Source organism: Viridibacillus arvi, assembly GCF_001274945.1.
Classification (GTDB): domain Bacteria; phylum Bacillota; class Bacilli; order Bacillales_A; family Planococcaceae; genus Viridibacillus; species Viridibacillus arvi.
Genome location: NZ_LILB01000005.1, coordinates 1213654 through 1271324, shown reverse-complemented (window position 1 = coordinate 1271324; position 57671 = coordinate 1213654). Strand labels below are relative to the sequence as shown.

Here is a 57671-nt window from a genome sequence, read left to right as displayed (position 1 = left end):
TGGTGCATATAAAATTACCTTTTTCCCCTCTAGTTGAGGATACAACTCGAGAATTTCGCTTCGAGCATTATTCTCTTCCTCTTGTTTAAAGTAAAAGTCAGTCCGTGGAACACCAAAACGCAAAAATTGATCTTGGCGCATGCCAAACGCTGACCTGAAAATCGGTACCATCTTATCCGAACCAATAATTACTTTCGTCATCCGACCATAAACCTTCTCAAATCGCTTTACAGCAGAAGGCGAACGGAACATGATACTCGGATCTTGTAACGCAAATTTTTTAATTGCGCCAGCCGCATGCCATAACTGAATACACTCAACACCCTCACGAAACGGCGTTGCACTTAAAATGGCAAAATAATTGTCGATTAATACCTTACTACCCGTTGCCAAATGATATAAACCTTTCAAATAGCCACCAATATTGGATGTGTGGAAATCCACTACATGCCCAGCAGCTAAGCCTAAATCTGAAAAGTCATCCTTGCATTTGCTAGTTTTCAGAACATAAATCTCTTCAAAACCACGTGATTGCAACTCTCGTATAACAAACCGCGCATTATCACCAAAGTCACATAAAAAAACAACTTTATTCTTTTGCGGCAAAAACTTAAAAAGCCCAAAGACAATCCTATTTAACAACAAATAAATATATATTATAAATTCCTTTAACATTCATTCACCTATTTTTCTACATTTCATTGGATAATCATTAAAAAATAGAAATATTCAAAAACATGCATTTTTATGTTTGATTACCATACTGTTAGAGGTATTGTAACTTAAGAATTATCTACAATTACTGCTATTAGTATAACTGAAATAATAGATATAAAACAAAGAATTTTTAAGAATAAATATACTGTTTAATATTGTCATATGGTATTATCGATGAAGTGTACATATCAAAAAAATAATAAGTATGATGGAATATTATTTGATCAGTTAATAAGAGGGATATAGATATATATAACGATTATTGATAGAAAACTAGTAAGTGAAGATTTTAAAGAGGTGTAAGAATGGAAAAATTAGTATCAATTATCGTAACCGTGTATAATACGGCGGAATTTTTAGAAGAATGTTTAACATCTGTAACGAACCAAGTATACAAAAACATAGAAATAATTATTGTTAACGATGGCTCTACAGATAATTCAGCAGAAATTATTGAGCAATATACAAATGCAGATTCTCGTTGCCGTAGCATCAATTTAACTGAAAACAAAGGTGTAGGTTTTGCAAGAAATCTTGGAATCGAACAAGCAACTGGAGATTTTGTATACTTTGTAGATAGTGACGATTTTATCAACGAGCATGCGGTTAAAAAATTAGTAGAAGGTCTTGGTAACAAAACTTATATTATAGGTCGCACTAAAAAACTAACGAATAAAGAAGATAGCAATATCGAAATTGATGAACTTGCAGTGACAGTAAGAAAACGTAAAAAGGTATTTAAAGTGCTACAAAATTTAAATGTACTTAATAGCTTATTTTCTATAGAAATCATCCGTAAATACAATCTCCGTTTTTCAGAGGATACAGATTGTTATACTGAAATAGCGTTCCTAGTACCTCTATTTAAAAATCGCACAGTAATTTATCAAGTGAAAGAAAGTGTATATTTCCGTCGCCTTCGAAATGATCCTATTACTAATCCATCGCTTATGCAGCAAGATAGAGAAAAGGTCTTAAAAGATTTCTTAACAGTTTATAATTACCTTAAAGAAGAACAAAAAGGGAAAAACAAAGAACAAAAACTCCTAGATAAATTACTTATTCATTTTTATCGCTCTAAATTTATCCTAATAATGAGAGATGCAACTCAAATCGAACGTAACTTCGAACAACTTGCAAATGCAATGGAAAAGGTTTCTCCAGCGCAATTTAAAAATCAAAACTTATTAGTTCGTGGTGAACTGAAAGCACTACGTAATCACAAATTGAAAAATTACAAAAGAGCAGTTAGCATTCACCATTTCGGAAGAGATTCAAAACAAACATTTACGAGCAAAACAAAATTGACTCGACAAATTTATAAAGATATATTCCAAAAACGACCTCTTAATGAGAAGAAAATAGTTTTCGAAAGTTTCCTTGGAAAAAACTACGCGGATAGTCCGAAGTATATTTATGAATATATGGTCAAACACTACCCAGAGTACGAATTCATTTGGTCATTTAATGAAATAAACCATGATATTCCAGGAAATGCGAAGCAAGTGAAGCGCCTAAGTCTTGCTTATTACTATCACATGGCAACTGCAAAATATTGGGTAAACAATATGCGTCAGCCACTTCACCTTCAAAAACGTGAAGGAAATGTATTTTTACAAACTTGGCATGGTACACCGTTGAAAAAACTAGTATTCGATATGAATGAAGTTTATTCAGCCAATCCTAAGTACAAACAACAATTTTATGAGCAATCACGATTATGGGATTATTTAATTGCAGCAAATTCGTACTCATCGGACATTTTCAAAAGCGCATTTAAATTTGATAAAGTCATGCTGGAGGATGGCTACCCACGTAATGACACTTTGTACATTAACAACAATTCAGATTACATTACGAAGATGAAAACTAAATTAAACATCCCGTTAGATAAAAAAGTCATTCTTTATGCTCCTACATGGCGTGATGATGAATTTTATGAACCTGGAAAATACAAGTTTAATCTAAAATTCGATTTGCAAAAACTTCAAGAAAAATTAGGTAACGAATATGTCATCTTACTAAGAATGCACTACTTCATAGCAGATGACCTCAACATTGATGGTTACGAAGGTTTTGTCTATAATATGTCCAAATATGACGATATCGCGGAACTATATTTGATCTCAGACATTCTTATTACAGATTATTCATCTGTATTCTTTGATTATTCAAACTTACGAAGACCGATTCTGTTCTACACTTATGATCTTGAAAAGTATCGTGATCAACTGAGAGGCTTCTATATCGATATCGAAAACGAAGTACCTGGGCCACTAGTCAAAACTACTGATGAAATCATTGATGCCGTGCTTAATATCGATAAAGTAACAATCGAATATAAAGAAAAATACGACATTTTTTATGACAAAATTTGTGGCTGGGAATCCGGAAAAGCAACAGAGAAAATCGTAGAAAAAGTATTTAAGAACAATTAAATTGATGAAAAGCGTTCCAACCCGTTGTATAATCAGCGGGACGAACGCTTTTTTTGAATAGCAAAAAATAAAAATTTTAATGTTTTTTTCTTGTAATGCTTAATGATAAAATATAGCTTAGGTCAAATATACTTAAAAAACAAACGAATATAAATATGAATAGAAAGAGTGGATTCAGTTGTTAAAGAAGATAAAGAAAAGTAAATTCACTAAAAAGCTCATTACAAAAGCATTTAGGGTTCTATCTAGAACGCCTCGAAAGAAAAATTTAGTCGTATTTGAAAGTTTCCACGGAAAACGTTATAGCGATAATCCGCGTGCCATTTATGAATACATGAAAGAAAACAACCCAGAATACACACTGATTTGGAGTGTAACAAAAGACAGTATACCTCTATTTGAAGAAATGGGCGTTCCATACATGAGACGCTTTTCATTAAAATGGTTACTGAATTTCCCGCGTGCAGAATACTGGGTCAACAACGTACGCTTACCAAAATGGATGCCAAGACCGAAACAAACAACGTATCTTCAAACATGGCATGGTACACCGCTGAAAAAATTAGGTACTGACATTGAAGAAGTATATATGCCAGGTACAAAAACAAATAAATATCGTAAAAACATTATTGCTGAATCAAAAAACTGGAACTACTTAATAGCGCCAAATGCGTATTCAGGAGAAATTCTAGCTCGTGCATTCCACTTTAAAGGCAAAGTGATTGAGTCAGGATATCCACGAAATGATGCATTGCAAAACACAGATCCAAGCAAAATCGAAAAAATCCGTAAGTCATTGAACATCCCTGAGGGCAAGAAAATCGTTCTTTACGCACCCACATGGCGTGATGATCAATTCTTCAAAAAAGGGAAATACAAATTCGAATTCCAATTCGACATTCAAAAACTTAAAGAACAATACGGAGACGATTTCGTCTTACTTGCTCGCATGCACTACTTAGTATCAGAAAGCTTTGATTTCGCACAATACGGCGACTTCATCAAAGACGTTTCCAACTACTATGACATTGCAGACCTTTACTTAGTCAGCGACCTTTTAATCACTGACTACTCATCTGTATTCTTTGACTATGCAATCCTAGATCGCCCAATTATCTTCTATATGTATGACCTTGAAGATTACCGCGACCGCCTACGTGGCTTCTACATCGACATCGAAACAGACGCACCAGGACTAATCGTCAAAGAACAGGACGAGCTATTTACTGAAATCGGTCGTGCCCTAACTGAAGGCCACCACTCAAAAGAACAATTCGACCGCTTCGCAGAACGCTTCTGCGAATGGGAAGACGGCAAAGCCTCAGAACGCGTAGTCAACGAAGTATTCAAAAAATAACACCAAACAAATAAAAAGCGAGGAGAAAATACAATATTTTCTCCTCGCATTTTTTATTTGGCAAAGATAATCTTGAGCAGAGCTAAATTACTAGTGAGCAGCGCCAAAGCTGCCACGAGTAACGCCAAACCCGTCGCAAGTAGCGCCAAAGCCTGCGCGAGTAACACTAAAGTCTGAGTAAGTAGCGCTAAAGCCTGAGTGAGCAGCGCCAAAGCCCGAGCGAGTAGCGCTAAAGCCTGCGCGAGTAGCGCTAAAACCTCAGTGAGTAACGCCAAAGCCTGCGCGAGTAGCGCTAAACCTCGCGAGTAGCGCCAAACCCCGAGTGAGTAGCGCTAAAGCCGCCGCGAGTAGCGCCAAACCCCGAGTGAGTAGCGCGAAAGCCCGAGCGAGTAGCGCCAAAGCCTTCGAGTAGCGCCAAACCCCGAGTGAGTAGCGCCAAAGCCCGAGTGAGTAGCGCCAAACCCCGCGAGTAGCGCTAAAGCCTGAGTGAGTAGCGCCAAAGCCCGCGAGTAGCGCCAAACCATGCGCGAGTAGCGCTAAAGCCTGAGTGAGTAGCGCCAAAGCCCGCGAGTAGCGCCAAAGCCTGCGCGAGTAGCGCTAAAACCTGCGCGAGTAGCGCTAAACCCGTCGCAAGTAGCGCCAAACCCTGCGCGAGTAGCGCGAAAGCCCGAGTGAGCAGCGCCAAAGCCCGCGAGTAGCGCCAAACCCCGAATGAGTAGCGCCAAACCCCGAGCGAGTAACGCCAAAGCCGTCGCGAGTAACGCCAAAGCCGTCGCGAGTAACGCCAAAGCCGTCGCGAGTAGCGCCAAACCCCGCGAGTAGCGCCAAACCCCGCGAGTAGCGCCAAAGCCCGAGTGAGTAGCGCTAAAGCCTGAGCGAGTAGCGCCAAACCCCACGCGAGCAGCGCCAAACCCCGACCCAAGCACCCCAAATTAGCCTCAACCCACACCCCATCAACAAAACTGTTAAATCCTCTCAAATCTTTACGTTTTGAAAACAGAATTAAAGGATATTATATGATATACTATGTTGTATGTTTTTATGGTAATATATATAATATTTGGCGTGATAAAATGCCGTCATCATACACTTTCAAGACTTTTAACAGAGCTACAAAATGATGGAAGATAGTATCGCCAAAAATGCGAAAATGCATCTTTTCGAAAACAATAGCGTCATGATAATCAATCATTCTACAATTAAGCTATCATTTATACGAAATAATGCGACAAAATCATCCCTTAATGAAATTCGAGGAATTGAGGAAAAAACAATATGAAAGCATTTATTAATATCATTAAAGAACAAATTTCGTCTTTTTATATGGTACAAAGACTAGCAAAGTTCCAACTAAAAATTGATAATCAGAACAACTATCTAGGCTTCATCTGGGAAGTACTTAACCCAGCGATTCAAATGGCTATGTACTGGGTTGTCTTCGGCGTTGGTTTGCGTGGTAAATCAGAATTGGACGGAGTACCCTATGTCTACTGGATGCTTGCAGGGATTTCAATGTGGTTCTTTATCAACAAAGCAATATTAAATGGTTCTAAAGCGATTTATCAAAAGTATTCCATGGTCGCCAAGATGAACTTCCCGTTATCCGTGTTACCAAGCTACATCATTACTGGGAAGTTTTACGGACACTTAGCATTAGTGGGCGGTATTATGGTCGTCTTTTGGATAAAGGGTTACGCCCCGAGCATATATTATATCCAGCTTATTTACTTCCTAGCGATGAGCTATATTTTTGCGTTTAGTATTACACTATTAACCTCAACATTAACAGTCGTAGTTCGTGACGTACAAATGCTAATCCAATCCGTATTACAAGGGATGTTCTTCTTATCACCAATCTTATGGGATCGTAGTGGAAACTTCCCTGAATGGCTACAAAGTTTATTGGCACTAAATCCATTCTATTATTTAGCAAATGGATATCGCGCATCACTACTTTATAACAATTGGTATGCCATTGAAAATTGGCAATTAACGTTATATAACTGGGGACTTATTCTCGTCATATTGATAATTGGTTCATCAGCACACTATAAATTCAGAAACCGTTTCTCTGACTTTATCTAAAAGTAACATGGAGGACATAAAACATGGCAGAATCAGTCATTATAAAAAATGTATCTAAAAAATATCGTATGTATAGATCAAAAAAAGAACAAATCGGTGACCTACTTTTCCCTGGTAAAATGGGCTCTGACTTCAACGCTATCGATGGCATATCATTCGCCGTTGAAGAAGGAGATGTAGTTGGGTTAGTAGGGATAAATGGCTCTGGTAAATCTACCCTTAGCAACATGATTGGCGGAATTATTCCTCCTTCTTCAGGTGAAATCATTGCTAAAGGTGAGGTCAATGTTATCGCCATTAATGCAGGTTTAAACAACCAACTAACGGGAATCGAAAATATCGAATTTAAATGTCTATTAATGGGCTATAGCAAAGAAAAGATTGATGAAGTGACACCGCAAATTGTCGAATTCTCAGAACTAGGTGACTTCATCTATCAACCTGTAAAGAAATACTCTAGTGGTATGAAGTCCAAACTAGGCTTCGCCATCAGCGTTACAGCAGACCCTGATATTATTGTTATCGATGAAGCGTTATCTGTAGGTGATCAGACCTTCGCAGACAAATCACTTGCCAAGATGAATGAATACAAAAAACGCGGTAAAACGATCTTCTTCGTCAGCCATAACTTAAGACAAGTAACAAGCTTTTGTAACAAAATTGCTTGGATTGAAGGCGGTCAACTTAGAGAGTTTGGCCCGACAAATGTCGTTATGAAAAACTATAATGATTTCATCAAACAATACAACAAACTTTCATATGAAGATCAAAAAGCTTTCCAAAAGAAACTTGCAGATCGTCGTAAATATGGATCTAAAAAGAAGAAATAAATAACTGCACTAGAAAGGATGTGAACCCCTAATGAAAAGAAAAATCTTCATGACAGCATGGGATATGGACATCGAAAAAGGCGGCATCAACAAAGTCATGCTCAAGCGCGCCAGCCTTTTTGCTAATGATGAATATGATATTGAACTCCTAACAATGGATTTCAAATTTAACTATGACATCATTGAAAAAGAACTGAAGCTATCAGGGCAACTTCCGAAAAGCGCAAAAATAACAAACGTTTATGATTACTATAGAAGAAAATTCACAAAGAATACGATATCATCTGTAGCTCAAGCTAAATTCGAACAGCAACTAAAGAAATTCGAAGAAGGCTACTGGGTTGAAGATGGTGGTGACTTCGCTCGCTACTTCCAAAATGGTACTTATATAAAGTATAAAAAGTGGAATGAAGATGGCACGATTAACTTTATCGATTACTTCGATGACAACCGAGTACGTACACGTCGTGAAGAATTCCATAACACTGGATTCCTTCAACGCGAAGTACTTTATCATCCAAGTAACAACAAAAAGAACCAAGAGCGTTTCTATACGGAAGATGGTTTTTGCTTCTTATCACTTTGGTATAACAACAAGAGTGGGAAGCTTCAAAAAGTATACTTATTCAGTCCAGATTATGATAAGGTCGAATACTTCCCATCTAGCAAAGAATTCCATGATTTCTGGCTAAACGAAATGTGTCGTGTAGAAGTCGTTAAGCCTGTCATCATTTGTGATGGCTCTGCACCAACTACACGAGTGACATCAATTGATGATGAACTTGTCTACAAAATTTATATGTTACACTCAAATCATTTCGCGGCTCCATACGAATTGGGTAGTCCATATAGAACCGTGTATCAAGCGAAACTCGATATCATTCCAAAGGGGTATCCGGTCGTAGTGCTAACAGAACAACAACGACTTGATCTACACAAAGAAATTGGTAACCGTGGCAATATCCATGTCATCCCAAACTGTGTAGAAGTGAATGATTTTAACGTCGAAAAGAATCCGAAGCTTGTGTCGATGATTGCCCGTTATAGTCCAGAAAAACGATTAGACGAAGCAATCAAAGCCTTCTCACTAGTTGTAGAACAAGTACCGGAAGCGAAGTTGCACATTTACGGTAATGGCAATGAAGAAGAGGCGCTAAATAAGCTGATTCAAGAGCTTAAGCTAGAAAATAGTGTTGAGCTTAAAGGCTACACAAACAAAGTGCATGAAGTACTTGCTGCATCATCTGTCTCGCTCGTTACGTCAGCGTACGAAGGTTTCAGCCTAGCGATGCTCGAGTCACTAGCAAATAAGACACCAGTAATTAGCTACGATATCAACTATGGTCCATCTCAAGTAATCGAAGACGGTATAAATGGCTATCTTGTCCCAAATGGTGACCGTGAACAACTAGCGGAGAAAATCATTCATCTATTAAATAACCATGATTTAGTAGTGAAGATGGGGAACGAAGCACGTAACACTGTGCTAAAAGATTACACACCGGATCGATATTATGAAAAGTGGTCAAAATTACTTCAAGACGTCGTAAACGAAAATCACAATCTATATACGCAAGAAATCTAAGAGTTGCCCGAGGCAGCTCTTTTTTTATGCCTCAAAACGCCATTAACCTCAAAAATAATAAAAAACAACGAACTACAAATGCTACTCCACAATTTTGTAACATAATCGTAACGACAAACTCTACTATTAATAAGCTATACTTAACGAGAATGGTGATAGGTCGATATACACATCAGATTGAATAGCGCATTTTATTACAAATTCTCTGCTTTTTTAAAATATATCGACAACTACATAAGTCATAAGATGTGATGATAAAGAACTAATTTAAGTATTACAACACAAAATTAATATAATTTACTATATAATGGAATGTGTGTAATCTAGTAATCTCGTTTTTATAAGGCAAAAGTCTATAGTTCTGTATCAATTTAACCACCCTACGCGTTATCCGCTTTATTATTGCCAATATCTAATGACCACCTATTTTGTCGCCGCAACTTAAAAAAGCTCAAACGATCGCCAGCTGTATCCAACGTATCTGACGCGTATATGAACCTATTAAAGTGAAAAAGAAAGGAAGTAGAAAATGATAAAAAAACAAGCATGGACAATCATCTGCACATTACTACTAGCAATTTTTGTCATTGGAGCTAACGGCACCCAAGCCGCGGAAAGCTACAAAACAACAGCAATCAGCAAAATCACAGTCATCAAATCTACAAAAGCGAAAATCTATCAACAACCAGATGCAAAGTCTACTAGTAAAGTCGCAACAGCAGCTCAAACAAAACAAGTAATGATGAGCGATAAAAAAGCCACAACAGCCGGTGTGACATACTATGCCATCTACAAATTTGGAGATACGAAAAAAACACAAGTAGGCTGGGTAAAGTCCACAGACCTTAAAATTCGAAACTATAGCGTAACTTCGACAAAAGCCCAAACGTTCTATCTAAAGGGCTCGGGTAGAGGATATGTTAGTCCGTGGGGAAGTACCGATGCTATCTACACGTCATTAAAAACATATAAAAACGTTAAATTCTCAGCTACAACAACTATTACATCAACAAGTAAATGGTACCAAGGCAAGCTAAATGGCAAAACAGTTTGGATTCACGAAAGCCATCTATCAACAAAGCCAACTGTTGATACTTCAGCAGTCCCAACAGAAAAACCAGTAGAAACAAGCGTTAGTTTCGTAGCTAAAGTTAATAGCAGTTCAGCTAAAATCTTCAAAGATATCACTAAATCAACATATACAAAAGCAGGAACTAGCAACATCAACACCGTTTTATATGTTAAAAAGAAAGCTACATATAAAGGGAGTAAATACTACCTACTAAGCACAAAAGAAAGTGCAACAACAGGAGTCATCGGCTGGGTCAAATCAACAGATGCAAAAGCCTATAATCATAAAGCGATCAGCACAAAATCTAAAACCCTTTCGTTAACAGGAACAGGATCAGCCTATACGAAAATTTGGGGCGGTACAAATGATGTTGCCATCAAATCTCTAACAAAATATAAAAACGCAAAATTTGTCGTAACAAAAACAGAAAGAATTGGTAACACAGATTGGTACCAAGGTAAAATCGGTACAAAAACAATTTGGATTTCATCAAAATATACAAAGGCCTATGTGGAAGTAGCAGCAGAACCAGAAGAAACTGACGCGAACTACCTTGGTCGCCTTTCTAGTAAAACAGTGAAAATCTACAAAGATATCACAAAACTAGAAGACTACATCTTAGCTAGTAGCACATACACAAACGAAACCTTCTATATTAAAAAAGAAGCTTCATACGAAGATGAAGAATACTACCAAATTAGCCGCACAAATGGCACATCAACAACTGTAGTCGGATGGGTAGAAGCAAGTGATGTAACTACTTACAATAACTCACTTGTAGATACAACTAAATTTACAACTTACATTGCAGGAACAAGCAGTGCTTATAACATCCCTTATGGTACAACAAACAACGTTGTCTTCGACTTAAGTAAATACCGTGCAAAAACCTTCAAAGTTACTCGCACAGAAAAAGTCGGCTCAAGTATTTGGTATCAAGGTACATTATCAAGCAAAACAGTATGGATCAATTCAGCTTACGTAGAAACAAATCCATATATTGCACTTAACTTAAGAAAATCAACAGACCTAACAGCGGCACAAATGCGATCGTTCCTTATTAGTAAAGGAAAAACGACAGACAATGTACTATATAAGTTAGTACCATCATTTTTAGAAGTTCAAAACGAAGCAGGCATTAACGCACAGTTCATGCTAGCTCATGCAATTTTAGAAACAGGTTGGGGTGGCTCAGCTATTTCGCAATATAAAAACAACTACTTTGGCTTCCAAGCATATGACTCATGTGCTTTCACATGCGCGAAGTACTTCCCAACAGGAAAAGATGGATTGAATGCCTACGCATTTAAAATCTACCGTGATTACCTAACGACTACAGGTGCTTATTACAACGGTCCGACATTATTAGGTATGAATGTAAAATATGCGACAGACAAAGAATGGAGTCGTAAAATTGCCAACCTAATGGCACAGATGAAAGCCTATAGTTCATCTGACTACAGTAGTAAAACAGCGAGCACAAAAGTAATGACAGCTCCAAAAGAATATGATCATATTCTGCCAGAGTCTAAAGCACAACCAGCTCAATTCGTAAAATTACCAACAGACGTAACAGCAACAGTCTCAGCGAGTAGCTTGAGCATTTACTTTATGCCATACGCATATTCGAAAAAGATTGGAACATATGGCAAAGAAAAAGTAATCACATTAAAGGCTTACCATACAGATGTACGTGACTTTAAAAACACGAGTGGCAAAAACACACGCTGGTTACGTATTGCTTACAATGGCACACAAGGCTGGGTACGCACGGACGAGATTACACTAGATAACCTATCATTCACAAAAGATGAATCGAACCTACGTTCAAGTGCAGGAGCAACAGCAAGTAATACAATCCAAGAAGTAGTGCCAAACAACGCACCACTTAAACACGTTTACACTATTTTCGGTAACAAGAAAAAAGAAAAAGTAGGAAAAGATACATGGTACCAAGTATACGCCCCTAAATCAGGCAAAAAACTATGGATCAGTGGCAGCCTATTAACAACATTCTAATAAAAGTGCCCCTTGCAAACGCAGGGGGTCTTTTTTTGTCTAAAGAGAAACATCCTATCACCCACCAAAACTCCACAAATTACACCGAATAACGCGCATTTTCTCGGATCACACAAAAATACATAAAACGCCTCTAAAAGAGATTCCCCCAATACATATGGCTCACACAACTAAAAAATCTTTATCTATTAGGACGTGAATATTCTGCTAAATAACAAACAATCAAGTTAGCGCAACAAACAACGGACTTAGCGCAATAAACATCCAAGTTAGCGCAACAATCCCCCGACTTAGTGCAACAAACACCCCAGATAACGCAACAATCCATCCCCATCACGAAAAAATTAATATGGATAATATTGGTTTAAAGCCAAATTACTAGTATACTAAAAAGGAACAAAATAGATTGGAGATGAAAGAAATGAAAATGATGAAGTACATAGTAATGATGGCGGTGATGGCCATGATATCCGTATGTCTAAACAGCACCATAAGCCATGCTGAGGAAGTTTATGAAACGATTCCACTAAACAAAACGCTATCCAAAACATTGTTCATGGATGAAAACGAAGAATCAGGGAATATGTACCAAGTGAAAATACCAAAAGACGGGGTTGCAAAACTTCAAATCGAGTCCCCAAAAAACAAAGAATTCACGCTGTTCCTTATGAGTAGTTTAGAAAACGTAGGCATACTTGATCCGAAAGTGAATTCACCAATCATTAGTTATGCTATCAGTTCAAAGGAAGCCAATTACAACAAATCAATCATGACCGATTCGGTCGGTGTCAAAAAGGGAACTTACTATGTATTCGCCTACACAGAAGGCAATGTTGAGAAGGTAAAGTTCAAAGTATCGTTCAAAGCAGCATCCAACTATGAAAAAGAGAACAACAACACGATAAAAACGGCTACACCGATCAAGCTTGGCAGCACATATAAAGCAGACATTAAGATGTATGATAGGAAAGATTATTACAAAGTCACAGTGCCTAAAAAGACGAAGCTTCAAATTACAGTAAAGAAACAACTAAAAGCGCCATTTAAAATTGCACTACAAAATAGTAAGAAGCAAACTATCAAACAGCTGAAGATGAAAACATTAAACAATACATTAACACACACAGGTACGGTAACAGTAGATAAAGGAACGTACTATGTCAATGTATCAAGTGGAGTATATTTCGGAACCTCATCTGATTATGACAAAGCACCTTATACGATTAAAGTGAATACTACTAAGTAGATAACAGCGTCAATAGTGGCGTAAAAGAAATATTACAGCCTGTAACATTTAACACGTAGGCTGTAATATTTGTAATGGAAGAGTAGGCATGCTATTAAAAGTAGAATCATATAAATCACTAACAACAAAATGATAGCGCTTTCAATAATGTGAATGAATAGTGAAAATATTGCTATATAATAGGAAGAAACTCTATGTAAATATGAGCAGTGAGGTCGTTAAAGTAGAAGAGTAGGGCAAACATCTACTATTTGAGTATGTGTCTTATGTTACAAAAAAGTAACTATCAGTATAGGTTATGATATAATTTTAAGTATTTTATTAAAAATATACCTCAATTGGTATTATATTACTAACTTTACAGTCAATATCGTAATAATCTCATAGGTTTTGTAATAAATTGCTAATATCTCTCAGTTTTACTAAAAATTTTGATAAACATAGCATTATAGTATTAAAGTAATGAATAACTACAAATCTATGGAAGAAAAAAGGGTGGAAATTCTCCTGTTTATAAACGATAATTAGGCTTAAGCATGATTAGCTGATGAAAAACAAAAACAGCGAAATGCTAATCATATCCAATAAGGGAGGATTTTTTAAAAATGGGTAAATTCAATCTAAAATTTGTAAAACCTGTCGCATCACTAGCAATCGGTGCAGCAGTATTAACAGGATCATTCGCAGTATCTGGTGCTGCTGATACAGCTTTCGCAAAAGCAGCAACTGTAAAAGTTTCTAAAGGTAAATTGGTATCTGCAAAATCAGGTAAAGCGGTGAAAGGTTACAAATCTTACAAAGGTGTTCTTTACAAGAACGGTAAGAAATTCACTGGTCTTTACAAAAATACTTATTACAAATCAGGTAAAAAAGGCACTGGCCTTTACAAAAACGTATACTACAAAGCTGGTAAAAAAGGTAGCGGCTGGGTAGGAAGCGGTTCTTCTAAAAAATGGTACCAAGATGGTAAATTACTAACAGGTCTTGGCAAAAACTCTGGTAAACTATTTATCAAAGGTAAATACGCTAACGGGATCCAAACATACAAAGGCGTAGAAAAACTATACAAAGACGGTGTTGTAGTTAAAACTGTAGTTGATGCAGCTAAAGCTATTAACAACACAACTGTTGAAGTAACATTCGCAGAAGCTCAAAAAGCTAGCGATATCTCAGCTGGACGTTTCAAAATCGAAGGCTTAGATATTACTAACGCTGCAGTTAAACAAACTGACGATAAAGTTATCGTTTTAACAACTGCTGCTCAAACTGGTGGTAAAACTTACACTGTAGCTCTTGATGGCGTGAAATCACGTACATTCAAAGGTGTATCTAATGTACAAGCAACTGCTATTTCTCACGTAGCTCCTTCATTACAAGGTGTTATCGGTAAAGAAGTAACTGTTAAAACTCAAGTTGAAGTTCCAGCTGGATCTTCTAAAGAGGGTATTGCTGTAACGTTCAATATCACTAACTCTGCTGATACTTCTAACAGTAACTTCGGTAAGAAAATTACTGCTGAAGTATTCACTGATGCAAACGGTGTAGCTTCTTATTCTTACACTCAATATGTAGCTGGTACAGATGATGTTGTTGAAGCATATCCAACTGGTAATGCTTCAGTAAAAACTACTCAAGCTAAAGTTTACTGGGGTAATACTGCACGTTTAACTCTTTCAGAAGTAACTGAAGGAAACTCATTAGCTAACGGTGCTAAAAAAGTTTACAAAATCGTTTCTGCTGAAAATGCAAATGGATATATCAACATTGCATACAAAGAAAACGTTAATGTAGCTCCAGATAAATTAGTTCGTACAGTAGATGTTACTGACGCTAATATCCGTAACAATGGTGCTAAGTATCCATCTCAAGTAACAACTGGTGGCGTACAATTCGTAAAAGTAAAACTTGATTCTAAAGGTGAAGCAACATTTACTTTAACAGGTACAAGTGGTACTGTTACTCCTATCGCATTTGCAGATGGCAAATTTAAAGATAATGTTACTACTAATGAAGCTGACTGGTCAGGCGATAACAAATTAGGTGCTACAGAATTACAAGCAGCTGCAGCTCCTGTAACATTCGCTCTTAATCATACTCAAGCACTTGATGTAGTAGGTGTTGAATCAGCTAATGCTGCTGGAATCAATGCAAACGGTACAGGTCAAGGTGGACGCAATTATACTGTAACTGTTACTGGTAAAGACGGTAAATTAGCTCCAGCAGGTACTACAGCTTACGTAACATTCTCTAAAGGAAGCTTCAGCTCAGATAAAAATGTTTATATTTCAACTGTAAAAGGTGAAAATACAACAAAAGTAACAGAAGGCTATTCATTCCCAATTAAAGTAACTGGTGATAAAGGTCAAGCTACATTCAAACTTACAGGTGATCGTGATGGATATGCAACACCAACTGTATATGTTGATAATGGCGAGAAAGCTGGAGTATTAGATCCATCTGATCTACAAAAAGTTGGCGAAACTACTTACTTCGTAGATGCAACTGTATCAAAAGCTACACTTAAAGTTGATGATACTGATAAAAAAGTAGCTGCAAACAAAGCTGCAGAATTTACTTTCCAATCAGTTGATCAAAATGGTTTCCCATTTGCAGTTAAATATAACAATTTAATTGGTCAATTCGACGTAACATTTGAAGTTTCAGCAAGATATGCTGATGTAGTAGTTGCTTATAATGGAACTACAAAAACTGTATTACAAGGTAATACTGAATCAGTTACAGTGAAAGCAAATGCAACTGGAGCAGCTAAAATTAGTGTAACATCTAAAAATCAATTATCAGCAGACGTAACAGTTAATGCATCTGCTTCACAAGTAAGTATCTTTAACGCTTCAGAATCTATCCAATTCATCAAAGGCTTAGATGATGGTGCTTATGTAAGTGCAGAAGTATTAGCTAAAATCAATGCTGCAACTGATAAAGATGGAATCGAAGCAGCACTTGAGGAAGTAGATAACTACAGAACTTTATCAGATAGTGAACAAGCATATGTTGTAAACACTATCTTTGATAAACGTAAAGGTAATGCTACTGTAAGTTCTATCTTTGTATCCGATACAATTAATACAGCTAAAACAGAAACAGCGAAAATAATTGCAGCTTCACTTGCTGATATAAAAGCTGGTGCTACATTAGCTCATCTACAAGCAGTACCATCTTTAAAAACAAAGGGTATTGAAGCATTAGAAAAAACACCAGTAGATTACCAAGGTAATGCTATAACTGCAGTTATCGCAGCTGGTCCTTACACAACAGTATCAGGTCTACAAACTGCTTTAGATAAAGCTGTTAAAGATCAAGAAGATGCTAAAGCGGGAGCAGGAGTAGCAGCAGAAAAAGCAAAAGCGCTTAATGCAATCAATGCTGCATTAACAGGAACAGCACCAACAGCAACACAAAAAACTGCGGCAGTTACTGCATTAACTGAAAATGCAAAAGTATTAAATATTAGCTTAACTGCATTTAACGGTTTAACTCAAGCTGAGAAAGAAACTGCTGTAACAGGTTTATTCAAAGCAGCACCAACTTACTCACCAGCTCAATTAGAAGCAGCATTAGATGCAGAAATCAAATTGATTAATGTGGGTAAAGTAGCACCGACTATTACTGCTACAGAATGGGATGCTTCAGCTAAAACTTTGAAATTAACATTTAGCGAAGTTGTAGATGCTGATACAACAGCAGCTGTAATTGCATTCACAACTCCAGGTGGAACAGTTGGTTCAACAACTGCTACTGCATTAGGTTCAGCAGCAGCTGCAGTTAATACTATCACTTTAACATTACCGACTGCTACAGCTGATGCTTTCGTTGCAGGTTCTAAAATCACAGGTATTACAGGTATTGCTATCAAAGATAAAGATGCAACTCCAAAAACTTTAACAGTTGATAACGTACTTGTAGTAGAAAAAAAATAATAATCAATCGGTACCATTCAAATCGTGAAATTCACGTTAGTTTGAACAATTGATACAGAATAAGTCCTAGTGACTACCCCTAATCTCTTCGGAGGTTAGGGGTTTTTGTTTGCCGTAATAAGTGAGATTTTAAATATATATCATAATCATGATTGAATCAGAAGTCTTAATACCATTGGTATTAGGGCTATTTTTATTGGAGGAGGAATGAAATATGATTGAAGGTAAAAGAGCTACTAAAACAAATTGTGTTTGAAAGGAAAGGTGAACAAGATGACGACTCTAAGATAAAAAAGGTGATGAGTATTTAATGGTCGATATTACATTGTATGAAAATTCAGAATAATTAAGTACTGTTAGTATGAAAAATGGAGAAGTAATTGAAGAACCTACTCAATGATTTAGGTAAGGACAACAATTTTAATTTACAAATTCTTTGAGAGAAAAAAGACATATGTAAAAGTAATATACAACGGTAGAAAACGACTAATGGATGAATGTTTTAGGTTTCGTAGCTTAGTTCCCAGTGGACGTTTTTTAGGGGTATTTCACGTTTTTGGCCATAAAAGGAGGATATAATGAACGATTAATGTAGATTAGTTTGCCTATAAAATGAAAAGTATTTCGTATCGATGTAGAGAAAAAGGATGTAAGTTTCGAAGCTTATGAGTTTGAGCACGAGGATATAGATGACTTAATCGTCCCATCGGAACTTCTAGTAAAACTACCTAACCCAATGTTATTAGGACGTTCATAGTAATAACAAAATTTTTGACTTTAAGAATATAGTATAGATTAAAATGACTAATTATTAGATAATTAAGAATGGTTAAACTATTTTGTTTATTGGTAAATAGTTAATCCTATAAAATATAGGAAAGGAGTGGGATAATGCAAAAATACAATTTAAAGCAGGTTAAAGCGCTAGCATCAGTAGCGTTAGGGGCAGTTTTATTAACAAGTACGATTGCATTGCCGGTAAATAGTGTGGAAGCAGCAAGTTCTTCAAACTACAAAGTTTCAAAAGGAAGGTTAATCTCAAAACTAACCGGTAAAGTAGTAAAGGGTACAAAAACATTCAAAGGTAAAGTTTATAAAGATGGTAAAACTCTAACAGGCCTAAAAGTCGGTGTTTTCTACAAAAGCGGTAAAAAAGCGACAGGTACATACAAAGGAAAATACTATGCAAATGGTATAGTGTATACTGGCGTGAAAAATAACATCTACTTCAAAGCAGGAGCAAAAGCAACGGGTATTTACAAAGGAATGTACTATTCAAAAGGTAAAGTATTTACAGGTCTAAAAGCCGGTGTTTACTATAAGCGTGGTAAAAAGGGGACTGGCACATATGGAGGGAAATATTATGAAGCGGGTAAAGTGTTTACAGGCATCCAGTCAACTTCAAATAATCTTTACATCGATGGATTATTAAACACAGACCTAATTGTATTTAAAGGCCAACTTTATAATGGAAGCAAGTTAAATGAAGGCGTTGTCCAAGTAGAAGGTAAATGGTACAAAGATGCTAGCATTGCAAACGGTACTATTACATTACCAAATGGAAAAACAATCACAGTTACTAATGGTATTGATACTACACCAGGTTCTGGTTCTACAGGTGGTGGATCATCTTCAGGTGGTACTGGAGAAATAACATTTACATCTACGATAAATAGTGACATTGCTAATAATGTAGATAAATTAGGATTGGTAGGAACTTCAGTTTCTTCAAGTAATGAAAAAGTAGCAACAGTAAAAATTACAGATGGTAAAATTGCCATGACATCTATTTCAGTTGGGACTTCAATCATCACAATTGCAACTGACGATAAGAAAGCAACTATTGAAATTACAGTAAATGCAAATGGTTCAATTACTATTGGTACAATTATAAAATATACGACTCCTCAAAAAAATTAAACGAAACGTTACTTTATAAGCTATTAAACTAGTGAAAAAAGTGGAAATGATTGATGATTTCTAACTGTTACTTTCCAATTGATAGGTGGAATCCCTATCCTTGCGAAACAGTCTTTTATGCAAGTGCCTAATCCTCCTGGATCCAGTGATGCGCTGATAAGCAAAAGGGGTTAAGTCAGGTGAAGTCGTACTAGAAGAATTGAGGCGGGGCTCTTTAAAAGACAGCTATGGTTAGGCGGACGAATCCATGTAGGCAGGGTGAGGTAGTGAATAGCGCGAAATGCTAGGAGTTCGATATTCATCCTTATATAAGAAATGATGTATTGGTGGTTAGCATAATTGACTGTTAAACTAACCATTCTCACACCTGAATAGTGGAAACCTAAGGCTGTCAAAATCAGGGATGGAAATAACGGAACGTTTGAAGTTCTCTTTGAAGAGGTGAATCAGCACCGACGAAGCAAAGAGAATGGCTGCGGGTTCATAGTAGTGTCGATCACATGCCGCTAGTACTTGTATGGCAACATATGAGGAGGATAAAACATGTAGGAGCGAAGGAACCCAGTCTATGGTAGTTTTCAATCACATCTATATTTTTCATGAATGAAAATGACCATTGATAGATCGCCATGTGCGGTGAAAGCCGCCTGCATGGTGAAGGCTCGATTCGAAAACCATAAATGTGGTATAAGACGGGAATAGTACAAATACAACTGCTCTGAATGAAAAAATAAGTAGGGCAACTGCAGTTTTAAAAGGAACGACTGTAGGAATAGAAGTAGGTCAGGTAGCCCAAGTAGATAAAGATACTTTAGTTACAGCTATAACGATAGCTCAAAGTGTCTATGATGACAGAGCTAATAAAACTCAAGTGCAATTAGATGTAGCGGCCGCAGAATTAGATAGTGCCTTAACAAATTTTGAGGGCAAAATCATTAAAGCAGGAGATACAATTGCACTAACTACAGCCATTACAGAAGCAACAAATCTTTACAAGAATACGGAAGAAGGAGTAGAAATCGGTCAAAATGTAAAAGGCTCAAAAGCGACATTAAAAGAAGCCATTGATGTTGCACAATTAGTTGTAACAAATTCTGCAAACAAAACAACCCAACAATTAGCTGATGCAAAAGCTGCATTAGATATAGCGGTAGTTGCCTTTGAAAATAGTAAAGTGACAGCATTAACAGGATTGCTAAATGTAACAGTAACTAGCGCTGGGGTTGATAGAAGTAATCATATCAACCTTGAAAATGATGAAACGCTCGTCCTCACATCTAGTGATTCAACGAAAGTTGCAGCTACTGTATCTAATGACTCTAGTGGAACCGCTATAGTAACAGGTGTTGCGTTGGGGGGGCCAATTACAATTACTGTTCAAGTGAAAAAAGATGGACAAGTAATTAAAGCAGGTACATTCACCGTAACTGTAGTTCCAATGGCTATCACAAGTAAAATGATCACGAATTTTGACTATTCAACTGTAAAAGGAACTCAAGCAAAACTCGTTAGTAAACCTGTTACATTAAGTGATTTTACTGGTAATAGAAAAGACTTTTCTATTGTCATTGGATCAGATCGTATACCAATTTATGTTTCATGGGCACTTTCGACAGATTTTTCTAAAGGAGTATCCATGGGCAGTGTTGTAGAGAGTCACATTCAAGATTTCTATTATAAAAAAGACGGAGCAAATGGTATATTGAATCGTCCAATTGCTGCCTTTGGATTTGAAGATACTTTCCAAATTAGCGCATTCCAACCGGGTTCTGCTTCATCATTTACATTAGTAGGTGCAGATTGGTCGTACTTCTTTGAGCAATCCTCTGGGCTAGGAACAGATACGGATATCTCAAAAAATCGAACATTTACAATTAGTGACGGCACAACTATGGAAAATATTCAACTAACATCCAATTTTGTGACAATCGATGATCTGGTGAATCATATAAATAATCGTTTAATGAACACTGGAGTAAAAGCTCAAGCTGAAAAAGTAAGTGCAGCACAATTTAAAATCACCTCAACATCAAGTACAGGGAATATTATTATTGATGGTGTAAATAAAGCCGATTTCTTTGAATAGATAGTTATACTTGAACAATTGGTAAAAATTATCCCTAATCTCTTCGGAGGTTAGGGGTTTTTGTTTGCCGTAATAAGTGAGATTTCAAATATAATTATAATCACTCCTCACGACATATCGATCAGTCACAAGAGGATATAGAAGTACCAAAAATATTAACTTTAGCAAACTAACCTTCAAATAATTAATCTTATAGCAATAAATCAAGAGCCTTTATTCCTTCCAACAGGAGTAAAGGCTTTTTCTATTTGAGAAAGCAAATATGAAAAAAAAGCGTAATGTATCTCACAAAACATATAGATTATGGCCACTTGTTATAACTATAGGTGACATGCGGTGATAGTAGTTATTTATGTAACAGAAATCAAAAAGAGGAAGCGTTTAAGTCGATCAAATAGTTATTAAGAAACAATAGCCATGTCGAATAATACAGGAGCATTTATTATGTTGAAAAACAGCGATGATGGGAGAAAACCCTCTAATAATTGTGAATTCTCTGTGGCAATTTTCTGATATTTTCTTTATAAAGTATTTAATCTAGAGCATTACTTAACGATATGAATTTATACAGAAAATAAGTAAAAAAGAGATATTTTAATGCATTAAAATATATTTTAGAATATTCAAAATACTACAGACTTCGCTATTTACTAGCTAAATTTCGAATGATACATTTTGAATACCTAGTAAAATAGTTTAAATTACTAGGTTTTATTTTAAGTAGGGAGGAGCGGGGGTTTATTATTTCACTAATTGAAAAAGGGGAGAAACGAGTGAAGAAAATTCAAAAACTGAGAAAGAGTGCGATTATTGGTTTAGTTTCTTTATTAACTGTTTCAAATGCTGCGTTTAGCACATCTTTTGCAAAAGCTGAAACAAGTGATCTCGACAAACTTGTGAAGATTGAAAAATCGAACAAAAAAATTAAAGAAGCCACGAATGAGTATAAGGATAGTGACACTGTTAGGGTAATAGTTGAGTTGGAAGGAGCCCCAGCAATCTCTTACTCTACTAAAAGAGGTATAAGATATAAAGATTTAGCAAAAGAAAAGAAAACAGAATTACAAAACATTGTGAAAGAAGAACAATCAGAATTCATGACAGATGTGGAAACAAAAAAGATTGATTTTGATGTGGAAAATACCTTCACTACTGTTGTCAATGGAGTCAGTGGAGAAATAGAATTTGGTCAAATAGAGAATCTTGAAAAATTGCCGAATGTTGAATCGGTGAGCATTGTTAATGAGTATGAAAGACCAACTGTAAAACCTACAATGCTATCAAGTAAAGACATGGTCGAAGCAATTCAAACATGGAATGCTGGCTATGATGGGAAGGGCATGGTTGTAGGAATCATTGATACAGGAATTGATAATACCCATGATGATATGGTTTTAAAAGAAGATGCCAAACATAAATTGACATCAGGAAAAGTAGCTGATTTTGTAAAAAATAATAATCTTCCTGGTGAATATTACTCTTTGAAGGTTCCTTATGGTTACAACTACGCTGATAAAAACAAAGAAATTCGTGATCTTGGCCCTGACGCTACAATGCATGGGATGCACGTAGCAGGCACAGTAGGTGCAAATGGTGACGAAACAGGTAACGGAATAAAAGGTGTAGCTCCACAGGCTCAATTACTAGCACTCAAAGTGTTTGGTAATGACCAAGCAATGCCATCGACTTTTGGAGATATTTATATTAAAGCAATTGATGACGGAATTATTCTTGGTGCAGATGTATTGAACATGAGTTTAGGCTCAACGGCAGGCTTTGTTGATTCAAATAGTTTAGAGCAAAAAGCCGTAGAAAGAGCTGTTGAAAATGGAGTATTAATGTCTATTTCGGCTGGTAACTCTAGTCAGTTTAGCTATAATTACGGGGAAAATCCGTTAGCTTCAAATCCTGATATTGGTTTAGTCGGTGCTCCTGGGCTTACCGCCAATTCAATATCTGTCGCTTCCATTGAGAATGATAAAATCACATTAGATCAAATGACATTGAAAATAGGAAAAGAAACGTTGCCAATAGCTTATAAAACGCAGGCTTCTCCAATACCTCTAGAAGTATTTGGGAAATCGTCTGAAAAAGATGTAGTCTATGTTGGCGATGGAAGTGAAGCACAATATAAAGGTAAAGAAGTAAAAGGGAAAGTAGTATTCGCAGTCAGAACAGCAGCGAATCCAAACTATGGAGAAATTCAAGCTCAAGCTGAAAAAGCAGGAGCAATAGGAGTCATAATTAGAGGAACTGCAGCACATGGCGATTACGTAAACATGGCACTAAATAGCCCAACAATTCCCCTTGTTTCTTTAAGTGTAGCAGATGGTACCACTTTAGAAACAAAAATCAAAGCAGCAGGCGGCACAGGTAAAGTAGACTTTAATGGGAAAATGACTACAGTTGTTAATGGTTCTAAGGGGCAAATGGCAGCTACTAGTTCTTGGGGTGTCACTCCGAGCCTTGAAATGAAACCAGAGATTACTGCTCCAGGCGGACAAATCTATTCGACTTTTAATGATGATAAGTATGGTGTCATGAGTGGGACATCAATGGCAGCCCCTCATGTATCAGGTGGTGCAGCACTTGTCTTGGAAAAAGTTCAAGAATTATTCCCAGGTTTAAAAGGTGTAGAAAAAGTGAAACGCGCGAAAACATTGCTTATGAATACAGCGAAAATTGTAACGGATGCATCAAATGACAATATCGCATACTCACCACGTTTACAAGGTGCAGGATTAATGCAATTGAATGCTGCAGTCACAACGCCAGTATTTGTAGAAGCAAAGGGTACAAGTGAAGGTAAAGTTGAGTTGAAGGAAATCGGTACTGACAAGTTCAAAATGACTGTTACAGCTACCAACTTCAGTAAAGAAGATGCAACTTATAATGTAGGCGCATCTGTTTTAACTGATGCAACGAAAGGTTCAGGAACTTCAGCAACTAATGCTCTGAAGGAACAAGTTATTAAAGGCGCGGTAGTAAAAGTAGGTACGCCAAAGATTACCTTGTTTGCAGGAGAATCTAAAGATATTACTGTTGAAATAGACCTTTCAAAAGTAAAAACGGAATTAGAAAGCATTCAAAAGAATGGCTACTTTGTTGAAGGGTTTATCACGCTTACAAATGAATCTCAAGATGTCGTCTTTCCAGATTTATCAATTCCATACCTAGGTTTTAAAGGGGATTGGAATAAGCCACCAGTTTTAGATCAAATGATTTATGATGCAAGCTCTTACTATGGTGTTTCAGGAACGGTAGATGATCAAGGGAGTTATCTTGGATACAATCCATTTACTAAAAAATACAGTAAAAATTTGATTGCTATTTCTCCAAATGGAGATGGTGAAAATGAAGCAGTAGCACCTGTACTTTCATTCTTGCGAAACAGTAAAACAGTGGAATATACGATTACCGATACAAGTGGCAAAGTATTACGTAAGCTACGTACGGATAAAGAACAACGCAAAAATTATCATAATGGAAAAAGCAACAATTCTATTTATTCATATAAACCTTCTTATACACAATGGGATGGGAAACTGAATAATAAAATAGCAGCAGACGGAACATATTATTATCAAGTAAAAACACAAGTTGATTTTGCAGGTAAAGAACAACAAGTAACTAAAATCCCTGTTATTGTTGATAACACAGCACCGGTTGTATCAAACATTGCCTTCAGTAAAAATACGGGCATCCTTTCATTCAATGCTACTGATAATAAAGGAAGTGGATTACAATATCTTGAGATTTATTTAGATAATAAACTTTTAGGTTCAGTAAATCCTGGTACAAGCAATGCATTTAAATTAGACTTACAGAAATATAATGTTGAAGATAACATTAAGGTTGTTGCATATGATTATGCATTTAATAATAGTGGACAAGAGACTTCAAGCCCTGGAGATAATACAATTCCGTATATCGTATCTGATACACCGGAAGCACTGGGCGTTTATGATACACGCGAAGTACCTTTTACTGGTTATGTAACAGATGCATCACAAGTAGAGTATTTGAAAATCAAGGGCGATAAATTAAACCCTACAGAACAAGATGTAGTTTTAAAATACAATGAAGTCACAAAAAAATATGAATTTGCAACACATATTACATTCACAGAAGATGGTGTGCATGACATTTTCATTGCAGGTGCCGATAAAGTTGGTAATAAAATTGAATTTAGAAGACAAGTAATTATCGATACGCAGGCTCCAACACTTTCTGTAAGTAATCTACCAGCTAATAATTTCGTACCAACTGGTGGTAAAGATTCTACTGAAGAGTCAGAAAATAAAGAATCTAATGACAACAAAGTGCCGAATGAAGGAACTGAAAGTAAAGATCCTATTACCGCTTCAGAAGGTGAAATTACTAATGAAGGAACTGAAAATAAAGATCCGAATGATACTACTGAAAGTGAAAAACCTACTGAAACAACAAAAGATGGAGACCCTATTGTTACAGTAAAAGTTGCAGATAACTTTGATGAGTTACGCTTATTAGTAAATGGCAGTGAAGAATTTGCACATGATTTCGATGAGCCATATGAAATGCGATCTTTAACTCAAGAGCAACAAGTTCAGTTAGTATTAGACGAAGGTAGAAATGATATTGACTTCGAAGTGACAGATCTAGCTGGTCATGTGACTAAGAAAACGATAGCTATTTATAAAGGGGCAGCTCTAAATACTCCATTTGTTAAATCATTAGAGATTTCAAATGGCGGTGGCGATGTAACAGTTGAAAATCCTGCGAATATCGTGGCTGAGGCGACTGAATCGATTAACTGGGAAGCTAAAGTAATTGATCCAGAAGGAAACGTGATTGACCTTGAACCAGGTCAAGGAGAAACGTATACAGGCACATTTACGCCAGATCTTTTAGCGAAAAGCGGTAATTACAAATTATTAATAGGTGCAGCTGGAAGTGATGAAAGCGAGAAACTTGCAACTGAGTTCACCGTTTCCAATTATTTTGTAAGTGTTGAATCCGTTTCAACACGTGATTCAAAAGGTGAAAAGGCTACATCCTTCACAACAGATAGCAGTGTAAGTATCAAAACAAACATTAAAAACCAAGGGAAAAACAAATTGAATCCTACAGTAGCCTTCCAAGTCAAAGATGAAGATGGTGCAGTTGTTTACTTTAAAGAAGTTAAATCGAAAGAGATTAATAGCAAATCAAGAAATAGTTTTGGAGTAGATATCCCGTTAGAATCATTTGATAAAGGTAAATACACAGTCGAAGTGTTTGTATGGGATAACGATGACAATCCTATTCCACTAGCCGATTCAAGCAATCTTGAATCATTTACAGTCAACTAGTAAAAAGAATGAGAGGGAGGCAGAAATTGCTTCCCATCTTCTTATCTACCAATATGGGAGTGAATGTTTTGAAAAAAAGTCTAATCACAAGCTTAATTGCTACTTTCTTATTTTTAAATGCAGTTTTTCCCGCCTTAGCAGCTAGTAGTGTATCGATTACTGTAAATACTGATGCTTCACAATATACTTCGGGAGATAAGATAAATATATCGGGAGTGGTATTAAAGGACGGAAAAGCAGGAACGGGAACAGCTCCCCTTATGCAAGTAAAGAAAGGGAACACAGTTGTTGAAACCTACCAATGGAAAGATTCTGAAATGGATGGAAACGGCAACATATATAAAACTATATCTCCTAAGAAATACGAGAGTGGATCTTATACGATTCAAATTACTGCAAAGAATGCAACGCCTGCTTATTCTACCTTTGAATTAACAAATACAAATCCAGTTTCAAAAAAGAGCATAAGTGTGCAAAGTGATAAACTTAAATATGAAATTGGCGATAAAGTTCAACTAACTGGAAAAGTAACGCTTGATAATAAACCTGTCAGTAATGAGATTGTTGATATTATTATTGAAAGAGAAGGCGTAAAAGTAAATACGGAAAGTGCGGTCAAAACAACTAAAGATGGGACATATAGCTTTAGTTTTGACTCTTCAAAATCTAAAGTAGGCATGTACACAGCATCAGTTAGCCTGGCAGATAAAAGTATTACTGCAAAAACGAATGCTTTTGAACTGGTTGCTTCAAAAACTACACCAGATCCAAAACCAGATCCAGATCCAACAACACCTGTAGTACCAACACCAAAACCAGATCCAGTTCCAACAATTCCATTGGATCCAACACCAGTCCCTGACCCAACAGTGACTCCACACGCCCCAGAAGTCAATGTAGTAACATCTGAAAGTATGGAAATTAGGGGTACAGCGGATGCAGGTACGAAGGTAACCGTAACGGATAAAAATAATTTCTTTGCGCAAGCCGTTACTAAAGCCGATGGTACTTTTTCTATTCCATTGAATGTGAAGATTAAAGCAGGAACAATTCTTTATGTAACAGCAAGCGCTTCTGATAAATTGAGTTCGGAAACAATGATTATAGTCGAGGATAAAACACCCCCAACGAAACCAATTGTCAAAACAGTCACAGACAAAGACCGTAAAGTAAAAGGAACAACAGAAGCTGAAGTAAAAGTATCTATTAAAGCTGGAGGGAAATATATCGGTACAGGCTATTCAGATAAAAATGGTGTATTTTCTATCAATATCAATGCCCAAAAAGCAGGTACTATCCTAACATTGACTGCAACAGATGATGTAGGAAATACAAGTGCTTCTCAGAAAATGACAGTAATAGACAAGACTGCACCAAAAACACCTTCAGTAAATTCAGTGAGAACAACATCTACTAAGGTAACTGGGAAAGCTGAAGCTGGTTCAAAAGTCTATGTGAAAGCGGGAAGTAAGATTATTGGATTAGCTACAGCATCTAAGAAAGGCACTTTCTCAGTCACTATAAAAAAACAGAAAGTGAATACGAAGTTATCAATTTATTCAAAAGACAAGTCAGGTAATGTAGGCAAAGCAAAAGTGATTACTGTTAAGAAATAAAAAGAAAGAAAATTAGCGTTTGATAAGAAATTTGCAGTGAATCTATGAGGAGCTACGGGGTGTGAACGGCACCCCATCTTTTTGTTTCCTATACATAAATCCAAATATGAGAGATCTTTTAAGTCGAAAAAGGCAGCACAAGAGTTGCTGATTCTTTTTCGGCTCTTTTTTTGAGAAGAAAGTAATACTTAATGATTTTGAAAATATGGAATATAAAGTTTTTTAGGTTTTTTAACCTATTTTTAATATTCGAATCATAACATGTGTATGTAATTGTATTTATATTTATTCAGGAATTGTTAGACCTTTTTATTTAGACATATTGGAAGGGACATTGATAAAGGAGAGATTCATATTCAGTTTATTGTATTTAATTAGCTATGTTTGTTATTAACAAGAAATCAAAGGCCTTTATATGTATTTTTATAATAATTAATTTAATAAATGTTAAAATTGGATATTTTTATATTATTCATGGGAATAAATGAGTTGCAATTAAAAATGGAGGTTGAATGAATGGGTAAATATAGTCTTAAATTTATTAAACCATTAGTTACATTAACATTAGGTGCAGCAATTATTACTGGAGCAGTAGTTGGTGTATCTGAGGATGCTTCAGCAGAAGCAAAATATAAAATTTCTAATGGATTATTAGTTTCCAAAGCTACCGGCAAGGTAGTAGATGGAACAGTAACCTACAAAGGAAAGGTATATAAAAAAGGTAAGTTGCTAACGGGCACGAAAGGAAACGTGTATTACAAAAGTGGAAAACGTGCAACGGGCTCGTATAAAGGGAAATATTACTTGAAAGGCAAACTCTTCACTGGTATAGCTAATGGTTCTTACTATAAAAATGGTAGTAAAGCGACTGGTGTATATAAAGGAATTTACTACAATAAAGGAAAAGCTTATACAGGTTTAGCAAATGATATCTATTATAAAAATGGTAAGAAGGCAACGGGTACTTTTGAAGGGAAATACTATTTAAAAGGTATAGTATTTACGGGCCTACATCCAAAAACAGGAGATTTATACATTGATGGTGTTTTAAATTTAGGTTATAGAATCTATAACGGTGATTTATACAATGGGGCTAGGTTAAATGTAGGCATCATCCAATATAATGGTCTTTGGTACGATGGAAAAACAGTAGCAAATGGAACAATTAAAACACCAGGTGGCCAAATAATTACCGTCATTAACGGTATACAAACCAGTGGAGGTTCAACAAATCAAGGTGGATCAGGATCATCTGGTGGATATTATCAATCAGAGCTTTCAAAAGCAATCGCAGTAGCAAAAGAGAAGTTGGCTGCTCTACAATTCTTTAAAGTTAATGATATTGATAATGCGATAAAGTTAACTTCAGCTAAATTGCAATACAATGAGGCGAAAATAGCCGTAGATGCAGCAGTAGCAAAAGGTGCAGTAGCAACAGATTTCGGAAATGATTATCCAAAATTAGCATCGCAAAAAACGGAAGTTGATCGCTATGAATCAGCATTCAAAGCTAAATTAGACGCAATAGCTGCAGCAGAGAATAAATTAAAAGAATTAAACTACACAGAACTTGGATCAATAAAAACGAAGAGCAATTGGACAGAAGCAAATAAACAAATTGTAGAAGTTCAAAAACTAATAGATGATGCAAAGAAAAAAGGCGCAGTAGCTACAGACATAAAAGGAATAGATGCATTATTAAAGCAACAACAAGAAATTCAGCGATATGAAAAAGCAGAAAAAGCAAAAGCAGACGCAATAGCTGCAGCAGAGTCTAAATTAGCAGTATTAAAATATACAGGTACTGGTTCAATTAAAACCAAGGGCAATTGGAAAGAAGCAACAACCCAAATTACTGAAGTTCAAAAACTAATAGATGAAGCAAAGAAAAAAGGAGCAGTATCTACAGATATAAAAGGAATAGATGGATTTGAAGCACAACAACAAGAAATTAATCGTTATGAAACAGCAGAAAAAGCAAAAGCAGATGCTATAGATGCAGCGAAGTCTAAATTAGCAGCCTTAGATTTCTTCAAGTTGAATTCAATAAAAAATCAAAAAAACTTGGATGATGCTCAATCACAATACAAAGGTGCAAAAGAGGCAGTAGAAGCAGCAAAGGCTAAAGGAGCTTTAGTACTAGACTTAGGTTTAAATTATTTAAGATTAGACGCTCAAGGCTTAGAAATAAAACGTTATGAAACTGTAAAATCAATAGCAATCCAAAGCGCAAAAACGGCATTAAAACAACTTGGGTTTGCAGGGGAAAATTCAATCAAGAACGATAACCATTTGAAAATTGCCAAAGCTCAATATTATGTAGCACAAAAAGCAGTGGAAGCAGCAGAAGCAAAAGGTGCAGTGGCATTAGACTTCGGAACGAATTATTCAAATTTAGAAGCACAACAAAATGAAATTAGTCGCTATGAAGCAGCGGTCAAAGCTAAATTAGATGCGATCAATGCAGCAGAGAAAAAATTGTCAGATTTAGATTTCTATAAAGAAAATTCGATCGACAATAAAACAAAATTAGGGACAGCAAAAAATCAATATGATGAAGCAAAAGCAGCAGTAGACGAAGCGAAGAAAAAAGGTGCAGTAGAGACAGAAATAAAAGGAATTGAAAAATTGGTAGGTCAACAAAATGAAATAACTCGATTTGAAATGGCGCTGACAGAAGCAATTGATGCGGCCAAAGCTAAAATTGCTGCCTTGATCTATAGTGAATCTCAATCAATTAATAATAATGATCAATTAATGGAGGCTCAAGGACAATACAATGCAGCAAAAGTAGCAGTAGACTTTGCATTTACTAAAGGTGCTGTTGCTACAGATTTCGAAGAGATAGGAAAATTAGAGAAACAACAAAATGAAATTGCCCGCTATGAAACAGCAATAAAAGAGAAGGCTACAGCAATCAGTGAAGCAAATAAAAGATTAAAAGAACTTAATTTCTTTACAAAAGGTTCAATCAAATTTGATGCTAATTTAAATAAAGCAAAAGAACAATTTGATGCAGCAAAAACAGCAGTAGATGCAGCGGTGGCTAAAGGAGCAGTGGCAACAGACTTCGGAACGAATTATTCAAATTTGGAAGGACAACAAAATGAAATAAACCGTTACGAAGCAGAGGTGGCAAAAAATGCTGCAATTACTGAAGCAAAAGATAAATTACTTGCCCTGCAATTTGTTATGTTATTTTCAATCAATAGTGATGCAAAGTTAAAGCAAGCGCAAGAACAATATGATGCAGCAAAGACAGCAGTAGATGCAGCGTTGGCTAAGGGCGCAAAAGACCAAGACTTTATACTAAATTATTGGAGAATGGAATCCCAACAAAAAGAAATCAAACGCTATGAAGCAAAAGTGGCAAAAGATGCAGCCATCACTAATGCAAAAGATAAATTGGCAGACCTTAAATTTACAACTATTAGATCAATTAAAAATAGTGAACAATTAAATCAAGCAAGAGAACAATACAATGCCGCAAAAGAAGCAGTAGATGATGCAATTTTAAAAGGAGCAAATTTATTTGATTTCAATTATGCATCTTTAGTGGCGCAAAAAGCCGAGATTGATCGTTATTCAAAAAGTGGTAGATCATCGGAGATGAATAATCTAAATGAAGATGGATCAGACATTGAAAGCGACGTAGAAAAAGATATTAAGGATTCTGAAGAAGAGAATAAAGAAATAACAGAAGAAGGCAAAGGAACGACGGAAGAGGATAAAGAGGTAACAGAAGATCAAGACAAAGAAACAACAGATGAAGATAAAGAAGTAGCAGAAGGTCAAGACAAAGGAACAACAGAAAACCAAGATAAAGAAACGACTGAAGACAAAAACAAAGAATTAACAGGAGTACAATCGTAATAATTTTACTTGATAAGGGTAACACCTCAATTAAGTTTGTAATGTATTTTTAGTTTTTGGGATATTTGCCAAATGAAGATTTGCAAAATTAAATCCTTCATTTTCAATAATCAAAAATAATTGAGTTTTTGTTTAGTATTCAGTATCTTTTATATAAGTAGCTATAAAGACAAATGGTGTAGTTATCCAGTCTTTTATAGCTGCTTTTTTTTATTAAAACCTCTGCTCTTTATTGAAGTTTTGCACGGCTATTTTAATTGATATAGAAGCATCACCATATAAAAGTTTAATTAATAAATAATTAGGAGATATTTTATTCAGGTCACTATGTGTGAGGATTTTACTAATTCGGTTGATATGGAGTTAGTCGGAATCGGTGTGACGATTGAAGAAAATGCTAATGGATTGAAAAATATCTCTACTATTACGAAAATGTTAATCCGTAAAGTCATCAACATACCTAATGTTGAAAGAGAAAACTAGCGGGTAACATTGGTTACATATATCTTAATAGTTTAAAGTTAATTTGGTTAACTAATGCAGTGATCAATCTCGCATATTTTGTAGAGGTTGCAAAAAAACTTACGTTATATAGTAAATCTAAAGAGCCAGTGATCTATGTGCAAATCGCTGGCTCTTTAAGTATTCTTTCACTTTTTTTAAAACTCACTTAATATTCAACTGTTTTTATTTGATACTAGTAGCCATTAAAAAATGCAGCTAAATCCATCATATCGCGTGTACCAATCGCGATATCCGTTATATAACCTTTACCCCTTTTATAGCTACGGAAGCCAATATAGTAAACATCTGATTTATAAAGCTTGTTTTTGGTACCATATGTACGATTTCCAACAGGATGACCAAAATATTTTTTCATTTGTTTGTGTGTTAATTTACCAGAATAAGTGTTAGAAATGTACTCGACATCATCAGTACTTTTAATTTTATACGAGATTGAACCAGTATGTGGATTATATTGTTCAAATCCATACATAGTACCGCCTCTTTTAGCATAATAGACATTTACAGCTTCGGCAATAAGAGCCTTACCAGGTACCGATTTCTTCAATTCTTTATAAGTCATACCGACATAGCCTTTATTACCAAGAAGTTGGCCTTTTTTTGCAGCACTTTTAAACGATTTGTTTACTTTAATGCTCTGCGCATGTGAAGTAATTGGAACTACAACTGCAATTATTGAAAAGAGCAGTACAAAAGCACATAGAAAACGCGTAAGAAATTTCATAATCATCGCCCCCTTTATTGTAAAATATATGCATTTATTTATTTTATAATATTGGACAAATAACGTCAAAAAGGTATTTATAGGTTTTCCTAGTAGCAAACTATTAATCTCTTGATTTCTTCTCTAATTCTTATCCAATTTTGATTCCATTTTTTAAAATTTTGGCATTCGGCATCACCTCATTACTCAAGCAAAATCACATTAGAATAGTGTATTGTGAAAAGTCGTAGAATATAAATATTACATAACTATCATCAATTTCAATATAATGGTAAAATGAATAATGAACAATAAACTTACTAGTATAAGAGGGATACCATGAAAAAACTACGGATTTATGTATTGAGCCTTATTGCCTTATGTGTTTTCTTTACGACATCGGTTGCTTATGCAGCAGAGCCACTGGATGAAGTGAAGCAGTTAGTGAAAAAATACTATTATCCAAATGTATCGGAATCAGTATTAAATAGTACTTCAATCAGGGATTTAACAAAACAGCTTGATCCGTATTCCGTTTATATGACCAAAGAGGAATATAAAGATTTTACGAATTCGATTGATATGAAGTTAGTCGGAATCGGTGTGACGATTGAAGAACATGCTAATGGATTGAAAATTATCTCTACTATTAAAGGTGGGCCAGCAGCTAACGGAGGCATACTTGCAGGAGATATTATTAAGGAAGTCGATGGTAAGAATTTGGTGGGAGAAGCAGTTCAAACAACGATTGGGCTCATTACGGGAAAAGAAAACACTAAAGTAACTTTGACCATATATCGCTCAAAAACAAACAGTACATTTACGAAAACGTTATTCCGTAAAGTCATTAACATACCTAATGTTGAGACCGAAAAACTAGCGGGTAACATTGGGTACATACGCCTTAATAGTTATGCGGATAATAGTAGCAAAGAGATCCAAAAGGCTATTAAATCAATGCCTGGTATGAAAGGGTGGATTTTTGACTTAAGAAGTAATGGCGGTGGTTACATTACTGCAGCTGAAGAAGTAATTGGCTTGTTTCCAAAAGCGCAAGTAGCTTATTTGTTTAAATATAAGGATAGTGAAACCTACTACACAGAGCCAATAAAGCAAAAGATTAGATGGAATGCACCCGTTTCTATCACTATGGATGGCAATTCAGCGAGCGCTTCTGAAATGACTGTAGCATCATTAAAGGATCAAAAAGCAGCCAAATTATATGGGCAAACAACATATGGTAAAGGTGTTATGCAGCAAGTATTTTCTTTAAAAGATGGTAGCCAGTTGAAACTGACTACCGGTGAATTTATGGGACCAAAAAACACTAAAATACAGAAAAAAGGTATCACACCAAATGTTAAAACACCTGTCGGTAAAGAAATCGAATATAGCCATCGAGATTTCTTAAAGCAACAACTAAAAGGGTATAACAAACTCTCGAACATTAATCAAAAAACAGCACAAAAAACGATCACTATTAAAAACAGTACGAAGATGAACTGGAGCACTATGAAAAACGCTAAAGTATCCCTACTACAAATTGGTGGTAAACAACAATCAATTAAAGTTCAAAAAACATCAAAACTACAATTGAAACTAACACCAAACAAACAGCTAAAACCTGGAACTAAATATTATGTTGTACTAACGAGCAAAACGAAAAAGTCCAAAAGTGCATATGCAGAGCTTAATATCACTAAATAACCAAATTATTTCAATGAAATGAAAATATCAATACCGATACTATTAACAAGAATCCCTCAATGCTGAATTGGGGGATTTTAATATTTAGAAGGAATAATCTTGGTCTGTAGTTTGTGCATTGAACTATTTTACTTGGCTAATAAAAAAATCAATTAAAGCTAATAGCAAATTTGGATGCAATAAAGCCATTCTACACATCATAAAGAATATCGAAACCCATTAACAAAAGAATAAACTTGAGGTGATTTTTAATCATGAAAGAATTCAAAATAACATACTTCTTTGATGAAGAGCATTATATTAGAAGGTTTATCCATATCGAGTCTCAAGAAAAAGCGGAAGAGCTCATTCAAAGTGAAAGGGAGCAATATATAACGTTTACGGATAGTAGAGGGATCTATCATGAACTCCATACAAGTAATGTTCGCGTAATTCAAATATCTGAATACCACAGAGTCGACAAGAGTAAAAAAACGGTCAATTGATTTAAGTGTGCCATACATTTCACTTATAAAAACCTGAGCTTGAGGGAACATAATGGCATACCGAAATGGAGGTGTCTTTATGAACAATAATGGCGAGGGCAATTTTACGTCTTCTGGAACAGATATTGATGAGGTAAAAAGAAAAAATGCTGAGTCTGGCATGTCTTATAATGAAATAAAAGCAATGATTGCTAAAACGGATGGAAAAGGTACGGCAATGTATAGTGATACGAATAGTGAGGAAGTAAAAAATAACATTCAAAACAAATACCCAAATTAATAATGAAACCATGTTAGTTTAAACAATAGGCACAAATTAATTCCTAATCTCTTAGAGGTTAGGTTTTTTTGTATAGAGAAATGAGTAACATGAAAAACATTCCATTAGCAGAAGTACTTGGCGAGTAGACGGTATCGGACGCAGATTTGATGAAGATGAATAATTTCAGGCTATTATTACTTCAATATACTAATAAGAATAAGGTTTTTGCATAATTTCTTTTTATTCAACTTTTAATATAGGAAGGAAATCATAGTTGAACTATTATTCCAAAATTATTTAAATACTACTAATGGGAGGATGCACTTTTTTAATATTGATTGCCTCTTTAGTAAAAAAGCACAATAAAATACGTAGCCACACCTATATGTGACTACGCATTCTATACACTATTTAGCTACTCGCAAGTACCCAATGACCAGGCTTCACTTCTTGCAAAGTATTTTGGCTGAAATCATAATTTTGTACTTCTACCGCTTCTTTTTTTAATTTCTTCGATTCAATAGAAGGGTCAGGAACGGGTACAGCAGCTAATAATGATTTTGTATACGGATGAATTGGGTTGCTATAGAGTTCTTCACTGTCTGCGAGTTCAATAATTTTCCCTGCATTCATCACTGCGACACGGTCACTAATATGCTTCACCATCGACAAATCATGTGCGATAAACAAATACGTTAAGCCGAGTTTCGCTTGCAAATCCTTAAGCAAATCGACAACCTGAGCTTGAATGGAAACATCGAGTGCAGATAGTGGCTCATCACAAACGATAAATTTTGGATTAACAGCAAGAGCTCTCGCAATGCCAATTCTTTGACGTTGACCACCAGAGAATTCATGTGGATAGCGCATCGCATGTTCTTTTTGTAAGCCAACTAGTTCTAACAATTCTTCTACACGTGCAAGTCGTTCGGCTTTCGTTTTACATAATCGATGAATATCCAAAGACTGACCTATAATATCCAACACCTTCATGCGTGGGTTCAAAGAGGCATAAGGGTCTTGGAAAATAATTTGAATCTCTTTGCGCAGCTGTTTCATTTCCTTCTTGTTCAATCGATTAATAGCCATACCTTTGTATAAAATTTCCCCGTGCGTAGCCTTCTGTAGTTGTAATAGCAATCGCCCAGTAGTTGATTTTCCTGAACCGGATTCACCAACAAGACCTAATGTTTCGCCAGGTTGGATTGAAAAGCTAATAGAATCGACAGCTTTTAAAGTACGGCCACTTCCAAGTGGAAACACCTGATTTAAATCTTGTACTTCTATGAGTGGTTTATCAGGGTTAATATCTGCAGGTAAATGTAGTTTCCCTTTAGGTTTTTTCTTTTCATCCATACGGGGTAGAGCGTTCAATAATTTCTTTGTATATGGATGTTGAGGAGAAGCGAAAAGCTCCTCAGTCGTATTTGTCTCAACAATTTGACCTTCTTTCATAACGACAACACGGTCACACATACCGGCAACGACACCTAAATCATGCGTGATTAAAATAATCGAAGTACCAAATTGCTGTTGCATTTTTTTCATTAAGCGCAATATTTGAGCTTGTATAGTTACATCTAGCGCAGTAGTTGGCTCATCAGCAATGAGTAGTTTAGGTTGGCAAGCGAGAGCCATAGCGATCATGGCACGTTGACGCATCCCCCCAGAAAATTCATGTGGATATTGATTGTAACGTTCTTCGGCATTTTTAATCCCTACAAGTTGCAGCATTTCAATAGATCTATTTTTTGCTTCTTTAGAAGTAAGACGCTGATGTTTTGTAAGGATTTCATCGATTTGCTTGCCAACTTTAATCGTTGGATTCAGAGATGTCATTGGATCTTGGAAGATCATACTAATCTCTTTTCCGCGAACTGCTTCCATTTCGTGATCAGTAAAATTAGAAATCGTTTCTCCTGAGAATTCAATAGAGCCATCAGTCATTAAAGCGGGTGGAGATGGAAGTAAACGCATAATGGAACGTGCAGTAACACTTTTTCCGGAACCAGATTCACCAACAATTCCTAAAGTTTCTCCTTTATGTAATTCAAAAGAAACTCCTTTAACCGCTTCAAAAACTTCGTGATTTGAAACAAATGAAATATGTAAGTTATCAACCTTTAAAATACTATCCATATAATAATTCCTCACTTACTGAAAATTTAAAATAATTATGTTGACTTCTAATACGATAAAATTTATACTTTGTTTCTAATAGTATACTAAATTACTAGGAATAATCAAGATTAAAGGAGTGATTTTTCTGAAAATAAAAAATGGACGGATAAAAGGCAGTTTAGAGAATGTTTATAGCAATCTAAGCTCTCTCCTTTTTTATAAGTACATAATATTCTTGTTAGGTTTACCAGTTCATATCGTCATGTGGTGCATTTATAAAACAAAATATAAGAGCACGCAATATCAGCAAATGCTACATGAACATATGGAAAAGATAAAGAAATCTTCTACATATAGTGAACTGATTCATCGGTATGAGGAACAATATCGGAGTAAAAAGCTATATTTCAATGAATCCATTAGTGAACAAGAAATGCAGGGGGAAGCGACTAAGCTTGCAAATGAAAGAGTATTGAAAATGGCGCAAGCTGAATTGGAAACAACTGATCAAAGCAACACCAACTATCAGCACTTCTTTGCGAAATGCTTACAAAATAGAAACTTTGTTATTGTCAGTTTTATACCAGGTATTCTTATGTATTTGTTCTTAATGATTTATGCTAGACCACTCGTTCGCTATATTTTTGAACGATTAGTGATGACGGTTTTTGTAATAATTTCGGTTACTATCTTTGTATTCTCTATATTGCATTTTTCTCCTGCTGATCCAGCAGCAAATATTTTAGGAGAATCAGCAACAGCTGAACAGCGTGCGGAGTTTGATCATCGGTATGGCTTAGATCAATCGTACTGGGTACAGTTATGGGATGCGACAAAAGGGATTCTGACATTAGATTTAGGTTATTCCTATACAGGTAATGAAGATGTAATGGCAAGCATTGCAAACAAATTCCCTGTCACACTAACAATTGCGTTCTGGTCATTATTAATGGCTATTGTAATAGCGATTCCAGTTGGGATGATATCAGCAGCGAAGACCAATTCATTTTGGGATTATAGCTTTATGTTTATCGCCTTAATAGGTTTATCAATCCCTAACTTTTGGCAAGGACTTGTGTTCATTTTGAACTTCTCTATTAAGTGGCACATACTACCAGCTACGTATTCTCCAGGTGATTGGTTATCAATCATAATGCCTGTAATTGTATTAGGGACAGGGTTAACAGCGTCTATTGCGCGAATGACTAGATCCTCCATTTTAGAAGTAGTGAACGAAGAGTATATTGTGACTGCGAAGGCGAAGGGTTTAAAGCCAAGTCGAGTATTTATCAACCATGCTTTACGTAATGCAATCATTCCTATTATTACAATTATCGGATTGCAGTTTGGTGGCATGCTAGGCGGGGCAGCAGTAACAGAGAAAGTATTTAATATTAGCGGTTTAGGAAGTTATATCGTAGATAAACAATTCGTACCAGATATTCCTTCTATATTAGGGGGAGTTGTCTACATTGCTATCACGATTTCGATCGTAAACTTAGCAGTTGATATTCTATATGCTTTCTTAAATCCAAGAATTCGATCGCAAATGAAAAATACTTAACGAGGTGTATGAAATGACAGCACAACAGGATTTTGCTTTAAAACGATCGCAAGAGTATAAACATGCACTCTTTGTTTTAGTTATTTCAATTGCACTAGTACTTGTTTTTCTAGTGAATGCCTTTGACGTTACAGAGGGAACATGGAACAAAGTTTGGGGCTCTTTGACAATTGCTTATTTAGTAATAGCATGCTGGCAAGCTATTATTTTGTTTTGTATGAAAAGAGATTTACTAAATACGGGGGATATTCAAAAAAGAACAAGGTTAATGAGTGCAGTAAACTTACTAACTATATTAGTGGGGAACGTTTTTACGACAACCTTCGCCTTCCGAATGTTGCGTCGCAAAGCTTCTATTGAATATACGATTTCTTACTATATGTTGCTGACTCAATTGTTAATTGTTTCAGTATCATTGTTAAATCTATTTAAACCCTATGTATCAGACATGTTTTTACTAACAATGGCTGTATTCATTTTATTAATCATCTTTGATGTCGTAGCTGTAGTTATCTTCGGCAAGGTGGATACGGATCGTCAAATTAAACCTGCATTTAAATGGTTAGGTATTGCTTTAATCATTACAGGGTTTTCCGGAAATATATTTGGTTGTATTTTAGGGTATAGCGTGTTATTAAAAAGTACAAATAGAGATATGTCCACAATTGAAAAGTGGAATAAGATTTGGTCTAAAATCACAAAGAATTTCACAGCGATGCTAGGCTTACTATTTGTAATTTTTACATTCGCTATTTCAATCGCTAGTTATGGCACATTTGTTTATGAGTTTGCTGTAGAAAACAATTATGAATCCATGTTGTTAGAGCCAAGTTTAGCTAATCCATTTGGCACGGATAACTTCGGAAGAGATGTATTTTCACGCATTATATATGGCGCACGTATTTCATTAATTGTTGGTGTAGTATCAACACTTATTCCATTAGTTATTGGTGGATTCCTAGGTGCTATTGCTGGGTATTACAACAAGTCAATTGATAACGTCATCATGCGTATTTTAGACGTTCTTTATGCGGTTCCTGGTATCTTACTTGCGATTGCAATTATTGCCGCATTTGGTGCAAATACAGTCAATTTAATCATCGCATTAAGTGTAGGTTCCATTCCTACTTATGCAAGAACAATGCGTGCAAATGTCATGATGGTATCCAATTTAGAGTTTGTAGAGGCTGCAAAGGCATTAGGGGAAGCAGATTGGAAAATCATCTTCAAGCAAGTAGTACCCAATTCATTTGCTCCGATGATTGTCAAAGCAACCCTAACTATTGGGGGAGCAGTTATTGCGACAAGCAGTCTAAGTTTTTTAGGATTAGGCGTGGAACCACATATTCCAGAGTGGGGCAATATTTTAAAAGTAGGAAGCATGTATCTTGAAACCAACCCTTATTTAGCGATTTTCCCGGGGATAGCCATTATTTTATTAGTACTTTCCTTTAACTTCTTAGGGGACGGGTTAAGAGATGCTTTAGATCCAAAATTGGATTGATAAATATTATGTATGGAGGAATTCAAATGAAAAAGAGATTAGTACTTTTTTTAGCAGCAGTAGTACTCGTTTTAGCTGGATGCGTTAATACAAAATCCGATGTTAAAAAAGATGAATCAAAACCATCTTCCGAAACAAAAAACACGTCTATTGAAATTTTAGGCATGAGCACTGGTGAAGATGATTTAAATATTCTACGTGACCAACTTACGAAAAATGGATTCAATGTAAAGTTAAACATCCAACCTGATTACGGTAGTTTCACTGCGCAAAAAGATGCAGGTAACTATGATTTAGCTTTAACTGGTTGGACAACAGTAACAGGTAACCCTGATTACGCTGTTCGTTCGTTATTTACATCTGACGGTGACAATACTTTATTTGCCGATGAAGAAGCAGATAAATTAGTGGAAAAAGCAAGTACACAATTAAAAGAAGAATATACTCAAACGTATAAAGATTTAGAGCAGTTAGTAGTGTTCGATAAAGCGTATATTGTTCCACTATATACTTCTTATAAAGCGCAAGGCGTAAACAACCAAGTAATCGATGAAAAAACTTTACGCTTACCAAAATCAAGAGCAGCAGTTTGGGAAGCAATCTCATTCAAAGATAAGGCTAAAAACGCAACACAACCTTTACTTGCTCAACAAGGAATCAGTGCTTTAACTTCTTTAGATCCGATTAAAGGAAATGACGGTTCTATCAATACATTAAATACAAATATGTATGTGCGTTTAGTGAATTTAACGGATGATGATGAAGTTGTATCAGACGGCTCATTGTCGTTAAATCACGCGATTGCAGATGGTAGTAAAGATTATTACTTCTTATTACGTGATGACATTCATTTTGCATCAGTTAAAGACAAAAAAGCAGCTGACTCAGGTGAGCGTGTAGGAGCAGAGGATGTAAAATTCTCACTTGATCGTGCAAAAGACAAAAATTCTGTACCTGATCACCGTACGTATAGTCTTCATGAAAGCATGAAAGACATTTCAATCGTTAGTGACTTAAAAGAATTAGATGTAAAAACAACAGATGGTCAATCGACTGTTCGTGAACAGCTAGAAAAAGGTTTAGATAAAAAGATTTCTACATTAGTAACAGATAAAACAAAAGCAAATAATGGCTCTGGTGCATATCAGATTGTTAAAGTAACGACTGAAAAGCCATTCCCACAAGTTCTAAATTATTTAGCACACCAATCTGCTGGTATCGTTTCTAAAAAACAAGTTGAAAGCATTAACACATATGATGTAGCTAAATACGACGTCAACAAAGATATCGCGTATGGTGATCAAAAAACAATCACTGAAGGCAAAGATTACAATAATGCACTTTATGCAAGTGGACCTTACATCCTAGTTTCTAAAAATGATTACGAAGCGAAGTTTGTGAAAAATCCTGCTTACATGAAAGGCACAGAATATGAACCGAAAATTTCAGCAATAACAGTGAAATTTATTCAAGATCCTGAAAGTGCATTATCTGCATTACGTAACGGTGAAATTCATATTTTAAATGGCGTTCCAGAAAGTAAATACGATATCGTGAAGAAAGACGACAAGCTTACATTGCAACAAAATAAGAGTAATGGTGTTGCATATCTTGCCTTTAATATGAAAGACCGTGATGTGTCTAAGAGTGTAGCATTACGCCAATCAATCTTGTATTCAATCAATCAGGAAGAAATTAAAAACTTCTACCAAGGTAACAAAATGAACGCTGTTTCAACGTTAAGCCCTCTTGTAGAAACTGGTTTAAAACTAGAAGCAGATAACAACAAAGCAAAAGAATTATTAAAAGAATACCAAAGTGAAAAGTAACGATTTCACATAACAAATTTAAAATCCCCTAATCTTTTTGGTTAGGGGATTTTTAATTTGTCTTTAATAGTATATTGAGGTGCATAACAGTAAGGTGCTTAGAAGGTGAAATCTACATCATATTTATATTACTTTTATGCAATCCAACATCAATTCTAATTGTAAGACCCATGAATTTTAAAAAATACCTTTATTATACTATTATTGGGTATTTTGATATACTATTCTTAATGGAAAGTAGAGTGTGATATCTATTAAGGAGGATTTTGAAATGGGGAAATTTAGATTAAAATTTGTTAAGCCTGTAACTTCTTTTGCAATCGGAGCCGCGATCTTAACAGGATCATTTGCAGTAACGGAAGCTACAAATACTGCGTTCGCTAAATCTGAAACTGTCACAATTACAAAAGGTAAATTAGTTTCAGTAAACACAGGTAAAGCTGTTAAAGGCTATAAATCTTTCAAAAGTGTATTATACAAAGACGGTAAAAAATTTACAGGACTTTATAAAAAAACGTATTACAAAGCTGGTATAAAAGGAACAGGTCTCTATAAAAAAGTCTATTACAATGCAGGGAAAATAGGGAATGGATTATTCGGAAAGAAATTGTATCAAAACGGTAAAGAATTTACAGGTATTGAAAGCGCTTCTGGAAAACTGTATGTAAAAGGTACTGTGGCAAATGGTGTAGTGCTTTATCAGGGAACTAAAAAACTATATAAAAACGGATTTGTTGTTTCAACTACAGTTAATGAAGTGAAAGTAATCAATAACACAACAATTGAAGTCACATTTGAGAATGCACAAAAGGTTAACGAAATTAATGCTGGACGTTTTATCATCGACGGTTTAACAGTGACGAATGCTTCGATTAAAGCAACGGATGACAAAGTGGTGGTATTAAAAACTTCTCCACAACAAGGTGGCAGAAAGTATACAGTAGCACTTGATGGCGTTAAACAACCAGAATTTTTAGGAGTCTCTGCTGTGATGCCAACAAAGGTCTCATTAAAAAATGCTTCCCTTCAAGGAATTTTAGGTTCTCAAGTAACGGTTGAGGCGCAAGTAGAAGTAGAGAATGGTCAGCCAAAATCTTATATTCCAGTAACATTTACAATAGGTAATGCTACGGATACAAGTAAGAAAACAACTGTCGAAGTTCTAACAGACGAAAATGGTATTGCCAAATATAGTTACATACAGCATGCTTTCACTCAAGATTCTGTCTATGCATATTCATCGGTAAATTCTGGCGTGAAATCATCTGAAACAAAAGTCTATTGGGGTGACTCAGAACGCCTAAGAATTACGGATGTGACAAAGGAATCTACAGTAGCCAACAATTCTAAAAAAGTATATAAAGTAAACGTTAATCCAATAGATGCATCAAGTGATACAAAAGGTAAATACGTCAATGTTACATTTGCTGAAAACTTGAATGTCACATCAGATAAGATTAATCGCAAAGCACAGATTGTAGAGAGTAATAAAACAACACCGTATCAAACTGCAACGACTCAAGCAGGAGCAAAAGTGTATGTTAATGCTAAAGGTGAAGGAACTTTTACAATTACGGGTGCTAGTACATCTATAACACCGATAGTATTTGCGAATAGTAATGATTCGTTAGAAAGATTAGATACGACAGAACTACAAGCGAAGGGATCAACAGTTAAGTTTGATATTAAGCATTCGATGATCTTAAATGTTGAAGCGCTAGGAACAGAGAATGCTTCAAACGTTTCGACTGCAAAAAATGTCGTAGTAGGTAATACATATGCAGCGAACTTCGGTGGTCGTCAATATGTAGCAACGGTAACAGACTTAGCGGGCAATAAAGCACCCGCTAAAATTCTTGTTAAAGTAGCGTTAAAAGGTGACACAGAAACAGCGTATATCTTCCAAGATAATAAATTAATAACGCCAGATAGATACGGTAATTACACATTAGTAACGGATAAAAAAGGTACTGTAGCATTTACAGTTATTAATCGAAAAGTAGATTCTTATATCATTCCAACAGTATTTATCGATAATGCTGCTAATGCGGGAACTGGTCAACTAGATGAAGGCGATTTGCAACAAACAGCACCACTTACTTACTTTAACGAAGCAATCGTAAGCATAGCTAGTATGAAATTCGTCAATTCAAATGGTGAGGATGTAACTTCAATTTCAGCAGAAATGCCAGTGACACTAAACTATCAAACTGTAGATCAGAACGGCCTACCATATGCACCAAAAGTCGGCAGTACAGTTACGTTTGAATTTAGTACAACATTCGCTACGGTGATGTTATCAAACGGTATAAATAAAGTAATTACGCCTGGAAGTATAGATAACAGTCAAGTAGTAACAATGGGGAACAACGGAAGTATTACATTTACGCTTAGATCAAATCTTGCAGATAGAGTGAATATCGAAGCAACTTCTTCAGATAGTCTCATCGTACCTGCGACAGCTACTTTAAATGTTCTAGATCTAGCTACTCCTTTTGAGAGAGCTAATAGTGTAACAGATATTGAAGGGATGCTTTCGGCACTTTATGAAATGGATACTTTAAAAGATAAATTAAGTAGAATAGATGTTGTGAAAAGTAGAGAAATTGCAAAATACGTTCTAGAAAAACGTCCTGCAGGAGCAGGTTACGCTAAACAATCAGATTTAGAAAAAGAATTCAATGTAAAGTTCAATGGATTATAAATAATCGATTACTCACAAAGCCCTTCAAACACTTAGGTTTGGGGGGCTTTGTTTTCAAGAAGTTTAAAAATAGCATCATTATGCCTACTGAAAAAGGTGAATTTAAAAATATTACACATAATTAATGGTTAATTTTTCCTATTTATGATAAATTAAGAGAGGGGATAAAATTTCTAAAAGGAGATGGGAGAAGTGAAGTACTATTATCAAGGGGAAGAAATAATCGATTTTAGTGAAATAACAGTGCATATAATTGAGGCAGATCGAAATGAGCAGAGAATGATATATTTAGTTCGCAAATTATTTCAATTCCCGGTAATATTTATTGTTGATGACACTATGAAGACCAATTCTACTTTTGATATGAAAACAACTGAAACGAGACTTCAACGAAAAGACTTACATATGCATATGAAAGAATGGAAAGGATTTAAAACCCACCATCATTTTATTACAAGACGAAGAAAAAACGAAAAGTAGCACAACCATGCAATCTAAGTAGGTGGAAAATAATAAGTTTCCATTATTAAAATTGTGCGATTACTAATACATAAAATGACTGGAAGAATCCTAATACTATGTAATTAGTGAAAAAGAATGTAAAAACAATAAAATTATTAAAAAGTAAACCCCCGCATGCTCTATTAGGGGGTTTTTTGCTTTTAAAATGAATGTTTATCGAAGATGGAAAGTGGTATATAAAAGTTGATTATACAGTATTTGAGAGCTATATAGTCATTGGTAAATGTGTCTGTTTTTCATTCGTAATAAATTATGATGACAAAAAAGTATCATGAAAAAGCAGATTCTAAAGTTATTGCTAACTTCTCAGGCAATAATACTTTCGGTGAAGATGTAGCGGTTTATTCAGAAAAAGGTACTAAATATGCAGGAACTTATGAAGTGAAAGGTTTAGAAAACTTTGTACAGACAGAGATTGCTTCACAAGATAAATGGATCTATGAAACAAAAGCGCTTGTATCAAATGCAGATGAACTTTCAAAAGCATTAGCAAATGAAAAAGTAAAAACAAATAAACTTACAGCAAACATTACGTCAACAACACCAGTAGCACCAAAAGTTGGCGTGACAATTGACGGAGCAGGAAAAACTCTAGCTGTTCATACAGTATCACCAGAAGGAAACAACACAGCTGATGGCGTATTCATCCAAGAAAAAGATGTCACGTTAATAAACATCACAATTACAGGAACTCATGATGACAACCTAGTTGAAATTTACGGTGACAATGCAACACTTGATAACGTAACAGTAACAGGTAGTAAAAAAGCTGGTATTTATGTGAATCATAATGGAGTAGGCGACATCACTGTCAACTTCAAAGACGTACACACAGATGCTAATGTTTGGGCAGGTATTGGCTTAATAGCACAAAAAGAGGAAGCGACAATCATCGCTAATTTCTCTGGAGAAAACAAACTGGATGAAGAAGTAGCACTTTACACTGATGATAAAATGCTTTACCTTGGCGATTATAAGGTAAACGGATTAAAAGGTTATGAAGTGAAGCGTGTTGGACAACAATATCATTGGAAAAAAACAAAATAAAGCACTAATTTGAACAGATCCCCTTAACTTTGGTTGAGGGGACTTTTTTGTTGTGAATGATTTCCCTTTGATTGATTTTCTTTCTTATTAAATCTAATGCAATTTGGAGTGCCTTAATCGGACAGTAACAATAGTTAGGTCATACTCATAAAATATGACTAAAGAAATAGTTGAATCATACAGCTATTTCACCTTTAGTGAGTATAATTTAGGAGTGTGCGTATGACAGCAATAACCGGCAAACAATATATTGACCGAATTAACAAGTTGAAAACGAATGTTTGGGTTGATGGTAAGCAAGTGACAGGTAATATTTCCGAGCACCCTGCTTTCAATGGAATCATGAAAAGTCAGGCGGCATTATATGAGATGCAGCATGATAATTCATTAAAAAGTATCCTCACATATCCATCACCATCTACTGGAAATCCAGTAGGTCTGTCTTATCTACAACCTAAAACGAAAGCGGATTTAGCTAAAAGAAGAGAAATGATTCAGCAATGGGCGAAATCAAATAATGGAATGATGGGCAGAAGTCCAGATTATATGAATACATCGTTAATGGCGTTTGCATCGTCTGCTCAATTTTTAGAAGGGAAAGAAAACTGCTTTCCTGAAAATTTACGAGCGTTCTATGAGTATGCACGAGAGAATGATATATCGATGACACACACATTTGTGGATCCCCAGGTTAATAGAGGGCAATATTATGTGGAGACTACAAAAGAGCCTATTGCTGCAAGAGTAATAGACAGTAACGATGAAGGTATTATTGTAAAAGGTGCACGGTTACTCGCAACTCAGGGTGGCATAACTGACGAATTATTAGTGATGTCAGCTGCAGGAATGTTGGAGGAGGAAAAGGGATTTGCCTTTTCGATACCAAGTAACACTGAAGGGTTGAAATTCCTATGTAGAGAGTCTTTTGTTGGGGGAGATTCAACATTTAATTACCCATTAAGCTCTCGTTATGATGAAATGGATACGATTGTAGTATTTGATAATGTATTAGTTCCTTGGGAGCGCGTTTTTTATTATAACAATTTAGGTGTAGCTAATAATTTTATGATGGCAAGTTCTTTTCAACCTTTTGCGTTGCATCAAGTAGCTTGTAGACAAATTGTAAAAACTGAATTTGTTTTGGGCGTAGTACAGTCAATTATCAATACGATTAATATCGGTGAATACTTACATGTTCAAGAAAAGGCTACTGAAATTATTGTTGCGTTAGAAACAATGAAAGCACTGGTCATGAAATCAGAAGCAGAAGCCAAGTTGGATGAATCAGGCGTTATGAGACCAGATCGTACAACGTTACAAATATCTATAAATGTATTTCCTAAGGTCTATCCGAGATTTGCTGAAATCATTCAAATCTTGGGAGCAAGTGGGTTAATGTCAATCCCAACTGAAAATTCATTCCAATCAAGTATAAGAAAAGACCTAGATCAATATTTGCAATCGAAAGCCGACACAGCAGAAGATCGAGTGAAAATATTCCGTCTAGCTTGGGATATGACTATGAGCTCTTTCGGCACACGTCAAACATTGTATGAGAGACTGTTCTTTGGTGATCCCGTAAGGCTCTCTAGTCAGCTTTATTTTACGTATGATAAAGAGCCATACGTGCAAAGAGTGAAGGATGTACTGAATTTTAATACCAATTCGCTAAAAAAACTTTAATGTACTAATAGTCCCAATAGCAATAGCGAAAATCTCCTCATCATTAGATAAGGGGATTTTTTTACGTCATAATTCAACTCATTTAGAGGATACTACACGTACATTAATTCGCAGAAAAAAGGGGAGTGGTTGTATGAATCAGCATTTGTCCAAAGGCAAAAGATTGATGTTCCAGTACATAGTTATGCTCATCATTCTGACTTTAATAAGTTGCTCCTCTTACCAAACAAAAACTGCTGCAAGTAGTGAGACAACATTATTAGATATGACGATTTTTCAAATTGGCAAAGCTGACAGCATGCTTTTAATGTCCGGTGGCAAAACGATATTGATTGATACTGGAGAGGACAAGCATGGCAAAAAAATTGTCAATTATTTAGAAGAGCATAATATAGAAAAGATTGACTACCTGATCTTGACTCATTTTGATAAAGATCATGTTGGTGGAGCAGATACAATCATCAATAGTGTAGACGTCCAAGAAATTATTACGCCTAATTATAAGCGTAGCAGTATACAGTATCTAGAGTACAAAAATGCCATTGCAGCAAATCACATCGCGCCCATGGCTTTAACGGCTACGTACTCCTTTACTGCAGGTACCGCAGAATTCACAGTATACCCACCTCAAAAAAGTAAATACAAAATAGAAAATGATTATTCACTTATAGTAAGCGTTCAACATGGAAGCAACAGCTTTTTACTAACAGCAGATGCAGAAGAAGAGCGCATGGATGAAATAATGAAGCATAGCGTAGTTGAACATACATTTTTAAAAGTACCACATCATGGGAAGTTTGAAGATAATACATTGGAATTTTATAGCATGGTGAAACCAAAATTCGCTGTCATAACGAGTGCAAGGAAAAGAGCAAAAACAGTCAGTGCCTTGGAGAAATTAGGAACAAAAGTTTTTGTCACAAGAGACGGAACTGTATATGTTAAAAGTGATGGTACTTCGATTAGTATGCAACAATAACTACAGTTTAAAACTTGGTCTGTATGTTAGATGTATTGAAACCCTAACCTTTTTGGAGTTTAGGGTTTATTTTTTAATCGTTTGAATATATTCATCAAAGGGAATAATAAACATTGTGAAGTCATTGAAAGGAGTTATGAAATGAATAACAGACCTTGGATCATAACGCAGGAATGGCACGATATATTATTTCTACATTGGCCGGTTTCTGCTGAAGATATACGTCAATACATCCCATCAGAACTCGAACTCGAGCTCTTTGACAATAAAGCATGGATCAGTTTAGTGTTTTTTCAAGTAAAAGAAAATCGCCCAAGATTTATACCAGCAATGCCTGGCATCAGTTCATTTTTAGAATTAAATGTCCGCACATACGTTACTTATAAAGAAAAGGCAGGCGTATATTTCTTAAGCATAGATGCCAATAATCAACTAATCACAAAACTAGTGAATTATAAAAACTTTATGCCTTTCAGACATGCCAATATTACTTTGAAAAAGTACGAAAATGCTATTACTTTTTATAGTAGAAGCAAACAAATAGAAACAAATTACGAAACACTAATAGCTTCATATGAACCAATCTCTGGACCCATTGAACGTAGTCAACTCGAGTGCTGGCTAAGCGAACGTTATCATTGCTGGACAAAAATAGACGACCATTTACTTAGAGTAGACAACTCACACACACCATGGAAGCTGCAAAATACCGCATATACCATCCATGAAAATTCAATCGCTTCTTATTTAAACTATAATGACAAAGAAAACTACCCAATCGCTCACTACTCCAAAATGAAAAAAGTCCACCTTTACCCTCCAGTTAAAGAAACGTAAAATCATTGATGTCTTTAGGGGAGAAGGAAGCCTCTAAGGACGTGAGTTAGAGCAACAAACGATTGAGATAAAGCAACAAATCCCTAATTTCGAGAGGCAATCAAAATCTGCTGTCATCTAATCCTGAAATAATAGCTAATATTGGTGGATAGCCAAAATATGATCAAAATAGAGATTCTCTCAACCTCGAGGTACCTAAAAACGGAGAAAAGGGAGCCAAATAGGACGTGAATATTCTGCTAAATAACTAAGATAGCGCAACAAACAGATGAGTTAGTGCAACAAACGGCCGAGTTAGCGCAACAAACAACGCACTTAGCACAACAAACAGTCGTATTAGCGCAACAATCCTCAAATTTGAAAGACAATCAAAATCTGCTGCTATCTAATCCTGAAATAATAGCTAATATCGGTGAATAGCCAAAATATGATCAAAATAGAGATTCTCTCAACCTCGAGGTACCTAAAAACGGAAAAAGGAACAAAATAGGACGTGAATATTCTGCTAAATAACAATGAAGTGAGATAGCGCAACAAACAGATGAGTTAGTGCAACAAACGGCCGAGTTAGCACAACAAACAACACACTTAACACAACAAACAACCGAAATAGCGCAACAATCCACAACTCAACCTAATCCTCTATTGAAATATTTTCCATATTATGATAGATTCTATCTAACTATAGTTGAGAGGGAGTGAATCTTCATCATTATTACAAGACCCGTTCCGCTACAAATTCAAGCACTCAATCGGCTCCTTTATCGAGTCCCGAACACGCATCATCAAACCATCAACAGTATACGGCAAGACACCGAGCGGATTTTAGCAGGCTATAAAGGTGAATTGCGCGTCGACCATTTCGTCCAAGAAACTCATTTCAAACTGCCATATTTCTATATTCCTAATGTTGAATTACAAGTTTCAAAATTTCGCTTTGTTCAAATAGACTCTCTCATTATCACTCCTAGCTACATTTGCTTGTTTGAAGTGAAAAATATGCGAGGAGTATTACGATTCCACGAAAATCCTTATCAACTAGTCCAAATAGTAAATGGTGAAAAGCGAATATACGAGTGTCCCCAAACTCAAATTATCCGTGCAGTAAGTAGCCTGAAATATTGGCTCCAAAATAACAAATATGAAATCCCGATATACTATAAAATTGTCATGCCAAACACCAACACATTTATAAAAAAACGCCCCAAGAAAGTGCAATTACTGTTCAATAAAGAAATCTCCATCTTTCTAGAACAGCTTAATTCTCTCCCACACAAACTCAACGTTGAAGAATTCCATTTACTTTGCAATCAACTAAAGTCACAAATCAAGCCCTATAATCCCTTCCCCTTATGTCAAAAATACAACCTACAACCCGAAAATCTAATCCCAGGTATGATTTGCACATGTGGTGCATCGATAGAGTATTCATCTAGAAGAAGCCAATGTTGCTCAAATTGTAAAGCACCGAAGCAAATCATCCTCGAGCAAACTATGCTCGATTGGTTTCAACTATTTAAACCTACCATTACAAACAAAGTGTGCAGAGGCTTTCTACAAATAGAAGATAAATTTACAATATCAAGACTCTTCAAAAAGATGAATTTAACTCCGATAGGAAACACAAAATCTCGTGTGTATCACTATGATTATAATCAACCGTTATTCAAAAAATAAAACCAGCAAAAGCTGGTTTTTTTATGCTCAAAATCAATAAAAGCACTGAGTGTAAGGACGTGAATATTCTGCTAAATAACAAACGGCCGAGTTAGTGCAACAAACTACTTAGTTAGTGCAACAAACAGCGCACATAGCGCAACAAACATCTGAGTTAGCGCAACAATCCCCAAAGTTAGCGCAATAATCAATTATCCAAAGTCCATTTATTCTACAAATAAAAAGACTACCCAACTAACTGCGGGTAGTCCCTACTATAAAAAATCACTTCTCAACAGGCTTCGAAACAATCACCGAAGAATCGCCTTTAATAAGATAAATACAAAAACCAATAGCAGTCCCGACAATTGCAGGAATAATCCATCCCAATCCAAGATCAGCAAATGGAAGATAGCTCATATATTTATCTACTACACCAAACGTGAAGCCAAATGCTTTTAGTCCGTCATATAATGCAACGATTCCAGTAAGTGTCATTGCTGAAACATAAACATACGAAGATCCTTTGAATAACGGATGGAAAAGAGAAATTACGATCAAGACAATTGTTAATGAGTAAGCAGCAACTAAAAAAGGAACGCTTACCAATAAAATTGTACTAAGTCCGAAGTTTGCTAACCCGAAACCAATCAATGAAAAGAATAAAGAGATTTTCTTATAACTAAATTTAGGAACTAATGAATTGAAATAGTTTGAACAAGCAGACACCAATCCAACACACGTAGTAAAGCAAGCGAGAACGAAAATAATACCTAATAATAAGTTGCCCCATTGTCCGAACAATAAATACGAAGCAGAAGATAGAATGTCACTACCGTTTTCAAATGTACTTGTTCCTGCCATTTTCACACCAATATAGCCTAGTGAGCAATATACAACAGCAAGTAAAGATCCTGCTAAAAGACCCGCTTTCAGCATTTCTCTTCGAAGCATTTTACCTTCAGTAGCTCCTTGTTGCTTTAGCGTTGTCAGTATAACAATACCGAATGCAAGTGCAGCTAGCGCATCCATTGTGTTATATCCTTCTAAAAAACCTTTTAGGAAAGGATATTGAGCATACTCTGTTGTTGCAGGGGCTAATGCGCCATTTTGTAAACGAACAAAACCTACTACAACTAAAATTACCATGCTAAGTAATAGAAGTGGTGTAATGATCTTGCCCATAAGATCCATCATTTTACTTTGATTTAAGCTAACTAAAAATACTAAAAGGAAAAATAATGCCGTAAAACCGATTAGAGCAAAAGGTGAATCAGAAATAAAAGGCTTTAACCCCATTTCGTATGCAAGTGTTGCATTACGTGGGATAGCAAGAAATGGTCCGATTGATAAATATACGATGATAGTAAATACGATTCCGAAAATAGGATGAACGCGACTTGCTAGTGAACGTACTCCTCCTTGAACAAAAGATAGAGCTGTTAATACGAGTAGAGGAAGACCGACAGCAGTTACGATAAAACCAGTAATTGCGAGTGGAAAGTTTGTTCCTGCATTAGCGCCTAAAAACGGTGGGAAAATAAGATTACCAGCTCCGAAGAACATTGAGAATAACATTAATCCAATAAATAAAGTTGTTGATTTTTTCATTTCATTCACTCCTTCAAAATAGTAATCCATATTCAGTGAAAATAGGCACAAAAAAAACTCGCCCCTATAAAAGGGACGAGATTACTCGCGATACCACCCTAATTCTGGAATTTTGTGTTCACAAAAAATCCAGCACTCAGCCACCGTACTATCATACGTGATCCCAAGGTAACGGAGGATTTGCCGGCAAAATTTACATCAGGTTCAATTTTGCTTCTCGGAGATGATTTCAGAAAAGGACTTAAACATCGACTTTCAGCAAGCGTCGACTCTCTATAGATTAAGTATCCATTCGTACTTATTCTCTTCATCGAATTTGGATATGTTTTATAGCTTATCAGCTTGAAAAAAAATTGTCAATATAAAATGAAGAATTAGATATTTCAGAGATTAGTTGAGGTACTATTACACATAAATGTATCTAATTTATAAGCTAGTAGAATAATCGGTAGTCAAAAAGTAACTATTAAATATAATAAAATTACATTTTAAGGTATAATAGTTATATTAGAATGGGTTGTTAATAGATTTAATGGGAGGGGTTTTATTGCGGAATCGTACGAAAAAGGAACAAAAAATGATTGATGAATTAATAGGACTCTTAGTACTTATAGCGGCGATAATCGGCTGGTTTACTACTAACACTTTGACGGGAGTTTTTGTTGCAGTTGGATTATGTATTATTGTTATTATAATATTCTCGATTTGGAGGTCTATTAGGTTTAACAAGAAGATGAAGGAATCTGGGATACAAGAAATCGATAAGATGACTGGAAGGCAATTTGAGGAATATGTTGGTACAATATTTAAGAGCCAAGGCTACAAAGTGTCCTATACATCTACAACTGGAGACTATGGAGCAGATCTAATATTGAAAAAAGAACAGCAAGTTATTGTTGTACAAGCAAAGCGATATAAGCAAACAGTCGGTGTTAAAGCAGTTCAGGAGATAATCCCGGCTATTAAAATGTACAATGCAACAGTCGCTTGGGTAATTACGAATAGTACATATACAAAACAAGCCTTAATACTCGCAAAAAAGAATCATGTCCGGATGATTGAAAGAGATGAACTAATCAAGATGAGTTTAGATATGAAAAATAGGAATGTGAAACTGGAGCTCAAGACTGATTGATCCAATCTAAGCGATAAAATATGTTAGTAAAAAATTAGATTTTTTTATGAGTTTAAAATGATAATATGTTGAAATCTCAGTATTTTTAACACTAAATAATGGATAATTCTAAAATAACTTGAACGATAGTACAAATGTTACTATTACTCAAGTTATTTTTATTTTTAAATACAAATTACAACGGAAATATCATAATAATATTTCCGCTTCACAAAAATTTCGTGCAATTCTAATCGGTAATAATTTTTATAAAACAAAAACCCGACGCATGAAATATCACACGTCGAGCGTAAAAATAGTCTAGTTTCTTCTATTATAATGTAGAAAAAAATTATAGTGTTTCTGAAGTTGTTTTTGCTTGCATATGAAGCTGTAAATAATCAGGACCGCCAGCTTTTGAATCTGTACCTGACATATTGAAACCACCGAATGGTTGGTATCCTACGATAGCACCAGTACAGCCACGGTTGAAGTACAAGTTACCAACGTGGAAGCGTTGACGTGCATATTCGATGTTAGTACGATTTTTTGAAATGACAGCTCCAGTTAAACCATATTCAGTGTCATTAGCAATTGCGATTGCTTCTTCGAAATTAGAAGCTTTAGAAATAGCTACAACTGGTCCGAAGATTTCTTCTTTCATAATACGTGCTTCAGGAGATACATCTGCAAATACTGTTGGTTGAACGAAATAGCCTTCTGATTGGTCAGCAGTACCGCCAGCGATTAAGCGACCTTCTTCTTTACCAATCTCGATGTAGCTAGTAATTTTATTAAATGCTGCTTCATCAATAACTGGTCCAGTATAGTTAGTAGGATCTTCTGGATTACCTACTTGTAATGCTTTTGTTAATTCCTCTACACGTGCAACTACTTCATCATAAACTTCATCTACAATTACAACACGTGAACATGCTGAACATTTTTGACCACTAAAGCCGAATGCAGATTTAACGATAGATTGAGCAGCTAATTCTAAATCAGCCTCTTTATCTACTACAATCGTATCTTTACCGCCCATTTCAGCGATAACACGTTTAATCCAAATTTGACCTTCGTTTACAACAGAAGCACGTTGATTGATACGAAGACCAACATCACGAGAACCAGTGAAGCTGATGAAACGAGTATGCTTGTGATCTACTAAATAGTCGCCAACTTCAGCGCCTGAACCTGGAATGTAGTTAACAACACCTGCTGGAAGTCCAGCTTCTTCTAATACTTCAATGAATTTGTAAGCAACAACTGGTGTAGTTGAAGCAGGTTTTAAAAGTACAGTGTTACCAGTTACAACTGCTGCTACAGTAGTACCAGCCATGATTGCAAATGGGAAGTTCCAAGGAGAGATGATGACACCAACACCTAAAGGAATGTAGTCATAGCGGTTAAATTCGCCAACGCGACTTTCAACTGGTTGACCATCTTTAATCGCTAACATTTGGCGACCATAATACTCAAGGAAATCGATTGCTTCTGCAGTATCAGCATCAGCTTCGTTCCATGGTTTACCAGCTTCGAATGTTAACCAAGCAGAGAATTCGTGTTTACGACGGCGGATGATTGCAGCTGCTTTAAATAAAATATCAGCTCTTACTTCAGCCGGTGTATATTGCCATTCCCCAAAGGCAGTATGTGCAGCTTGCATTGCTTTTTCAGCTAATTCTTGGTCAGCTTTTGATACAACACCAACTAATTCTGATTTCTTAGCAGGATTGTAAGATGAGATTTTTTGCTCAGTTGTTACTTTTTCACCGTTTATGATTAAAGGATATTCTTGTCCCAATTGCTCTTTAACTTGTTTTAATGCAGTTTGATATGCATCTGCATGCTCGTTCGAAGTGAAATCTGTAAATGGTTCATGTTTGTATGGAATCATTATTTTTTTCTCCCCCTAAGTTGTAAAGTGCAAAATGAGTTTGCACTTTTCTGAAAAGTATATATATAATAATGCAACATCATTTGGCATATTACAATAAAAATATTCAAAAAATTATAAAAAACTTAAAGGGGTAAAAAAATTGGAATTAAATGGTCTTCTGCAATTGTATGAATTTATTACGGAAATGAGTGATATCGGCATTAGTGCAATCGATGTTAACGGAATGCCGGTAATTTATAATAAAAAAATGAAAGAGCTTGAGGGCATAACAGATGAGGAGGTTAAAAAACGCTCCGCAAGGGAAATTATTAATTTTGAAGCTGAAGAGAGTTTATTGCTACAAGTGTTACATAAAGGTCAACCGATTCGAAATCATAAAAAAACTTTTTGGAATCGAAAAGGGCAGGAGATTACGACCATCAATAATATTTTGCCGATTGAAAAAGAAGGGCGAATTCTTGGAGCAGTAGAGTTTGCGAGAGATATTTCTACACAAGAATTCATGATGTATCAGCCACTCCGACGTTATGGTCAACCTTTAACGTTTGAAACAATTACAGCTGTTTCAGCAGCGATGAAGAATGTAATTTCAACTGCAAAAATTGCTGCGACTAGTCGTATTTCTGTAATGCTTATCGGGGAATCAGGAACTGGGAAAGATATGATCGCTGAAGGAATTCACCACTCACTTTCTGTACCCAACGAACAATTTATAACGCTCATATGTAGAAGAGACGAAGAAGCAGTAATTGCACAGCTAGAAAAATATATAACTGAGCATCATAACATTACTTTTTTCGGTG

35 protein-coding genes and 1 other annotated feature (2 of these 36 only partly in view) are annotated in these 57671 nt (G+C 35.6%); of the genes, 30 read left to right on the top strand and 5 right to left on the bottom strand.

Annotated features, from left to right (window positions below; genetic code table 11):
- A protein-coding gene (locus AMD00_RS15270) for a CDP-glycerol glycerophosphotransferase family protein (protein ID WP_053417860.1) crosses the window boundary here: on the bottom strand, window positions 1-675 show its 5' portion. 483 nt of this gene lie to the left of the window's left edge; only the first 675 of its 1158 coding nucleotides appear in the window; it begins with the start codon at window positions 673-675; the stop codon falls past the left edge of the window.
- A 347-nt stretch (window positions 676-1022) separates the two neighbouring features.
- Here AMD00_RS15270 and AMD00_RS15265 point away from each other — a divergent pair, with 347 nt between their 5' ends.
- The 14 genes from AMD00_RS15265 to AMD00_RS24180 all read left to right on the top strand — a co-directional run bounded on the left by AMD00_RS15265 (window position 1023) and on the right by AMD00_RS24180 (window position 32598).
- Entirely contained in the window at window positions 1023-3155 is a 2133-nt protein-coding gene (locus tag AMD00_RS15265; RefSeq protein ID WP_053417859.1) for a bifunctional glycosyltransferase/CDP-glycerol:glycerophosphate glycerophosphotransferase, read from the top strand.
- 178 nt (window positions 3156-3333) lie between these two features.
- Window positions 3334-4512, top strand: coding sequence for a CDP-glycerol glycerophosphotransferase family protein (locus AMD00_RS15260; protein WP_053417858.1), 1179 nt, complete (start codon window positions 3334-3336; stop codon window positions 4510-4512).
- A 1275-nt stretch (window positions 4513-5787) separates the two neighbouring features.
- Window positions 5788-6597 (top strand): ABC transporter permease, encoded by an 810-nt coding sequence (locus AMD00_RS15245; RefSeq protein WP_053417855.1) that lies wholly within the window; start codon window positions 5788-5790, stop codon window positions 6595-6597.
- Window positions 6598-6620: 23 nt separating this feature from the next.
- Window positions 6621-7427 (top strand): teichoic acids export ABC transporter ATP-binding subunit TagH, encoded by an 807-nt coding sequence (tagH, locus tag AMD00_RS15240; protein WP_053417854.1) that lies wholly within the window; start codon window positions 6621-6623, stop codon window positions 7425-7427.
- A gap of 31 nt (window positions 7428-7458) precedes the next feature.
- The gene (locus tag AMD00_RS15235; protein ID WP_053417853.1) at window positions 7459-9012 is read left to right on the top strand and encodes a glycosyltransferase; all 1554 of its coding nucleotides are present in this window, start codon (window positions 7459-7461) and stop codon (window positions 9010-9012) included.
- Between the two features lie 529 nt (window positions 9013-9541).
- Window positions 9542-12103, top strand: a complete 2562-nt coding sequence (locus AMD00_RS15230) for a GW dipeptide domain-containing protein (protein ID WP_053417852.1) — start codon at window positions 9542-9544, stop codon at window positions 12101-12103.
- A gap of 421 nt (window positions 12104-12524) precedes the next feature.
- Window positions 12525-13349, top strand: coding sequence for a pre-peptidase C-terminal domain-containing protein (locus AMD00_RS15225; protein ID WP_053417851.1), 825 nt, complete (start codon window positions 12525-12527; stop codon window positions 13347-13349).
- A 605-nt stretch (window positions 13350-13954) separates the two neighbouring features.
- Complete coding sequence (locus AMD00_RS15220; protein WP_053417850.1) at window positions 13955-17287, top strand: toxin-antitoxin system YwqK family antitoxin; 3333 nt, start codon at window positions 13955-13957, stop codon at window positions 17285-17287.
- Window positions 17288-18178: 891 nt separating this feature from the next.
- On the top strand, window positions 18179-19207 hold the full coding sequence (locus AMD00_RS15215) for a hypothetical protein (RefSeq protein WP_053417849.1): 1029 nt from the start codon (window positions 18179-18181) through the stop codon (window positions 19205-19207).
- Between the two features lie 871 nt (window positions 19208-20078).
- A complete protein-coding gene (locus tag AMD00_RS15210) occupies window positions 20079-21293 on the top strand; it encodes a hypothetical protein (RefSeq protein ID WP_053417848.1) in 1215 nt (404 codons plus the stop codon).
- 773 nt (window positions 21294-22066) lie between these two features.
- Entirely contained in the window at window positions 22067-26626 is a 4560-nt protein-coding gene (locus AMD00_RS15205) for a S8 family serine peptidase (RefSeq protein WP_053417847.1), read from the top strand.
- A 68-nt stretch (window positions 26627-26694) separates the two neighbouring features.
- Window positions 26695-28242: an Ig-like domain-containing protein gene (locus tag AMD00_RS15200; protein WP_157059264.1), complete on the top strand. Its 1548-nt coding sequence runs from the start codon at window positions 26695-26697 to the stop codon at window positions 28240-28242.
- A gap of 516 nt (window positions 28243-28758) precedes the next feature.
- Window positions 28759-32115, top strand: coding sequence for a hypothetical protein (locus AMD00_RS15195; RefSeq protein WP_053417845.1), 3357 nt, complete (start codon window positions 28759-28761; stop codon window positions 32113-32115).
- A 357-nt stretch (window positions 32116-32472) separates the two neighbouring features.
- Window positions 32473-32598: a hypothetical protein gene (locus AMD00_RS24180; protein WP_281173075.1), complete on the top strand. Its 126-nt coding sequence runs from the start codon at window positions 32473-32475 to the stop codon at window positions 32596-32598.
- A 214-nt stretch (window positions 32599-32812) separates the two neighbouring features.
- Here AMD00_RS24180 and AMD00_RS15190 read toward each other — a convergent pair whose 3' ends face one another.
- On the bottom strand, window positions 32813-33364 hold the full coding sequence (locus tag AMD00_RS15190; RefSeq protein ID WP_053417844.1) for a hypothetical protein: 552 nt from the start codon (window positions 33362-33364) through the stop codon (window positions 32813-32815).
- Window positions 33365-33682: 318 nt separating this feature from the next.
- Here AMD00_RS15190 and AMD00_RS15185 point away from each other — a divergent pair, with 318 nt between their 5' ends.
- The 3 genes from AMD00_RS15185 (at window position 33683) to AMD00_RS15175 (ending at window position 35815) form a co-directional block, all read left to right on the top strand.
- Window positions 33683-35050 carry a S41 family peptidase gene (locus AMD00_RS15185; protein WP_053417843.1) on the top strand — a complete coding sequence of 456 codons (1368 nt, stop codon included), beginning with the start codon at window positions 33683-33685 and terminating at the stop codon, window positions 35048-35050.
- A 254-nt stretch (window positions 35051-35304) separates the two neighbouring features.
- Window positions 35305-35535, top strand: a complete 231-nt coding sequence (locus tag AMD00_RS15180; protein WP_053417842.1) for a hypothetical protein — start codon at window positions 35305-35307, stop codon at window positions 35533-35535.
- 79 nt (window positions 35536-35614) lie between these two features.
- Window positions 35615-35815 (top strand): hypothetical protein, encoded by a 201-nt coding sequence (locus AMD00_RS15175; protein ID WP_053417841.1) that lies wholly within the window; start codon window positions 35615-35617, stop codon window positions 35813-35815.
- A 393-nt stretch (window positions 35816-36208) separates the two neighbouring features.
- Here AMD00_RS15175 and AMD00_RS15170 read toward each other — a convergent pair whose 3' ends face one another.
- A complete protein-coding gene (locus AMD00_RS15170; RefSeq protein ID WP_053417840.1) occupies window positions 36209-37936 on the bottom strand; it encodes an ABC transporter ATP-binding protein in 1728 nt (575 codons plus the stop codon).
- A gap of 307 nt (window positions 37937-38243) precedes the next feature.
- Here AMD00_RS15170 and AMD00_RS15165 point away from each other — a divergent pair, with 307 nt between their 5' ends.
- From AMD00_RS15165 to AMD00_RS24315, 11 genes are all read left to right on the top strand, one after another.
- Window positions 38244-39482, top strand: a complete 1239-nt coding sequence (locus AMD00_RS15165) for an ABC transporter permease (protein ID WP_245639535.1) — start codon at window positions 38244-38246, stop codon at window positions 39480-39482.
- A gap of 13 nt (window positions 39483-39495) precedes the next feature.
- Window positions 39496-40986, top strand: a complete 1491-nt coding sequence (locus AMD00_RS15160) for an ABC transporter permease (RefSeq protein ID WP_053417838.1) — start codon at window positions 39496-39498, stop codon at window positions 40984-40986.
- 26 nt (window positions 40987-41012) lie between these two features.
- The gene (locus tag AMD00_RS15155) at window positions 41013-42815 is read left to right on the top strand and encodes an ABC transporter substrate-binding protein (RefSeq protein WP_053417837.1); all 1803 of its coding nucleotides are present in this window, start codon (window positions 41013-41015) and stop codon (window positions 42813-42815) included.
- Between the two features lie 271 nt (window positions 42816-43086).
- Entirely contained in the window at window positions 43087-45519 is a 2433-nt protein-coding gene (locus AMD00_RS15150) for a hypothetical protein (protein WP_053417836.1), read from the top strand.
- Window positions 45520-45711: 192 nt separating this feature from the next.
- On the top strand, window positions 45712-45999 hold the full coding sequence (locus AMD00_RS15145) for a hypothetical protein (RefSeq protein WP_053417835.1): 288 nt from the start codon (window positions 45712-45714) through the stop codon (window positions 45997-45999).
- 294 nt (window positions 46000-46293) lie between these two features.
- The gene (locus AMD00_RS15140) at window positions 46294-47088 is read left to right on the top strand and encodes a right-handed parallel beta-helix repeat-containing protein (protein ID WP_157059262.1); all 795 of its coding nucleotides are present in this window, start codon (window positions 46294-46296) and stop codon (window positions 47086-47088) included.
- Window positions 47089-47310: 222 nt separating this feature from the next.
- A complete protein-coding gene (gene hpaB / locus AMD00_RS15135; RefSeq protein ID WP_053417833.1) occupies window positions 47311-48771 on the top strand; it encodes a 4-hydroxyphenylacetate 3-monooxygenase, oxygenase component in 1461 nt (486 codons plus the stop codon).
- 133 nt (window positions 48772-48904) lie between these two features.
- Window positions 48905-49750, top strand: coding sequence for a ComEC/Rec2 family competence protein (locus tag AMD00_RS15130; RefSeq protein ID WP_053417832.1), 846 nt, complete (start codon window positions 48905-48907; stop codon window positions 49748-49750).
- 141 nt (window positions 49751-49891) lie between these two features.
- Window positions 49892-50587, top strand: a complete 696-nt coding sequence (locus AMD00_RS15125; protein WP_053417831.1) for a YqjF family protein — start codon at window positions 49892-49894, stop codon at window positions 50585-50587.
- Window positions 50588-50863: 276 nt separating this feature from the next.
- The gene (locus tag AMD00_RS23290) at window positions 50864-51007 is read left to right on the top strand and encodes a hypothetical protein (RefSeq protein ID WP_157059261.1); all 144 of its coding nucleotides are present in this window, start codon (window positions 50864-50866) and stop codon (window positions 51005-51007) included.
- Between the two features lie 282 nt (window positions 51008-51289).
- The gene (locus AMD00_RS24315) at window positions 51290-52264 is read left to right on the top strand and encodes a nuclease-related domain-containing protein (RefSeq protein WP_083446247.1); all 975 of its coding nucleotides are present in this window, start codon (window positions 51290-51292) and stop codon (window positions 52262-52264) included.
- Window positions 52265-52528: 264 nt separating this feature from the next.
- Here the strand turns inward: AMD00_RS24315 and brnQ are convergent, their stop codons facing one another.
- Window positions 52529-53854: a branched-chain amino acid transport system II carrier protein gene (gene brnQ / locus AMD00_RS15115; protein WP_053417829.1), complete on the bottom strand. Its 1326-nt coding sequence runs from the start codon at window positions 53852-53854 to the stop codon at window positions 52529-52531.
- 68 nt (window positions 53855-53922) lie between these two features.
- Window positions 53923-54174, bottom strand: a binding site (T-box leader).
- A gap of 227 nt (window positions 54175-54401) precedes the next feature.
- Between brnQ and AMD00_RS15110 the strand changes: the two genes are divergently transcribed.
- Window positions 54402-54989 (top strand): restriction endonuclease, encoded by a 588-nt coding sequence (locus tag AMD00_RS15110; RefSeq protein WP_245639534.1) that lies wholly within the window; start codon window positions 54402-54404, stop codon window positions 54987-54989.
- 331 nt (window positions 54990-55320) lie between these two features.
- Here the strand turns inward: AMD00_RS15110 and pruA are convergent, their stop codons facing one another.
- Window positions 55321-56868, bottom strand: coding sequence for an L-glutamate gamma-semialdehyde dehydrogenase (gene pruA, locus AMD00_RS15105; RefSeq protein WP_053417827.1), 1548 nt, complete (start codon window positions 56866-56868; stop codon window positions 55321-55323).
- Between the two features lie 139 nt (window positions 56869-57007).
- Here pruA and AMD00_RS15100 point away from each other — a divergent pair, with 139 nt between their 5' ends.
- On the top strand, window positions 57008-57671 hold the 5' portion of the coding sequence (locus AMD00_RS15100) for an AAA-type ATPase lid domain-containing protein (protein WP_083446245.1). Its footprint extends 659 nt past the window's final position; only the first 664 of its 1323 coding nucleotides appear in the window; its start codon is at window positions 57008-57010; its stop codon lies off the right edge, out of view.

What these genes read in the sequence shown, in the direction of transcription:
- AMD00_RS15130 (WP_053417832.1), top strand. Translation starts at nt 48,905, where the DNA reads ATGAATCAGCATTTGTCCAAAGGCAAAAGATTGATGTTCCAGTACATA.
- AMD00_RS15220 (WP_053417850.1), top strand. Translation starts at nt 13,955, where the DNA reads ATGGGTAAATTCAATCTAAAATTTGTAAAACCTGTCGCATCACTAGCA.
- AMD00_RS15150 (WP_053417836.1), top strand. Translation starts at nt 43,087, where the DNA reads ATGGGGAAATTTAGATTAAAATTTGTTAAGCCTGTAACTTCTTTTGCA.
- AMD00_RS15180 (WP_053417842.1), top strand. Translation starts at nt 35,305, where the DNA reads ATGAAAGAATTCAAAATAACATACTTCTTTGATGAAGAGCATTATATT.
- AMD00_RS15185 (WP_053417843.1), top strand. Translation starts at nt 33,683, where the DNA reads ATGAAAAAACTACGGATTTATGTATTGAGCCTTATTGCCTTATGTGTT.
- AMD00_RS15215 (WP_053417849.1), top strand. Translation starts at nt 18,179, where the DNA reads ATGCAAAAATACAATTTAAAGCAGGTTAAAGCGCTAGCATCAGTAGCG.
- AMD00_RS15140 (WP_157059262.1), top strand. Translation starts at nt 46,294, where the DNA reads ATGATGACAAAAAAGTATCATGAAAAAGCAGATTCTAAAGTTATTGCT.
- tagH (WP_053417854.1), top strand. Translation starts at nt 6,621, where the DNA reads ATGGCAGAATCAGTCATTATAAAAAATGTATCTAAAAAATATCGTATG.
- AMD00_RS15245 (WP_053417855.1), top strand. Translation starts at nt 5,788, where the DNA reads ATGAAAGCATTTATTAATATCATTAAAGAACAAATTTCGTCTTTTTAT.
- AMD00_RS15160 (WP_053417838.1), top strand. Translation starts at nt 39,496, where the DNA reads ATGACAGCACAACAGGATTTTGCTTTAAAACGATCGCAAGAGTATAAA.
- AMD00_RS15155 (WP_053417837.1), top strand. Translation starts at nt 41,013, where the DNA reads ATGAAAAAGAGATTAGTACTTTTTTTAGCAGCAGTAGTACTCGTTTTA.
- AMD00_RS15170 (WP_053417840.1), bottom strand. Translation starts at nt 37,936, where the DNA reads ATGGATAGTATTTTAAAGGTTGATAACTTACATATTTCATTTGTTTCA.
- AMD00_RS15235 (WP_053417853.1), top strand. Translation starts at nt 7,459, where the DNA reads ATGAAAAGAAAAATCTTCATGACAGCATGGGATATGGACATCGAAAAA.
- AMD00_RS15175 (WP_053417841.1), top strand. Translation starts at nt 35,615, where the DNA reads ATGAACAATAATGGCGAGGGCAATTTTACGTCTTCTGGAACAGATATT.
- AMD00_RS15195 (WP_053417845.1), top strand. Translation starts at nt 28,759, where the DNA reads ATGGGTAAATATAGTCTTAAATTTATTAAACCATTAGTTACATTAACA.
- AMD00_RS15265 (WP_053417859.1), top strand. Translation starts at nt 1,023, where the DNA reads ATGGAAAAATTAGTATCAATTATCGTAACCGTGTATAATACGGCGGAA.
- AMD00_RS15230 (WP_053417852.1), top strand. Translation starts at nt 9,542, where the DNA reads ATGATAAAAAAACAAGCATGGACAATCATCTGCACATTACTACTAGCA.
- AMD00_RS15190 (WP_053417844.1), bottom strand. Translation starts at nt 33,364, where the DNA reads ATGAAATTTCTTACGCGTTTTCTATGTGCTTTTGTACTGCTCTTTTCA.
- AMD00_RS15125 (WP_053417831.1), top strand. Translation starts at nt 49,892, where the DNA reads ATGAATAACAGACCTTGGATCATAACGCAGGAATGGCACGATATATTA.
- AMD00_RS15165 (WP_245639535.1), top strand. Translation starts at nt 38,244, where the DNA reads ATGGAAAAGATAAAGAAATCTTCTACATATAGTGAACTGATTCATCGG.
- AMD00_RS15225 (WP_053417851.1), top strand. Translation starts at nt 12,525, where the DNA reads ATGAAAATGATGAAGTACATAGTAATGATGGCGGTGATGGCCATGATA.
- AMD00_RS24180 (WP_281173075.1), top strand. Translation starts at nt 32,473, where the DNA reads ATGGAGTTAGTCGGAATCGGTGTGACGATTGAAGAAAATGCTAATGGA.
- brnQ (WP_053417829.1), bottom strand. Translation starts at nt 53,854, where the DNA reads ATGAAAAAATCAACAACTTTATTTATTGGATTAATGTTATTCTCAATG.
- hpaB (WP_053417833.1), top strand. Translation starts at nt 47,311, where the DNA reads ATGACAGCAATAACCGGCAAACAATATATTGACCGAATTAACAAGTTG.